This is a genomic window from Promicromonospora alba, from assembly GCF_042654905.1.
GTDB lineage: Bacteria > Actinomycetota > Actinomycetes > Actinomycetales > Cellulomonadaceae > Promicromonospora > Promicromonospora alba.
The window spans coordinates 227,512-285,182 of record NZ_JBHSFI010000009.1 but is presented as its reverse complement, the minus strand read 5'-3'; the positions used below and the strand labels follow the sequence as shown (position 1 = coordinate 285,182).

Genomic DNA, 57,671 nt, shown 5'->3' with positions numbered 1-57,671 from the left:
GACCGTCACCGGGCCGGACGGGGTGGGGTGAAACGTCAGCCGGTCACGCGCCGGAGGACACACCGAGCTCCGCCCGGACGAAGTCGACGACGCCGTCCGCGGCCGCCTCGATCTGGGCGAGGCAGACCTCGAAGTCGTGCGGACCGCCGTACCAGGGGTCGGCGATGTCGAGCTCGTTCTCCGGGAGCCCATGGGCCGCCGGGTCGAACGAGCGGTACATCCGGATCACGGGGTCGCCCTGCTCGGCAAGGTCCCGCAGGCTGCGCGCGTGCCGGGTGGTCATGGCGAGCACCAGGTCCCGCGAGGCGACGTCGACGGCGGTCACCTGGCGCGCGTGGTGCCCACCACCCGTGAGGTAGCCATGTTCGGCCAGGACCGCGCGGGCCCGCCGGTCCACCGGGTTGCCGTGCTCCTCGTCGCTCACGCCGGAGGAGTCGACGACCACGGAGTCACCGAGGCCCGCGGCCTCGAAACGATCACGGAGCACGATCTCGGCCATCGGGGACCTGCAGATGTTTCCCGTGCAGACAGTCATCACGCGGTAGGCAGTCACGCGAGCATTCTCCCCGGCCGGAGGCGCGGGAAAGCCCGCGGGGCGACTTGTGTCAGCCGTGCTGGACGAGGGCACGGCACCCGCGGGCTCCGGTGGTCGCGAGAAATTCGCCACCTTGTCCCGTTGCGCCTGGCAGATCAGGAAGGCCCCGTGCTGAGCCCCCCGACCGGCGTCGGCGCGAAACGCTTGCGCGTCACGCGACTAGCGCGCGACCACCTCATGGGTCCGATGTGAAATCACTGCTCGGATCACCTCCTTTTCTCATGTGCCCACGAACTTACGCCTCGGGGCGGCGGGCGCCCAGGTTTTTTCCTCGCGGCGAAAATCAGCGCGAGATCGATAGCCCCGAGCATCTGTCGGAGCGACGACTTTTGGGGCGCCGATCCGTCTGCCCTGCATGACGACCATCACCGTCGACTCCTTCACGACGTCGGCAGACGGCACCCGCATCGCGTACGACCTGACCGGACCGACCCCCGGTCTGGCGCCCGCGATAGTGGTGATCGACGGTGTGCTCGCCCACCGCCTGCCCGTCACGCTCGCCGTCGCGTCCGCGTTGGGCGACCGAGCGGCGACGCTGCGCTACGACCGGCGCGGTCGCGGCGAGAGCGGGGACACTCCCCCGTACAGCGTGGACCGGGAGGTCGACGACATCGCCGCCCTGCTGGAGGTCACGGGTCCGGCCGCACTGCTCGGTATTTCCTCCGGCGCGTTCCTCGCACTGCGTGCGGCGGCCGACCTGGGGGCCGGCGTCACGGGCGTGCTCTGCTGGGAGCCGACGTACGACGTCGCGAGCGGCGAGCCGCCCACCGATCCGCGGATGATCGCCGGGGTCGAGATCTGCGTCGAGGTGGGCGATCCCGGCAGCGCCGTCGAGCTGTTCCTCGACGTGGTCGGCATGCCGTGCGGGCTCCTGCCACGCATGCGGGAGTCGCCCTCGTGGGCCGGCCTCGAGGCGATCGCCCCGACCATCGCCTATGACGGCCGGATACTCGCGGGCATCACCCTGGGCCACCGGGCCCTCATGAGCCGGTGGCACCAGATCACCCAGCCGGCCCTCGTGGCGGACGGCGCCGCGAGCGCCGCGTCCGTCAAGCGCGCCGCGGAGTCGCTGGCTGCGGTGCTGCCGGCGGCACGTCGGGTGACCCTGCCCGGGCACGGGGCGGACGTGCCACCGGAGGCGATGGCGGAGGCGGTGACAGACCTGCTCAGAACGGTCGGCGGGCCGTGACCAGGATGCGCGGGGCCTCGTCGATGAGCTCGTTGCCCGTCGCGAAGTGCATGTGCAGCGCGCGCAGCCCCGCCTCGTGCCGGGCGACGGCGGACGGGCTGAGGCCTGCGAGGTCCGGCACCTGCCAGGCCGCGCTCCGCAGGTACCAGAGCACGGAGGACAGGTCGGTGAACGTGCGGGTGCCGGCGTACTCCTTGGCCTCGACGATCTCCAGCCCTGAGGCGACGAGCCCGTCAGAGACCACGTCGACGGTGACGGCGTCCGGGTCCCAGCCGAGCGGCACGCCGAGTGCCCGGTTCAGGACTATGCCGTCGCGCGTGTCCACCTGCTCGGTGAGGAACGTACCGCCGGGCTCCAGCACGCGTCCCACCTCGTCGGGGTCGATGGTGCTGAACCGGCTGAGCACCACGCTGTACTGACCGTCGAAGAAGGGAAGCAGCATGTCGCCGTTCCAGGACGGCTCCGCCCGGCGTACGTCGACGCCGAGCGGTTCCAGACGGCGTCGTGCGGTGAGGAAGGCGGGGCCGGTCTCCGTGGCGGCCGAACCCCTCGGGAGCGGGCCGAGGCCCGCGAAGAAGTCGCCGTTGCCGGTGCCGATGTCGAGCGCGGCACCCCGGGACCTGAGCACGACCTCGCGAGCGAGGGCAGGGTAGTCCCACTCCGGTGCGTCGATCGTGAGGCGGTCGCCGACGGGGGTGTCGGCAAGCCCGTCGGTGAACAGCGCCGCGGGGGTCGAAGGGGTCGCAGGGGCGTTGCGCGCCCATTCGATGTGGTCCTCGAACGGCGCGTCCGGCGCCGGAGCTGGGGCGATCGAGACGTCAAGCATGGTGGAGATTGTGACGCAAAGTGGGACCAAGGGGCTAACACTGGCGTAAACCCGATCGGAGGAGTCGATCTGATGACGGATCCGTTGCCTGAAAACCAGTTTTCGCCTGGGGATACATCGACTGCTCTGCGTGTGGTCGGGCTCATGTCCGGCACGTCCCACGACGCGGTCGACGCCGCCGCGTGCGAGCTCCGGCTCGCTGGTGACACGCTGCTGCTCACGCCGCTCGGACACCTCTCCGTGCCGTACCCGCCGGCTCTCCGGTCCGGGCTCGTGGCGGCGCTTCCCCCGGCCCGCACCACGCTGGAGAGCGTGTGCAGGCTGGACACGGAGATCGGTCAGGCCTTCGCCGACGTCGCCGCGCGCGCCGTTGCCGAGCTCTGCGCCGGTCGTGCCGACCTTGTCGTGTCGCACGGGCAGACAGTCTTCCACTGGGCGTCCGACGGCGGCGACGTGCTCGGCACCCTGCAGATCGGTGAGGCCGCCTGGATCGCGGAGGTGACCGGGCTGCCCGTCGTCTCAGGCCTCCGCACACGCGACGTGGCGGCGGGTGGGCAGGGCGCTCCCCTGGTGGGTCTGTTCGACGCGCTGTGGCTCGCGGGTCGCCCGGGTTCCCCGGTCGCGCTCAACCTGGGCGGCATCGCGAACGTGACCGTGCCGGCCCCGACTCCCCCGGTGGTCGAGCCTGCCCCTCCGGTGGTCGAGCCTGTCGAGACCCGCACCTTCGACACCGGCCCCGCCTGCGCACTGCTGGACGCCGCAACGCGCCATGTCACGAACGGCCGCCTCGCCTTCGACGTCGACGGCGCTCTCGCCGCCCGCGGACAGGTTCTCCCCGATCTTCTCGCACGCCTGCTCGACGAGCCCTACTACGCGCGCCCGGCGCCGAAGTCCACGGGCAAGGAGCTGTTCCACCTCGACTACCTGCTGGCTCGCCTCGGCCCCACACCGCCGACACCGGAGGACCTGCTCGCCACCCTCGTGACACTCACCGCCCGCACCGTGGCGGACGCCGTCCGGCACACCGCCACCGAGGTCGTCGCCTCGGGTGGTGGCACCCGCAACCCGGTTCTGATGGCCGCGCTCCGGGCGGAGCTGCCGGGCGTCACCGTCCGCACGTCCGACGAGCTGGGCGTGCCGAGCCAGGCGAAGGAGGCGCTGGCATTCGCGGTGCTGGGCTGGCATACCTGGTACGGCCTGCCCGGTGTGCTGCCGGGTGCCACCGGTGCGCGGCGCCCGAGCGTGCTGGGTTCGATGACCCCCGGCGCGGACGGTCGTTTCCCGCCGGGCCGGGCCGTCGGCGTCGGGCAGCCGGGGCGGTTGGAGATCTGCCGCCCGGCCTGAACCGCCGTGGACTGTTGTCGATGGCGTCCGACACGCACCGGGTGATAACTGCAAGAACGCTCCAACTTCAGCGGAAACGTACGCATCTGATCGATAAAGTCGCACGACCTGTCTTCCGCGCATGGATCATGCGCCTCTTCCGCTGGAGCGTTCGATGCCGACCCGAGTACTTCGGCGATACCTTCCCTCGGCCCGACGGGCCTGTGCCTCTCTGGTGGCCTCGGGGCTGATCTTCGGCCTCGCAACCACTGCCTATGCCGCGCCTGCCCTGGCCGGAAACCCTCCGGCCACGGTTGCTCCGACCGTCACTGAGTCTCTGGACTCCTCCTTCGTCCAGGAGGGCATGCCGAGCTCGCACGGCGGGCAGGTCGTCGGGTGGGGCAGCCAGGGTGGACCGCTGGATGGCACCTCGCCCCGGGCACTCCCGGCCGGGGTGTATGCCGTCGGCCTCTCCACCGCCGAGCACCAGGTACTGGTGCTGCGCAGTGACGGGCGGGTCGACTCGCACGAGTACGACCTATCCGGCGGAAACGTACGCCACCTCGTACCACCACAGGGCACTTCGTTCACGGCTGTGTCGGCTGACCGGTTCGGGGGGGAGCAGATCCTGAGGTCCGACGGCGTAGTAGTGGACGCATCGGGAGAGCCGACGAGGACACCCCCCGTGGGCCTGAAATACACCTCGATCTCGAGTCATATCGCACTCCGTTCGGATGGAACCCTCGACCCTGCCTCCGTCCCGGGTGAGCCGTGCCCCGAGATGCGTGATCCGGGAGCCGGGCTTCGCTACACCGCTGTCACCGCTCGTCCCGGAGGTGGAAGCTGGGCCGTGCTGCGGAGTGATGGTGCCTTCGTGTACTGCGATGTGTTGGCCGAGGGTTGGGAGACCAAGGTCGTCGCACCTCCCGCTGGCACCACCTTCATCGGCATCGACATGGGAGATCAGGGGGAAGCGGTCGGCGCTACCGCGGACGGCCGGATCGTCTCGTCGAGCGGAACACAGCTCGCATCCGCTTCGGCAGGACGTTCAATCGTGTCGCTCACCGCAATGGGCGTCGGGCAGGGTGCTGCCGTGCTCGACGACGGATCGATCCTCAGCTGGGGGCTGAGGAACGACGACGCAGCGCCGCCACTGGTCCCGGCCGGACGCGAGGTGTTCTCCGCCGTCAGCGGCTACAACGGCTACGGGCAGCACTGGGCGATCGTGGTCGGCGACCCCATCCCCGTCAAGGTGTCCCTGGATCCGATGCTCCCCACGGATCGTCCGTTGCGCGTCACCGATTCAGTTCGAGTGGGCGTTGCCGCCACTCTTGCCGACGGAACGCCGATCGCCGGTCAGGCGGAGACGACGGTGCGGTCGCCCGACGGGCAGACGCATGCGCTTGGGGAGCCGCTGAGTATGTGGCCGTCCGATCAGGCCGAGCTGAACTTCCGGCGCGCTCAGCACGAGCAGATCGGAACCCATACGTTGAGCGTGACTTATTCCAGTTCCCCCTATGTCACGACCACGGTCGAAACCTCGTTCGCCTTCGTCGAGCCGAGCCCGGTCGAGCTGACTACCTCGGGCCCGACCACCTGGCACCAGGGCACCGAACGCACGCTCTGCTTCAGGCTCGCGACGGAGGACGGGTCCTCACTCTGGTGGACGAGGAACGGCCAGGCCACCATGAGCGTGGAAGGAGATCCTGGCTCGGTATACGAACTGAATTACAGCTCGGAGGGGTCGCCGGCCGAGTCGTGCATGTGGGCACTCGACCTCCGGCCGGGGACCTACACGGCCCACTTCGACTACGACAGCTGGGGCGACGTCGACTCCGCTTCGTGGACGGGTCAAGTCGTGGTTCTACCACCAGCTGTGACACGGATTGAGAGCGATCTCCCGTCGTCGTGGCGCTATGGACAGATGCCCGACTTCGTCGGCGTCGACGTGCTAGCCGACTCCCTCGTCCCGGTCGGAGACGTCCATCTGGAGCTGGACGGGATGTGGTTCGGGTCCGGCATGTATCTCGACGAGAACGGCCATGGCCAGATCCCGATAGGGCACGTGAGAGATCTGGCACCTGGGACCCACTCGCTCTTCGTGAAGTACCGAGGCGGCCACGGCTTCCTCGCTTCCAGCCTGCAACGAACGGTCACCGTCAAGCCCGCTCTGTTCACCACGACCGCCACACCGACCATCACCGGAACTGCCAAGGTCGGCGAGACGCTGACAGCGACGCCGGGCACCTGGTCACCCGTCCCCGCAAGCTACCGCTACGCATGGATGGTCGACGGCGTGGCCGTCACGGATGCGACTACGAGCACGTTCACCGTTCCGGCGTCGGCTGCGGGCAAGGCGATCACGGTCAAGGTGACGGGCCTCAAGCAGCACTACGCGACGACGTCGACGACGAGCACTCCCACGGCCGCGGTCGCACCCGGCACGTTCACGGCACCGCAGCCGACGATCACCGGCACGGCGAAGGTCGGCAGGACCCTGACGGTGAGCCGCGGGACTTGGTCGCCGACGCCCTCGTCGTTCACGCACACGTGGAAGGCGGACGGCGTGACGATCTCGACGCGGACGACGAGCAAGTTCGTGGTGCCCGCTTCCGCCAGAGGTAAGCGCCTCACGGTCACGGTCACCGGGTCGCTCGCCGGGTACACCAAGAAGTCGGTGACGAGCGGTGCGACCGTGACGGTCGCGCCCGGGACGTTCACCGCCCCGCAGCCGACGATCGCCGGGACGACGCGGGTCGGTTCGACACTGACGGTCAGTCGGGGCACCTGGTCGCCGGCGCCGTCGTCGGTGAAGTACGTCTGGAAGGCGAACGGCACGACGATCTCGACCAGGACGGACAGCCGGTTCGTCATCCCGGCGCAGGCCCGGGGCAAGCGACTGACGGTCACGGTCGTCGGCGCCCGCACCGGCTATACGGTCAAGTCGGTGGTCAGCGACCAGACGCCCGAGATCCGCTGATCGACTGGGCCTTACTGCCACGAGTCTCCCGCCCGGAGCGATCCGGGCGGGAGACTCAGCCGATTCTTGGCGCGCCCGGCTGGGGAGAAGTGCCCATGTCAGACGCCTGCAACGCCCCAGACCCGGGCATGACGAAGGCCCCGACTCAATGAGCCGGGGCCTTTCGTAACAACGTGCGCGAGGGGGGAGTTGAACCCCCACGCCCTTTCGGGCACACGGACCTGAACCGTGCGCGTCTGCCTATTCCGCCACTCGCGCGCTGCTGGATGAGAGGCTAGCACGGCACGGACGTCGTCTCCGAATCCAATAACCGTGAAGTGGTTCACGTGCTGCCGCAGGTCCGGTAGCGTGCGGATCCGCCCACGCCTCTCTTCACCGCGCCACCTGAGGGAAGATCGGAGAAGATCCGCAGGACATCCACAGTAATGGAGTCTGCGGGGACCTACCGGTCTATACGATCTAGGTAGTCTGCCCGGCGCAGACCCGGAAGGAGGTGGCATGGGCGCCCTGGACCGCTTCGAGAAGAGCGTGGAGCGCATGATGAACAACGCGTTCGCCAAGGTGGGACGTGGCGAGGTGAAGCCCGTCGAACTGGCGAGCAGGCTTCGTCGCGAGCTGGACGACCGTGCCGCGGTCGTCGGACGTGACCGTACCGTTGCCCCGAACGAGTTCACCATCGAGCTCGCTCCCGACGACTTCGCCCAGATCGAGGCGTGGGGTGCACAAACCCTCGCCGACGAGCTCGCGTCCAACATCACCGCGTACGCCGCGACGCAGCACTATGCGTTCGTGGGCCCCGTGAGCGTGACGTTCGACGAGCAGTACGAGCTGGTGCCCGGCCGCTTCACCGTGCGGTCGCGCAGCGTGCAGGGAAGCGTCGCTCCGGCGACGTCCGGCGCGCCGACCGGCCGGCACCCGCTGATCGACATCGATGGTCAGCGGTACCTGCTCACCGGACCGGTGACCGTCATCGGGCGTGACGCCGAGGCGGACATCGTCGTGGACGACCCGGGAGTCTCCCGCCGTCACCTCGAGATCCGCGTGACCCCGGACGGCGTCGTGGCGACCGACATGGGCTCGACCAACGGCCTGTACGTCGAGGGCCACCAGGTCCCGGCGGCGACCCTGCTCGATGGCAACACCATGACCATCGGCCGTACCCGCATCATGTTCTGGACCGGCAGTGCTTCCGGTGCAGACAACGAGGACTGGTGAAAAACCCGACATGAGCGAGCTGACGTTCACCCTGCTTCGGCTGGGCTACCTCGTGCTGCTGTGGGTGTTCGTGCTCTCCGCCGTCGCCGTGCTCCGGCGCGACCTGGCAGGACCACGTACGCCCAGCGGCCGACGGCGCCGGCCGGAGCTCGCGGGGCCGGCCCCGACGCCGACCCCGGCCGGTGGCGCGCCCCGCGCTCCTCAGCGCGGCGGCCCTTCGCGGCTCGTCGTGGTGGCAGGCCCGCTCACGGGGACCACCATCCCACTCACCTCGTCCGGCGTGCTGATCGGACGCGCGCCGAGCTGCACTCTCGTGCTCGACGACGACTACTCGTCGTCCCGTCACGCACGGATCTTCCCCCAGGGCGGCCAGTGGTTCGTGGAGGACCTCGGCTCCACGAACGGCACGTACATCGGCGAGGAGCGGGTGCAGGGTGTCCTGCCGCTCGCCCCCGGTGTGGGTGTGCAGATCGGACAGTCCGTCGTCGAGCTCCAGGGATGACCATCACGTGACCGTGACCTTGCGGTATGCCGCGCGCTCCGACGTCGGCCTCGTCCGCTCCAACAACCAGGACTCCGCCTACGCGGGCCCCAACCTCCTCGTCGTGGCCGACGGGATGGGCGGGCACGCGGGCGGCGACGTCGCGTCCGCGCTGACCATCGCGGCCCTGGTGGCCCTCGACCGGCCCGACCACAGCTCCGACCAGTCGATGTCCGAGCTGGAACGCTCGATCGACCGCGCCAGGCAGGACCTCGTCGACGCGACGACGGCCGACCCGGACCTGGCCGGCATGGGCACCACCGTCACGGCGCTGCTGAAGTCCGGCAACACGCTGGCCATGGCACACCTCGGCGACTCGCGTGCGTACCTGCTGCGCGACGGCACGCTGGCCCAGGTCACGGTGGACCACACCTTCGTGCAGCACCTGGTCGACACCGGCCGCATCACGCCCGACGAGGCGGAGACCCACCCGCAGCGCAACGTCGTGATGCGGGTGCTGGGCGACTTCGACCTCGACCTCACACCTGACCTCTCGATCCGCGAGGCGGTACCCGGCGACCGCTGGATGCTCTGCTCCGACGGCTTGTCCGGCTTCGTGCCCGACAGCGAGATCGCCGAGGTCCTCATCTCGGTCAGCGCACCACAGGACGCGGTCGAGCAGCTGGTCTCGATGTCCATGCGTGCCGGCAGCACCGACAACATCACCGTCGTCGTCGCCGACGTCCTGGACGAGGCAGCGGCGGCCACCACCGCCGCGACCGTCACGCCGGAGATCGTCGGCTCGGCGGCACTCGCCGGCGTGACCGCGGCGGGCGACCCCGCGTCCCCCACCGCCCTGCCCGGCCCTGGCGCCGGCATCGACGGCGACACAGTGACCAGCTTCACCCGGTCGACCGTCCCGTCAGGCGGCCAGCCCGCACCCTCACCGATCTCCGTCGGCGTCCTGTCCGACGACGCGGCGCGCGACGGCCTCGCCGACACCCTCGAGCAGGCCATGATCGCCGGCGCCCCCGACGAGGAGCAGTACCAGCCGGACATCCAGCCCGACGAGGACCTCGACGAAGAGGCACGCGAAGAGGAGATCCCGCCGAGGAAGCGGGTCTGGCTGACCGTGCTCGGTGCGCTGCTCCTGATCGTGGGCCTCGTCCTGGCGGGCTGGGGCGGCTACCGCTGGACCCAGACCCAGTACTACGTGGGCGAGTCGGACGGCCAGGTCGCCGTGTTCCGGGGCATCCCGGCGACGGTAGGTCCCCTCACCTTCTCGACCCCCGTCGAGCTCACCGGCACCCGCGTGGACGAGCTGCCCGGCTTCATCGCCGACCGCGTGCAGGAGACCATCCGGGCCACGTCGCTCGAAGACGCTCGCGGACGCGCCGACCGCCTCATCGAGGACGCCGCCGAGGAGACCGAGCCGTCACCGTCGCCGTCACCCAGCCCCTCGACGAGCGACGAACCGGGCGGGAGCTCCTCGCCGACGGCCCGGTCGACCGCCAAGAACGACTCCGACCAGGAGGCGAACGGATGAGCGGCCTCCAGCTCGAGGAGAAGGCGCCCACCCGCTTCGCGGAGGCGGTCCTGCTCATCGTCGCGCTGGCCCTGGGCATGGGCGGCATGTGGATGGTCGGCTACGCGCTCGACGACGATCTGCCCGAGGGCTTCTGGACCTACTCGATAGTCCTGGCCGCGCTGGCGTTCACCACGCACATCGTGCTGCGCCTGCGCGCACCGTACGCGGACCAGGTGATCCTGCCGGCCGTGGTGCTGCTGAACAGCGTCAGCATGGCCATGGTCCTGCGGCTGGACCTGGTGGACATGCGAGGCGCGAACGCCTCCCGCCACCTCATGTGGACGGCGCTGGGCGTCATCGTCGCGTGCGTCGTCATCTTCCTGCTGCGGGACCACCGCGGTCTGCGGCGTCTGACCTACACCGCGATGGTCGTGGGTATCGTCCTCGTGATCCTGCCGCTGATCCCCGGCCTGGGTGCGGAGATCAACGGTGCCCAGATCTGGATCTTCATCGGCCCGTTCTCTCTGCAGCCGGCCGAGTTCGCCAAGATCGCGTTCGCCGTGTTCTTCGCGGGCTACCTGGTGGCGAACCGCGACACCCTGGCACTGGCCGGCAAGAAGTTCCTCGGCCTGCAGCTTCCCCGGCTGCGCGACCTGGGCCCCATCCTGATCGTCTGGGCGGTCTCGCTGGCTGTCCTCATCGGCGAGAAGGACCTGGGGACGTCGCTCCTCTTCTTCGGCCTGTTCGTCGGCATGCTCTACCTGGCGACAGACCGGGTGGGCTGGATCGTCATCGGCCTCACCATGTTCGCCGGGGGCGCCGTCGCAGCCTGGACGATGTTCAGCCACGTGCAGGCCCGGGTCGACATCTGGCTCAACCCACTCGACGCCGCGCTGTACGAGCGCGAGTTCGGTGGCTCGTACCAGATCGTCCAGGGCCTGTTCGGCATGGCGTACGGCGGCATGTTCGGCGCCGGCTGGGGCGAGGGCTACCCGGACCGCGTGCCGTTCGCGTTCTCCGACTTCGTCTACGCGTCACTCGGCGAGGAGCTCGGGCTCACCGGCCTGCTGGCGATCCTGCTGATCTATCTGGTCATCGTCCAGCGCGGGCTGCGCCATGCGGTCGGTGTGCGCGACGGATTCGGCAAGCTGCTCGCGGGCGGCCTCGCGTTCGTCATGGCGCTGCAGCTCTTCGTGGTGGTGGGCGGCATCACCCGCATCATTCCCCTCACCGGCCTGACCCTGCCGTTCATGGCGCAGGGCGGATCCTCCCTGCTCGCGAACTGGATAGTCATCGCCCTCATGCTGCGCATCTCCGACGCCGCTCGACGCCCCTCGGCGCTGCCCACCCGCGGCGCGCTGGCCGACCCGGCGCCCGCACTGGTGGGCGGCGACGCCATCGAGGTGGGCGGCCCTGGCATGGGCCCGGTGCAGGCGGGAACCGAGGCCGGCGCCGGCCGGGGCGCGACGCCCGACGACGCGACCCAGATCGTCCGGGGGGTGGAGCGGTGAACACGACCCTGCGTCGCCTCTCGACCGTCGTGATGGCCATGTTCCTGGCCCTCATGGTCTCGACGACCTGGATCCAGTTCGTCACCGCGGGCGACCTGAACGAGGATCCGCGCAACTTCCGGAACATCTACAGCGAGCTGGGCCGGGACCGCGGTCCGATCGTCGTCGGTGGCGAGCCGATCGTGACGTCCGAGCCGGTCGACGACGACTACAAGTACCAGCGCACCTACTCGGGCGGGGACGCCGGGGCGGCCAGCGTCTACGCGCCGCTGACCGGCTTCTTCGCGGTCACCGGTACCTACACGGGGCTGGAGCGCTTCGCGAACGGGTACCTCGGTGGCGAGGACGACTCGCTCTGGCTCGACCGGCTGCAGAACCTCATCACCGGCGAGGAGGCACAGGGCTCCTCCGTCGAGCTCACCATCGACCCCAAGGTCCAGCAGGCCGCCTGGGACGCCCTCGGGGACTACACCGGCGCGGCCGTGGCCCTGGACCCGAAGACCGGCGCCATCCTCGCGATGGTCTCCAAGCCGTCGTTCGACCCGAACTCCATCGCGGTGCACAACGCCGGGGACGCGACCGCTGCCTACAACGAGCTCCTGAACCAGAAGCCGCGGGTCAACTCGGAGGACGGCGAGGAGCGGTTCAGCACCTACGGTCCGACGATCAACCGCACCATCAACGCCACGTACCCTCCCGGCTCCGCGTTCAAGCTGCTCACCTCGGCCGCCGCTATCGAGTACAACGGGGTGACTCCCGACTCCGAGATCCCTGCGGAGGTCATCTACCAGCTGCCCGGCACGACGGGCCCCAACGGTCAGGTCGGGAACTTCGGCGGTGAGCCCTGCGACGCCTCGGGCAAGATGACGCTCAAGGCGGCGCTGGCGATGTCCTGCAACACCGCGTTCCTCGACCTGGCCAACGAGGTCGGCAAGGACGGGATGCAGCGGATGTTCCAGGACTTCGGGTTCACCGAGTCGCTCGAGATCCCGATGACGACCACGATCGGTGCCTACCCGGGCCTCATCGGCGGCGACGAGGACGACGACTCGGACGCTCGCATCTCGCTGTCCGGCATCGGCCAGGGCAGCGTCCGCATCACGCCGCTCCAGGTCGCCATGATCTCTGCCGCTGTCGCGAACGACGGCGACCTCATGGAGCCGTACCTCATCAAGGACGTGCGGGACAGCGACCTGGAGCTCGTCAGCCAGACGAAGCCGAGCCGCTACAAGAGCCCGTTCTCGTCGTCCACGGCGGACGCGCTCACCGAGATGATGGTCGAGGTCGTCAACAACGGCTCCGGCAAGGGCGCGCAGATCCAGGGCGTCCAGGTGGCGGGCAAGACCGGCACCGCTGAGGACAACCCGCGATCGCCCACGCTGTGGTTCACGTCGTTCGCCCCGGCCGACGACCCGCAGGTCGCGGTAGCGGTCGTGCTGGAGAACCAGGGCCAGTCCACCAACGAGACCACCGGTGGCGCTCTCGCCAGCCCCATCGCCCGACAGATCATGCAGGCGGCGATCTCGAGATGAGACCGGTCGAGGGTCTGACGCTCGGTGAGCGCTACACGCTCGTGCGGCGCATCGCCATGGGCGGTATGGGCGAGGTCTGGGTGGCGCGCGACGAAAAGCTCGCGCGCGAGATCGCCGTGAAGGTGCTCCGCGAGGAGTACACGGGCAACGAGGACTTTCTTCGTCGCCTGCGCACGGAGGCCCGGAACTCGTCGACCCTCGTTCACCCCAACATCGCGCAGATGTTCGACTACGGCGAGGAGAACGGCGCAGGCTACCTCGTCATGGAGCTGGTCCTCGGCGAGCCGCTCGCCGACCTGCTCGAACGCGAGCCGGTGCTCCCGCCGGCCCGGCTCCTGCCGATCCTGGCCCAGACGGCCCGCGGCCTGCACGCCGCCCACCTCGCGGGCGTGGTCCACCGCGACGTGAAACCGGGCAACATCCTGCTGGAGCACTCCGGCACGGTGAAGATCACCGACTTCGGTGTCTCCGTGGCGCAGAACCAGGTGCCCATGACTGCCACGGGCATGGTCATGGGCACCGCGCAGTATCTGTCGCCCGAGCAGGCGGTGGGACAGTCGGCCACCGGCGCATCCGACATCTACGCGCTCGGCGTGGTCGCTTACGAGGCCACGGCGGGCCGTCGTCCGTTCACCGGCAGGACGCCCGTCGACATCGCCATCGCGCACGTCAACGCGCCGGTTCCGCTCCTGCCGACGTCGGTCCACCCCGGCCTCTCCGAGACCATCACGCAGATGCTGGAGAAGGATCCGGCACAGCGCATCTCCTCTGCGGACCAGCTCGCGCGGCACCTCGACGTGCTCGCCGCCGAGATCGCGGAGGACCCGTTCGGCAGCTCGCGCTACGCACGCCGGGCCCGCCGCGACGGACAGTCTTCGGGGGCACAGCGGCCGGGCAACGGCCGCAGCGGCGCAGGGGCGCAGCCCGGTCCGTCCCACGCGCGCAGGCAGACACCGTTCGGCCAGACCAGCGGCGGTCGGCACACCACAGTCACGAACGCGCAGTCCGCGCCGCCCAGCCCGGACCGCGGTACCCCGGCCGGCGGCTACGGCTCGGGCACGCCCGCGGGCGGATACGGCTCAGGACCCTTCGGTTCGGGAGCCCACGGTTCCGACTCGGCCGGATACGGCACGACGTCGGGCACGCACGGGACGGACGCCTACGGGCGCCCCTATTCGCCCGCGCCGGGCACCCCGGCCGGCGCCCCTGGCTCGGGCCAGTACGGCACGGACTCGGCCGGATACGGTGCGGACTCCGCGGGCTACGGCACCACGTCCGGCACCTACGGGACCGACGCCTACGGCCGGCCGCACGGTTCGGGCTACGTCCCGCCGCCGTCGATCGGCAACGGCGCGGGGAACGGCGGGCGGTCCTACCCGTCTCGTCGCGATCTGCACTCGACACGCCAGGACGGGCGGCGGGTCCCCCAGCAGGGCCGGTCCGGGGGGCACCCCGGGAAGCGACGAAGTCTGTCGTCGGACATCCAGCGGTGGCTGGGCGGGATCGAGGACCGCATAGGGGTCCGCGTATCCTGGCCGCTCGTCGCACTGGTCGCACTGCTGCTGGTGGTCCTCATCATCACGCTGGTCTCCGGAGGCGGCGACAACAGCGCTCTGCAGGAGCCGTCGGGTTCCTCCGAAATCCACGGCGAAACGCTGAATCCCCCGGTAGCCTCCGCAGCAGCCGCTTCTGGGATGATGTTTTTCAACGAGTCGTATGCCCTGAGGCAGACGGCCATGACATCTAAGGACGTATGAGTGGTGGAGAACACGCCCCGCGTACTCGCCGGCCGTTACGAGGTCGGCGAGCTTGTCGGCCGTGGCGGCATGGCCGAGGTCCACATCGGTCACGACACCCGTCTCGGTCGTACCGTCGCGATCAAGGTGCTGCGTTCCGACCTCGCTCGTGATCCGTCCTTCCTGGTGCGCTTCCGGCGCGAGGCGCAGTCCGCCGCCGCGCTGAACCACCCCGCTGTCGTCGCCGTGTACGACACGGGCGAGGACATCCACCAGAACGCTGCCGGCGAGGACGTGCACGTCCCGTTCATCGTCATGGAGTACGTGGAGGGCCACACGGTCCGCGACATCCTGACCGACGGCGCCGCGGTACCCATCGAAGAGGCCGTCGAGATCACCGTCGGCGTGCTGAGCGCGCTCGAGTACTCGCACCACGCGGGCATCGTGCACCGCGACATCAAGCCCGCCAACGTCATGATCACGCCCACGGGTGCGGTCAAGGTGATGGACTTCGGCATCGCCCGGGCCATGGCCGACTCCGCCGCGACGATGACGCAGACGAACGCCGTCATCGGCACCGCGCAGTACCTCTCCCCCGAGCAGGCTCGCGGCGAGCAGGTCGACACCCGCTCCGACCTGTACTCGACCGGCTGCATGCTGTTCGAGCTCCTCACCGGTCGTCCGCCGTTCCAGGGCGACTCGCCCGTGGCGGTCGCCTACCAGCACGTGGGCCAGGAGCCGCAGCGCCCGTCCGAGGTCGCCACGGACGTCCCCGACGTGCTGGACCGCATCACGCTCAAGGCGCTGACGAAGGACCGCGAGCAGCGGTACAGCACCGCGGCCGAGTTCCGGCGCGACCTGGAGTCCGCGATGCGCGGCGGCCAGATCAGCGCGCCGATGGTGGGCGCCATGATGGGTGCGACGCAGGTCGCGGGCCAGCCCGCGTACGGCGCCACGCAGGTCATGTCGCCGACCCCGAGCTGGGGCCCGGCAACGGCGCAGCAGAGCCCGGTCACGCCCGGTGGGGGATACCCCGGCCAGCCGACGCGCGACCAGCAGGAGCCCGAGAAGAAGAGCAAGGCTCTCATGTGGTGGCTGCTCGGGATCGCCCTGGCGGCCGTCGCGGCCATCGCTATCGCGATGGCGGTGGAGAACGCGAACAACAACCGCGCACCGACGACGGTCTCCGTGCCGACCATCGCGGAGGGCCTGTCCGCCGAGGACGCCAGGGCGCAGATCGAGGCGGCCGGCCTGACGTTCGAACAGGCCATCGACCAGGACTCCGACCTCGACGAGGGACGGACCACCGGGGCGACCGACCCCGTGGCGAACACGAAGGTCGAACCCGACTCGACGGTCATCGTCTACGTCGCCGGCGCGCCGGGCCAGGTCACGGTCCCCGAGCTGAAGAACCTGTCCGAGGCCGACGCCCGTGCCAAGCTCGAGGAGCTCAACCTCACCGTCGGCACGTCCCAGACGGAGAACAGCCCGGACATCGCGGAAGGCAACGTGACCAAGAGCGAGCCCGGCGCCGGCCAGCCCGCGCAGGAAGGCGACGAGGTCATCCTGTACCTCTCGACGGGCAACACGACGCTCCCGAACGTCGTCGGCCAGAACAAGGAAGGTGCCAGCGCGCAGCTGGCGAACCTCGGCCTCGGCACCATCGAGTGGGACACGGAAGAGAGCGAAGACGCAACGCCCGGCACTGTGGTCCGCACCGACCCGGAGGCAGGTGATGTGCCGCAGGGACAGGCAGTCACCCTCTACCTCGCGGTGGCGCCGGAGCCCACGGAGACGCAGGTGCCCAACGATCTCGTCGGCAAGACGCTCGACGAGGCCCAGCTCGCCTGTACCGGTGCGAAGATCTCCTGTGAGCCGACGTCCGAGGAGGCTTCGGACATCATCGCCGCCGGGCAGGTCATCACGTCGGACCCGCCCCCAGGTACCACCGTCGAGGAGGGCGCCTACATCGGCCTCGTGATGTCGACCGGCCCCGCCGAAGGCGGAGGCGGCGGAGAGGGCGAAGGCGGAGGCGGCGAGGGCGAGGGCGATCCCGTCTTCCCGTAGCACGACTGCGCTGACCGGATAGCACCGGTCAGCGCAGGACAGGTATGGCGTCGTCGGTCACGTGGTGACCAGCGGCGCCATTCCCTTTGCCCGCTCCACCGCGCCCTCGAGCCCACAGGTCTCCAGCCAGTTCGCGAGCAGCCGGTGCCCACCCTCGGTGAGGACGGACTCCGGGTGGAACTGCACGCCGTGCAGCGGCAGCTCCCGGTGCTGCAGTCCCATGACGATGCCCGACGCCGTCGTGCACGTCACCTCGAGCTCCGCCGGCACGCTGTCCGGCGTCACAGCGAGCGAGTGGTACCGCGTGGCGGTGAACGGGACGGGCAGGCCGCTGAGGACGCCCTGGCCGGTGTGCTCGACGAGGCTCGTCTTGCCGTGCATGAGCTCCGGGGCGTGGGTCACCTTGCCGCCGTACACCTCGGCGAGGGCCTGGTGCCCGAGGCAGACCCCGAGCATCGGGGTCCGGGACCGGGCGCAGGCACGGATGACGTCCTCGGAGGCGCCGGCCTCCGCGGGAGTGCCGGGCCCGGGGGACACGAGCACGCCGTCGTAGGGCTCGGGGGAGCCGTCGCCGTCGTCGTACCAGTAGCGGCCGTCGGCGGCGGGGGAGGGCACGGCGTCGTTCCGGACCACTACGGTCCGGGCGCCGATCTGGTCGAGGTAGCCGACGATCGTATAGACGAACGAGTCGTAGTTGTCGACGACGAGGATGCGCGTCATGGTCAAATGCTACGGCGAGGACCGCTACGCGCCGACCGTCGTGTCGTTGAACGGCATGTACTCGCTGAGCCACGGGAAGAACTCGGTGAAGCACACGGCGACCACGCCGAAGATGAGCACGAGGCACACCAGGAACTTGAACCAGCCGGGCCCTGGGATGGCCCGCCACAACAGCCCGTACATCAGCCCATCAGCTCCTTCGGCTTGCCTTCGCCCACAGGGGACCAGTAGTCGAGCTCGCCGTGCACGATGTACCGCTCGGTGGCGGAGAACATCGGGTGGCAGGACGTCAGCGTGATGAACCGCTTGGTCAGCTTGGGCATGTCCTGGTCCTTGGTCACCCCGGGCACCGGCGCGATCACCTCCACGTTCTGCGGGAGGACGATCTTCGACTCGGTCACCTTGTAGACGTACCAGTTCTCCTTGGTGCGGACCACGACGGCGTCACCCTCCTTGAGCTCCGCGATCTGGTTGAACGGCTTGCCGTAGGTGGTGCGGTGCGCGGCGACGGCGAAGTTGCCCAGTGCACCAGGCATCGCCGTGCCGTTGTAGTGCCCGATGCCGATGGTGTCGAGCACCGTCGCCTTGTCCGTGCCCTCGGCGACGGGCTTGATGTACTCGTTCCCGAACCGGGGGATGAACATCTGCGCGAAGAGGGTCCCTGCCTCCGGCGGTTCCTTCATGACCGGGGGCGAGTCGCGATGTTCGGTGGAAGTCGCCGGACCGGTCTGGGCGCCCTCCCAGTCCATCTCGGCGATGATCTCGCTCTGTGCCCGCTCGCCCTCGACGTCGGTCCACCAGAGCTGCCACACCACGAAGAGACCGAGCACGACGCCGGCGGTCACCAGGAGCTCGCCCAGGACGCCGATCAGCCAGGCGACCGGCCGCATGGGCGCCGCCGACCCGCGCGGGCGCCGCGCGTTGCGCGGACCCATGCCGGAGGGGCCGCGCTCATACGCGATGGGGAAGACCTCCTGTGGCAGCGGCACGTTGTGGCCGGCCTGCGCGTGGGTCATCCAAAGACCTCCGTACCGTCGGGAACCGTCGCATACTGCAGACCTCCGCCGTCGTACGCGGGGAGGTCGAGGTTGTCGCTGCGTCGCACGTCCCAGCCCAGGTGCACCCAGTCGACGTACTCGAGATACGTCTGCACACCCTCGGAGCTCATCAGCGACGACTCCATCTTCGCCGGGTTGCCGACTGCCGTCACCTTGTAGGGGGGTGAGAACACCTTGCCGTGCAGCAACAGGATGTTTCCGGAGCAACGGAACGCCGACGTCGAGGTCACGCGCTCACCCTGCAGCGTCATCGCCTCGGCCCCGCCGGCCCACAACGCGTTGATCACGTGCTGCAGGTCCTGCTGGTGCACCACCAGGTCGTCGGGCTGCGGCTCCACCCCGCCGGGCCCCGCGCCGACCGACGTCGACGGCGCGTCGTCGAGCGTCACCGTGAGGCCGGTACCGCTGACCGGTTGCGAGCCGGACACCACGCCCTCGCGCTCGACCAGGTCGCCGTCCAGCCTGGGGACGGTGGTGCCGGTGCGGGCGCTCAGCGTCTCGATCTCCCGGTCCAGCTCGCCGGCACGCTCGGTGAGCTCGGAGACCCGGCCCGTCTCGGTGCCCACCAGCTGGGCGAGGTCCTGCGGGTCACGGGTGTCGGCGCCACCGCCGTCGGCCAGGCGAGCGCTCGCGCTGAACATGAGCCCGGCCAGCACTGCCACGGCACCCACGCTCAGCCAGGACCGCCATCCCGCCTGCATCGAGGCGCGGAAGAACCCCGTCGCACTGTCCTTCGCGGACGGCGCGGGGGTCGGTTCGGCTCCGGTCACCGCGTCCCTCCTGCAACAATCGACAAACCCACTGACGCGTCTGGTCACGCCTGCGGCCTGTGGAGCACTACGCTAGTCCAAGAGAAAGCAGACGTCGGCTCGGCACACCCGTCGGGCAGACCACCCCAGGACAGGAGCCCGCCTCGTGCCCGAGTCGAAGTCCCGCAACAAGAAGAAGGTCACGCCGAAGGCTGAGAAGTCCGAGGCGAAGGTCGCGCTGCCCGGAGAGGCGACCAACCCGCGCTGGCTCGCTCCGGTGATGCTGACCCTGATGATCCTCGGCCTCGTCTGGATCGTGACGTTCTACCTCACGAGCTCCGGCCTCGGCCTGCCGATCCCGCAGATCGGTCAGTGGAACCTCGCGGTCGGCTTCGGCCTGATCATCGTGGGTTTCGGCCTGACCACGCGCTGGAAGTGAGCGTTCCGCGGCCGCGCTGAGGCGGCCGCGGAACAGTATCCCTATTTATCCACAGCTGTGGGTAAAGCTGGGGAAAAGAGAGTGGTGACACACCGCCAGGTGTCGGGAACGGCCCAGTTGCTCGGTTCGCACAGGTGTTGAAGTTGGGTGTCGGACCAGAGCCAGGGGCGTCGCCGCTCCCGTCACAGGAGACCCACCGAGCTGTAACGCACCACCGCCAAGCAGGCCAGGAGTGCAATGCCGGCGAGCGGCACCGCCCAGGCGACGACAGCGCGGCGGTCCTTCGGTGCGTAGGCGTACGCGGCGGCCACCAGCGCCCCTGTGACGAGCCCGCCCAGGTGCGCCTGCCAGGAGATGCCCGGCACGACGAAGCCGATGGCACCGTTGATCACGAGCAGGACAATCACCTGACCCATGCTCCGGCCCAGCCGCCGCATGACGGGAAGCATGGCCCCGAACAGGCCGAACACCATGCCGGACGCGCCGACCACCGGCGTCCCCCAGGCGTTCGACGTGAACGGGTCGCCCGCGAGGAGCAGCACGCCGACCGACCCTCCGACCGCGGAGAGCAGGCACAGGACCCCGAAGCGCACCCGCCCGAGCAGCGGCTCGAGGAACTGCCCGGTTATCCACAGGGCGTACATGTTGAACAGGATGTGCAGCGGTGACGTGGAGTGCAGGAACGAGGCCGTGAGGAAACGCCACGGCTCAGCCGCGCCACCTGCGGGCCAGAACCACAGCATCTGCGTCCACGCGCCGGCCGTCACCAGCTGCAGCAGCCAGCTCACGACGCAGATCCCGATGATCGTGAACGTGACGACCGGCCGGCCGTTGACCGCTGCGCTGTCGGCGGATCCGCCGAAGACCGTCCGGACGCGGGGCGCGGTGCGCTTCGCGTCGCGGACGCAGTCGACGCACTGCACGCCGACGGCGGCCGGCCGCTGACACTCGGGGCAGGCCGGCCGACCGCACCGCTGGCAACGCACGTAGGCCACCCGGTCCGGGTGGCGCGGGCACACGGGAGCCTCGGCCTCGGTCGGCTCCTCGGCGGCCGGGTCGTTCATCGCGATACGTCCTCAGTCCCCTCGGTCCTCGCTGGTCTTGCCTGGTCCCGCTGGAGCGGTGGTGCCGGATCCCGCCTGAGCGGAACGGTCGCCGCCGCGCCTCAGGGCTCGATGGTGACCGACGTGATCGTGATGTCGTCGACGGGGCGGTCGCCGGGACGCGTGCGGGTCTTGCCGACCTCGTCGACGACGGTGCGCGACGCGTCGTCCGCCACCTTGCCGAAGATGGTGTGCTTGCCGTTCAGCCACGGGGTCTCCGCGGTGGTGAGGAAGAACTGCGAGCCGTTGGTGCCCTCGATCTCGCCCGTCACCGGGTTGCGACGCTTGCCGGCGTTGGCCATCGCGAGGATGTACTTCTCGTTGAACTGAAGCTCGGGGTGGATCTCGTCGTTGAACGTGTACCCGGGGCCGCCGGTTCCCGTGCCGAGCGGGCAGCCGCCCTGGATCATGAAGTCTTCGATGACACGGTGGAAGATCAGGCCGTCGTAGAACGGGTCCTTGCGCTCCTCGCCCGTCCGCGGGTCCGTCCAGGCCTTCTCGCCGGTCGCGAGGCCGACGAAGTTCTCGACAGTCTTGGGCGCGTGGTTCGGGAAGAGCTCGATACGGATGTCACCGGAGGTGGTGTGCAGGATTGCGAACATGTATCAATCCTCCCACGGAGCGGCCCGCTGGTGCTGCACCGACTTCGCTCGCCCTCGCCAGTGGGCCCGTCCGGTGGCAGAGTGGCATCTTGAGGACTATTTGAACAGTTCGAGGGGAGCTTCATGACCCGCAAGAAGGTGACCGACTACGTGGACACGAGCAAGATCGACACCGAGAAGGTCAAGGAGAGGGCCGCGGAGGCCGCAGCTCTGCTTTCCGACGTCAGCTCCAAGGCCGCAACGCAGGCTGGGGTCGTAGCGGCCCAGGCCAAGGACCGGGCCTCGAACGCCAAGGACTGGGCTCAGCCTCGCGTGAACGACTTCATCGCGTGGCTGACGCCGCGTGCGGAGAAGGCGTGGCAGGACAGCCTCCAGGCTGCCGCCCCCCAGGTCGAGAAGGCCGCAGGCAAGGCAGCGCCACTCATCGACTCCGCACACGACAAGCTCGTGGACGACCTGCTGCCGAAGATGGTCGCCGCGTTCAACGGCGCGGCTGCCAACGCGGCGACGGCACAGAACAAGGCCGCGCTGGCCGACTCCGTCGCCAAGGCGGCGGAAGAGGCCAACAAGAAGGGCTCCAAGAAGGGCTGGCTCGTGGCACTGGCGGCCGGTGGCGCGGCCGTCGCCGGCTACGTGTTCTGGAAGCGCGCGCAGCCCCAGACCGACCCGTGGGCCGAACCCTGGGAGCAGGGCACGGGTGCCGACTACTCGAACGGCGCCGCTCGGCACTCGTCCGGCGTCGGTGCGGCGGCCGGTTCCGCCGTCGCCAAGGGCAAGGAGGCGGGGGCCAAGGCCGCGCAGACGGCCAAGGACCTCGGCGCTCGTGCCTACTCGGCAGCGAGCCCAGCGTTCGAGGCGGCCAAGGAGAAGGCCGCACCGGTGCTGGAAAAGGCGGCCCCTGTGCTCGACGCCGCCAAGGAGAAGGCCGCTCCGGTCCTGGACGCGGCATGGGCGACGGCGCAGAAGGCGAGTACCGCCGCACAGAAGCGCGGCGGTAACGACCCCGCAGCGCCGACATCGGGGGAGACGGACCTCGCACCTACCGAGAGCCCCCTCGTCGACGAGACGGTTCCAGCCGACTCGGCGGAGGACCTGCCCCTGGTGGACGAGGTTCCGCCCGTGAAGCCCAAGCACGCGGGGGAGGGCAAGCAGGAGGGCTGACCTCCGCTTCCCCGTGAGCATGACAGGAGGGCCTGGCCAGTGCGGCCAGGCCCTCCTGTCATGTCCGGAGCGACCGATGTCATGTCATCGGCCCCGGACCAGGGCACAAAAAAAATGACCTGCGGCGAAACTCTCGCCGCAGGTCATCAAGGGTGGAGCCACCGGGACTCGAACCCGGAACCCCCTGCTTGCAAAGCAGGTGCGCTACCAATTGCGCCATGGCCCCTCTGCCAACTGCTCAGTCGAGCGAGTCGGTAACCTCGGACCAGAGGTCCCGCCCCGCGGCGTCCTCGCTCAGCTTGCGCCAGAGAACGTAGCCGGCTCCAGCAGCGAGCAGCACTATAAGCAGCTTCTTCACGAGTTCCTCCTGAGGAGCCTCTGCAGGTCCGGGAGTGGGGCTAGGAGGACTTGAACCTCCGACCTCTTCCTTATCAGGGAAGCGCTCTAACCGTCTGAGCTATAGCCCCGGGCGAGCGTTCCGCACGCTGCCGCGACACTGGAGATTACCCCAGGTCGGGACGATGTCCCAAACCGAAAACGCGGTTCGCGGTGTGACGTGCATCGAGTCGTGCGCAACCGCGCACGAGAACGCTCTGGGTGACGCCGAGGAGGCGTCAGTCGTCGGTCAGCGTCATGTGCACGCCGCCGACGAGTGCTGCAGTGATGTTGTACAGGAAAGCCATGATCGTGGCGATCGCCGTCAACAAGACAATGTTACAGATGCTGATCAGAGTCGCCAGCGAGATGACACGGGGGAACTCCACGAACTGCGTGAGGTTCACGTCGCTCTGCGGCCCGACGGCATCCTTCACGAAGTCCTGGATGGTGGTGAACACGCCGAGGCTGTTCAGCACCGACCAGAACACCGCGGTAGCGACCACCGTCATGATCGCGATCGCCACGGCCAGCAGGAACGCGAGCTTCATGACGGACCAGGGGTCCACACGAGAGATGGCGAGGCGCACCCGGCGCGGTCCGGCCGGAGCAGAGCGGGGTGCTTCGGGAGTCGGCTCCGACGGCGTCTGAGGCGCCGCCGTACCCGCGGCCTGTGCAGCGGCCGGAGCGGCAGTTCCGCGTACTCCGGCTGCCGTGTAGTGCATCTCCGGCCGAGCCGTGGCTTCGTTCGCGGGCGTTGCCGACCGCGCATCGTCGTCGGGCATTATCGACGTCACTTTCTTGGCTGCGCTGCGGGCGGCGTCGAGGGCAGCCTGCGCTGCCTTCATCGCGCCTGCTCGAACACCGTCAGTACCCTCTGAGGTCGCGGTGGGCGGTGCCGGCGGCGCGGTCGGTGCCGGGACCCGGTTCCACGACTTCGCTGTGGCGTCGGACGCCGGAGCCGGGACGTCGGACCTGGGCGAGACGAGGCCGGGCCCGGCGACGGGCTCGCTGCTCGTCGGCGTGGCCGGAGCGGAGGGTGCGGGCGGGGTGGCCTGCTTGGGCGGCGTGGCCGAGCCCGAAGCAGCCGGTGCAGCCGGAGCCGCCGGCACGGCCGGAGCCGCCGGCGTGGCCGGCGTGGCCGGCTTGGAGTCCTTGCCCGTGCGGCCCGCCTCGTACGCGGAGCGCCAGACCCCGCCCGTCGTCGGGATGCTCGACTCCTCCGGTGCTGGCGGCACCGGGGTCGCCGCGCCAGGCCCGGGGCGCTTCGTCGACGGGGCGGGAACAGGCAGGTCAGCGTTCTCGCTCGCCGCGCCGGAGCCGCTCGCCGCGGCGGCGGACTCGGCGGCGTCAGCCTTCGTCGACGCCGAGCTCTTGCTCGAGGTCGCCTCTGCCTGCTTCGGGTCGGGTGTCTCGGCCGGAGCCTGCTCCCCGTTCACTTCCTTGCGATCCCGGGTGATCTCCAGGTCCTCATCGAGCTCGGGCGACGCCGTGCGCACGGGCCCGCTCTTGTCACTCGTCATCAGCTGTCCTCGCGTCCGGTGCTGGTCTGCTCAGGGGTGCTCGGAACTTCATCAGGGGTCGGAATCTCTTCCACGGTAACCCGCTCCGCGGAGTCGCCGTCGGAGATCTCGTCCACAGCACCTGTCGCATCGCCCGCGTCTTCACGCTCCGCGTTGCGCGCGACGGCGATAATCCTGTCGCCCTTGTCCGGCTTTGCGAAGGTTACCCCCTGCGTGTTCCGGCCGGTGAGGTTAACTTCGGCAACCGCGGAACGCACGATCTTGCCGCGCTCCATGATGACCAGCACCTCGTCGTCGGCATACGTGACCAGTGCGCCCACGAGGTCGCCGCGCGCCTCAACGAGGTTGGCGACCTTGATACCGAGACCACCACGGCCCTGGACCCGGTACTCCGAGATGCGGGTGCGCTTCGCGAAACCGCCCTCGGTGACCACGAAGAGGTCGGCTCCGTCGATGACCACGGCGGCGGAGAGCAGCTCGTCCTCCTCGCGGAACTTCATCCCCGTGACGCCCGAGGTGGCGCGACCCAGCGGGCGGATCGACTCGTCGTCCGCGTGGAAGCGGATCGACTGGCCCTTGCGCGAGACGAGGATGAGGTCGTCGTCGGCGTTCACGAGGCGGGCCGAGACCAGCTCGTCCGCGGCGCCGTCCTCGTCCTCCCGCAGGTTGATCGCGATGAGGCCGCCGGACCGTGGCGAGTTGTACTCGCTGAGGCGGGTCTTCTTCACGAGCCCGCGCCGCGTGGCGAGGACGAGGTACTCAGCAGCCTCGTAGTCGGGGATGTCGAGGACCTGGGCGATCTTCTCGCCGGGCTGGAAGGCCAGCAGGTTCGCGACGTGCTGGCCCTTGGAGTCGCGGCCGCCCTCGGGCAGCTCGTACCCCTTGGCCCGGTAGACCCGGCCCAGGTTGGTGAAGAACAACATCCAGTGGTGGGTCGTCGTCGTGAAGAAGTGGTCCACGATGTCGTCCTCGCGCAGCTGCGCGCCGCGCACACCCTTGCCGCCGCGCTTCTGCGAGCGGTAGTTGTCCGTCCGGGTCCGCTTGGCGTAACCGCCACGCGTGATGGTGACGACCACGTCCTCCTCGGGGATGAGGTCCTCCATCGACATGTCACCGTCGTACGGAAGGATCGTGGTGCGGCGCTCGTCGCCCCAGCGCTCGGTCACCTCGTTGAGCTCGTCGCCCACGATGGACCGCTGGCGCTCCGGCCTGGCGAGGATGTCCAGGTAGTCGTCGATCGCGAGCCGCAGCTTGGCGTGCTCGTCGAGGATCTTCTGCCGTTCGAGCGCCGCCAGGCGACGCAGCTGCAGCGCCAGGATCGCGTTCGCCTGCAGCTCGTCGATCGTGAGCAGCTCCATCAGGCCCGTCCGCGCCTCGTCCGCGTCGGGGGAGCGGCGGATCAGCGCGATGACCTCGTCGAGCGCGTCGAGGGCCTTGAGGTAGCCCTCGTAGATGTGGATCTGGTCCTGCGCCTCCTTGAGGAGGTACTCGGTGCGCCGGCGCACGACCTCGATCTGGTGCGTCGTCCAGTGGCGCACGAACGCGTCGATGCTGAGCGTGCGGGGCACCTCGTCGACCAGCGCGAGCATGTTCGCGCTGAAGTTCTCCTGCAGCGGCGTGTGCTTGTAGAGGTTGTTCAGCACCACCTTCGCCACGGCGTCCCGCTTGAGGACGATCACGAGGCGCTGGCCGGTGCGGCCGGACGTCTCGTCGCGGATGTCCGCGATGCCGTTGATCCGGCCGTCGTTGACGAGGTCGGCGATCTTCGACGCGAGGTTGTCCGGGTTCACCATGTACGGCAGCTCGGTCACGACCAGGCAGATCCGGTTCTGGATCTCCTCGACGCTGACGACCGCACGCATCGTGATGGAGCCACGACCCGTGCGGTAGGCATCCTCGATGCCCTTGTGCCCGAGGATCTGCGCGCCGGACGGGAAGTCCGGACCCTTGATGCGCTCCAGGAGCGCCTCGAGCAGCTCCTCGCGGGTGGCGTCGGGGTTGGCCAGGTGCCATCGCACACCGTCGACGACCTCGCGCAGGTTGTGCGGCGGGATGTTCGTCGCCATCCCGACCGCGATGCCAGCTGACCCGTTGACCAGGAGGTTCGGGATGCGCGACGGCAGGACGACCGGCTCCTGGGTCCGCCCGTCGTAGTTCGGCCGGAAGTCGACGGTGCCCTTCTCGATGTCCCGGACCATCTCCAGGGCGAGCGGCGCCATCTTGCACTCGGTGTATCGGGGGGCGGCTGCCGGGTCGTTGCCCGGCGAGCCGAAGTTGCCCTGGCCCGCGACCAGCGGGTAGCGCAGCACCCAGTCCTGGACCAGGCGCACCAGGGTGTCGTAGATGGAGGTGTCGCCGTGGGGGTGGTACTTACCCATGACGTCACCCACGACACGCGAGCACTTGGAGTACGCGCGGTCCGGGCGGTAGCCGCCGTCATACATCGCGTAGATGACGCGGCGGTGCACCGGCTTGAGGCCGTCCCGCACGTCGGGCAGCGCGCGGCCCACGATCACGCTCATCGCGTAGTCGAGGTACGACCGCTGCATCTCGAGCTGAAGGTCGACCTGCTCGACACGGCCGTGGTGCACCGCTACTCGGGCGTCCTCCATCGGAATGCCGTCGTCGGAGTTCTCTACGCCGGGGGTCTCGTCCGTCACCGTCTGTACTTCCTTTCCACGCCGGTGGGCGTGTCACTTCGGCTCCTGGGCCGCCAAATTTCATGCCCGACGCCGCACGCCCGGCTGGGCGGTCGGCGTCGGGGCTCACGAACTCGCTCCTCGGACATCCCTAGATGTCGAGGAACCGCACGTCCTTGGCGTTGCGCTGGATGAATGTGCGGCGGGACTCGACGTCCTCGCCCATGAGGACCGAGAAGATCTCGTCGGCCGCGGCCGCGTCGTCCATGGTCACCTGCAGCAGGGTGCGGTGGTCCGGGTCCATCGTGGTGTCCCAGAGCTCCGAGTAGTCCATCTCACCCAGGCCCTTGTAGCGCTGGATGCCGTTGTCCTTCGGGATCCGCTTGCCCTGCGCGGCACCGGCCTCGAGGAACGCGTCGCGCTCCCGGTCCGAGTACACGTAGTCGTGCGGAGCGTTGCTCCACTTGATCCGGTACAGCGGCGGCTGTGCGAGGTACACGTGCCCGTGTTCGATGAGCGGCCGCATGTAGCGGAACAGCAGGGTGAGGAGCAGGGTGCAGATGTGCTGGCCGTCGACGTCGGCGTCGGCCATGAGCACGATCTTGTGGTACTTGAGCTTCGAGATGTCGAAGTCCTCGCCGATACCCGTGCCGAACGAGGTGATCAGCGCCTGGACCTCGGCGTTGGACAGCGCCTTGTCGAGCCGCGCGCGCTCCACGTTCAGGATCTTTCCGCGCAGCGGGAGGATTGCCTGGTTGTGCGGGTTGCGCCCGCGCACCGCGGAACCACCGGCCGAGTCACCCTCGACGACGTAGATCTCGCACTCGTCGGGGAAGCGCGACTGGCAGTCCCTGAGCTTGCCCGGCATGCCGCCGCCGTTCAGGACACCCTTGCGGCGGGTCGCCTCGCGCGCCTTACGCGCCGCGATGCGTGCCTGCGAGGCAGAGATCGCCTTGCGGATGACGTCACGTGCCTCGTTCGGGTGGGCGTCGAACCAGTCGACCAGCTGCTCGCGCACCACGCGCTGCACGAAGGTCTTGGCCTCCGTGTTGCCGAGCTTCGTCTTGGTCTGCCCCTCGAACTGAGGCTCACCGAGCTTCACCGAGATGACGGCGGTGAGGCCCTCGCGGATGTCGTCACCCGTGAGGTTCTCGTCCTTCTCCTTGATGATGTTCTTGTCCCGCGCGTAGCTGTTGACCAGCGTGGTCATGGCCGCACGGAAACCCTCCTCGTGCGTCCCGCCCTCGGTGGTCGAGATCGTGTTCGCGAACGTGTGCACCGACTCGCTGTAGGCGCTGGTCCACTGCAGGGCGATCTCGACGGCGATCTTGCGCTCCGTGTCCTCGCTCTCGAACCAGATCACGTCCGGGTGCACGAGCTCCACCCGCTTCGCGGAGTTGAGGTGGTGCACGTAGTCCATCAGGCCGTTCTCGTACTGGTACGTGACGGTACGCCAGCTGTCCGACTCCGGGCCGGGCTCCTGCCCTGCTCCCGACGGCCTGCTCTCGGCGGCGACCACGTCGTCCGCGGCGACCTCGCGCTCGGCACCCGTCACCTCGTCGGTGGCGGAGGAGTGGCCCGCGCGCTCGTCGGTGAGCGTGATCTTCAGGCCCTTGTTGAGGAACGCGTACTGCTGGAACCGGGCACGGAGCGTCTCGAAGTCGTACTCGGTGGTCTCGAAGATCGACCCGTCGGCCCAGAACGTCTGGGTGGTCCCGGTGCCCTCGTCGGCACCGAGCGGCTCCAGCCGGTCGACGCCCGTGACCGGGTTGCCGCCGTCGGCGTACTCCTGGCGCCAGTTGTACCCGTCGCGGCGCACCTCGGAGACGAACCGGGTACTCAGCGCGTTCACCACGGACATGCCGACACCGTGCAGCCCGCCGGAGACGGCGTAGCCGCCGCCACCGAACTTGCCGCCGGCATGCAGGATCGTCATGACCACCTCGAGCGTGGGCTTGCCCTCGGTCGGGTGCATCGCGACCGGGATGCCTCGGCCGTCGTCGGTGACGCGTACACCGCCGTCGGCCAGGAGCCGCACGTCGATCTCGGTGGCGTGGCCCGCGAGGGCTTCGTCCACAGCGTTATCCACAATCTCGTACACGAGGTGGTGGAGCCCACGCTCACCGGTCGATCCGATATACATGCCCGGTCGCTTACGAACGGCTTCGAGACCTTCCAGGACTGTGATGTTCCCGGCGTCGTAGCCGCCGTCGATTCGCTCTGTCACGGGCGGGGTTGCTCCTCGTCTTTCAGGCACACGATGTGCACGACGACGGACGTACCAGCGGCTGCACGAGCGGCTCGGACCCACAAGGGTCCATGCCGTGCTCGGGTGCTGACGTACGATCCGACGGCTCGTCGGTGCTCAGCGTTCCGGGTCTCAGGACGATCCTGGGAACCGGCGCGGTTGACCCCCTCATACTACCTTCTGAGCGGCGAAAACCCGGGATCCGAGGCCGTTTGTAGCCACTCCTCCACAACCTTTCTCCACAGGGTGATTTTTGCGCTCCTCGAGGGGTACCGAGAGGGCCGCCGGACGCTCGGACGTAGCCGTGGTCGACCCCTTGGTCGGCGCCAGCGGACGCTCTTCGGTGGCGACCCGCACACGTGTTCGCCCTCGACGGTCCATGCCCTGTGGATCGTCCGCGAAGTGTCATGCCCGGGGCTGCCGAAGGTTAGACAATTAACGGACAGAGGGTGACATTTCGTTGATTTCTCGTTTTCTGCTCTAATGGCGCCGACCGGTCACACGCGCGCGGGTCGCGCGCACAACTCTCTCTTCGAAGGGCAACCAGAGTGAAGAAGCTTCTCGCCGGCGGAACTCTCGCCGTACTGGCTCTTGGCGGAATGATCGCCACGGCCGCACCCGCGTCCGCGCACACCCCCAGCGTCTCTGCCGACTGCGGGTTCGTGAACGTGAACCTTGAGTACTACTCCGGCGCCAAGGTCACTGTTGTCATTGACGGCACGACCGTCGAGGACACCGAGTTCTCCAGCGGCTTCCAGGGAAGCTACGACAACCTCGCGCTCGACGTCGCGCACGAGTGGTCCGTGACCGTCGACGCGTACGACGGCCAGGGGGGCACCCAGTACGACTGGGCCGACTCCGGTTCGATCCCCGCCTGCCAGACGCCGCCGCCCGCCGAGTTCGCGTCCCCCGTGATGCCCGACGCCGTGGCCGGCTGTGCCGCCAGCCTCGACGACGTGGTCCTCCCGGCCAACACCGACGCGATCGCCTACAGCAAGTCCGAGCTCGGCGTCGTCGCCACGCTCACCTCCGACGCCTACGCGTTCCCCGAGGAGCTGGGCGCCTACGAGCTCCAGGAGGACGGTACGGCCCTCCTGCCGACCGATCTTGTTGTCCTCGAGGAAGACTGCGCCGAGCCGACGCCGGAGCCCAGCGCCCCCGTTGCCGAGCCCAGCGAGGAGGCCTCCGTGGCCCCCGTCGCCGAGCCGTCGGCGTCCCCCAGCCCTTCGGGTGAGGCGCCCCCGGTGCTCGCCGCGACCGGTGCGACCGTCGGTGGCGCCATCGCGTTCGCCGCGCTGCTCGCCGCCGGTGGTATCGCCCTGGTCTGGGCCCGCAAGCGCATGCAGAACGCGTGACCACATAGATCCTGGCTGACGCTTCGGCGCAGCTGAGTCAAGAAGGGCTCCCCGGCTTCGGCCGGGGAGCCCTTCTTGCTGCCTTTGGTCAGCCCCAGGTGTCCCGTGGACCCGGGCCGCGTACCGAGCGAGGGCCCTTGCGGAACCCGGGGCCGGCCGGGCCGAGCACGGTGACCTCCTCGACCACACCCTCGCCGATCTCCTCGGCCATGCGCCTGCGCAGCGTGGGTACGAGCAGCCGGAGCTGGGTGGCCCAGGCCGTCGAGTCCGCGCGGACCACGAGCACCTTGTCCTCGAAGGTCTCCGGTGTGCAGTGGTCGGCGATCTCGGGACCCACCACCTCGCGCCACCGGCCCATCACCCCGCCCACCGAGACGTCCTCGGTCCAGCCCTTCTCGCGCAGCAGCCGCCCGACGAGTGCGCCGAGCAGCTGGGGGTCACGGGCGCCCGGGCCTGATCCGCTCGACCGCGGTTCAGCCAGGGGAGACCTGCGTGACGGCGATCCGGGCCGCAGACCACGTGCTCGAGCCGCGGCCTTGGCGCGGTTCAGAGCGGCGCGCGCCACCTCGGAGGGCGGCGTCAAAGGGGGCTCAGAGTTATCCACAGGGTCCTGTGGAGAGTTGTCAGTCACGGGTCACCGTCCCGGGTTCCACGTGAAACCGTACGCCGTCCAGAGCAGCGGGAATGTCCTCGGCCACGGCTGCCGTCACCAGCACCTGGCGAGCCGGTAGCACCAGGTCGGTGAGCCGTTGCCTACGCCTGACGTCGAGTTCGGCGAACACGTCGTCGAGGATCAGTACGGGATCGGCGTCGGTACCAAGTTCCGGGTCCCAGAAAGCGGGTGAATCCGCCGAATTCTGCGGATCTCCGCCGAGGAGTCGGAATGATGCGAGGCGCAGCGCGAGCGCGAACGACCAGGACTCGCCATGGCTCGCGTAGCCCTTGGCCGGCAACCCGCCGAGCGTCAGGACGAGGTCGTCGCGGTGCGGTCCGACAAGGCTCACTCCTCGTTCCAACTCCTGCGGCCGCGCTATGACCAGGGCCTCCAGCAGCATGTCGCGCAGCTGTCCCACGTCGGCAAAGTTGTCCCCAGGCCCTGTGGATAACTCCGGTGGATTACCCGCCGAGAGGGCGGGAAGCGATGACCGATACGTGATCTCCGCATCCCCGTCGGCGTCGCTCACCTGCTCGTACGCGGCGGCGACTGCAGGGCGCAGCACCTCGATCAGCTGGATTCTCAGCGAGAGAATCTCCGCGCCGAGCTCGGCGAGCCGCGCGTCCCAGACATCGAGAGTCGCGAGCTCCGTCGCAGCGCTCTCCGCTCGCGACGAGCCACCAGACCTTCGCGATGCCCGGGCCGACTTGAGCAGTGCGGACCGCTGCCTGAGCACTCGCTCGTAGTCCGAGAGCACCGCGGACACCCTCGGCATCATCAGGACCAGGAGCTGGTCCATGAACCGCCGTCGGCCGTCCGGCTCTCCCTTGACCAAGGAGAGGTCCTCGGGTGCGAAGAGCACCGTGCGCAACACCCCCAGCACGTCCCGAGCTCGCACCGCCTGGCCGCGGTTGATACGTGCGCGGTTCGCCTTGCCCTGGGTGATCTCCAGCTCGACGGTGCTTGCCCGGTCCCCGCGGACGATCCGGGTCCGCACCACGGCGCGCTCGGCACCCGACCGGATGAGCGGTGCGTCGGTGGCGACTCGGTGCGAACCGAGCGTCGCGACATAGCCGATCGCCTCGACGAGGTTGGTCTTGCCCCGGCCGTTGCGCCCTACGAACGCGTTGACCCCGGGTTCGAGCTCCACATCGGCCGAGGCATACGACCGGAAGTCCAGCAGGGAGAGGTGGGAGACGTACATCGGTAGGAGATCGTACGTCCCGCGCGCTACTCGGCCGACTTCACCGCGTGCCCACCGAACTGCTGACGCAGCGCGGCCACCGCCTTCATGGCGGGCGACTGCTCCTGGCGGGAGGCGAAGCGGGCGAACAGCGCAGCCGAGATGACGGGCAGCGGAACTGCCAGGTCGATGCCCTCGTCCACGGTCCACCGGCCCTCACCGGAGTCGTCGACCCAGTCGTCCAGGAGGGCGAGCTTCGGGTCCTGCTCGAGGGCCTTGACCATGAGGTCGAGCAGCCAGGAGCGGACGACAGTACCGCGGCTCCAAGCGCGCACGGTGCCGTGCACGTCCGTGATGAGGTCTGACTTGGCCGCAAGCAGCTCGTAGCCCTCGGCGTACGCCTGCATGAGGCCGTACTCGATGCCGTTGTGGACCATCTTGGCGTAGTGACCGGCGCCGACGCCGCCCGCGTGGACGAAGCCCTCCTCGCGGGGGCCCTCCGGGCGCAGCGCGTCGAAGACCGGCATGACCGACTCGACGTCGGCGGCGGCGCCACCGACCATCAGGCCGTAGCCGTTCTCCAGCCCCCAGACACCACCGCTCACACCGACGTCGAGGTAGCCGATGCCGTTCTTGGCGAGCTCGGCGGCACGCTCCTGGTCCTCGACGTAGTGCGAGTTGCCGCCCTCGATCACGATGTCGCCCTCGTTGAGGATCTCAGCGAGCTGGTCGAGCACACCGCGCGTCGGCTCACCGGCGGGAACCATCACCCAGACGACCCGCTTGTCCTCGGGAAGAGCGGCCGCGAGATCTGCGAGCGTCGGGACGTCCGAGACCTCCGGACGCGGGTCGAACCCGGTGACCTCGATGCCGCCCTTGCGCAGACGGGACCGCATGTTGTTGCCCATCTTGCCCAGGCCGACCAGGCCGATGTGGGTGACCATGTGCGTGATTCCTCCAGGGTCGATCAACGGGCTCGCTCGTGGCGGCCGTCCTTGGTGCAGGCTGGCTGTCCAGACTGACGGTTGTGGGCTGTGGATACCGGGGCCGTCCGCTGGACAGCCCCGAGCCGTCAGCCCGTGAAGCGGATCGGGACCAGCAGGTACCGGTAGGCGGAGTCGTCCTCGCCGTCCAGGCTGCCCTGACCGGTGAACTCGACCGGCTTGTTGGGGTGCGTGAACGAGAGCCGGACGAAGTCGGTGCCCAGCGCACCGAGCCCGTCGAGCAGGAACTGCGGGTTGAACGCCACGGCGATGTCCTCGCCCACCAGCACAGCCTCCAGCGCCTCGGACGCCTGCGCGTCGTCACCGTGGCCGGCGTCGAGCACGACCTGGCCGTCACTGAACGAGAGCCGGATCGGCGTGTTGCGCTCCGCGACCAGGCTCACGCGCTTGGCGGCCTCGATCAGGGGCGCCGTCGCGACCACCGCATGGATCGGCGTGCTGTCGGGGAAGAGCCGGCGAACGGCCGGGTAGTCGCCCTCGACGAGCTGCGAGGTCGTCTGGCGGCCGCCGGCCTCGAAACCCACAAGGTCGAGACCCTGGCCTGTGGACAACCCGACGTTCACGAGCCCGCCCGAGCCGAGCGACTTCGCGACGTCGTTCAGCGTGCGAGCTCGGATGAGGGCCACCGCGGAGAAGCCCGGGGTCGCCGGGGTCCAGGTGAGCTCCCGAAGCGCGAGGCGGTAGCGGTCCGTGGAGAGCAGCGTGATGCGTTCGCCCTCGATCTCCACACGCACACCGGTCAGCAGCGGCAGGGTGTCGTCGCGGCTCGCCGCGACGGTCACCTGGGCGACGGCGTGCGTGAACGCGTCGCCCGAGACCGTCCCGCTGACCTCCGGGAGGCCGGGCAGTGCGGGGTACTCGTCCACAGGCATGGTGAGGAGCGTGAAGCGGCTCGCGCCGCAGGTGACGACCACCTTGTTGCCCTCGAGTGCGACATCCACCGGCTTGTTGGGCAGCGCCCGCGAGATCTCGGCCAGGAGTCGGCCAGAGACCAGGACCGTGCCTGGTTCTGCGACCTCGGCGGGAATCTCGGACCGCGCGGACGTCTCGTAGTCAAAGCTGGCCAGGTTGATGACGCCCTGAGCGTCTGCCTCGATGCGGACGCCGGCAAGCACGGGAGCCGGCGGACGCGTGGGGAGCGTGCGAGCTGTCCACGTCACGGCATCGGCGAGGACGTCGCGCTCGACCCTGAACTTCATGCCGTTGCATCTCCTCTTGTTCCTGGACTGTCGAGGGAAACCCTACGCGAGTTGCTGACCACGTGGCACTCGAGCGACACAGGTTGTGGATGGACTTCTTCAGGGGCTTAGTACTAATGTTCGAAGAGGTGCGCCGAACGCTCGGACCGCCTTATGAAGGCGTGTGGATTCCCTCTTAGAGATAGATGTCGTCGTAGTAGTAGGGGTTGTGGATACTGGGGATATCGGGTCTTCGTGCAGGTCAGAGGCCCTTTTCTCCTGTGGAGGAGCTGTGGGCCTAACTGTGCAAGAACTAGGGACGTCTGTGGACGGCCAGTTTGTACACACAGGCTGTCCACCGATCTGGGGGTCCCCGCCCACAGAAAACGGCCCGTCGTCCACAGCCGTCCACAGGCTTGTCCCCAGGTGTGTATTGGCTGGTCAGGGTCATGAGCCGAGTTCTGCACAGCGGGCGTACACAGGGCTGGGGACGAGCCGAGGGAAACCGCAGCAACCCGCCGTTCCGCATGTGGATAGACCTGTGGAGGTGCAGATATGCAACACCCCCGTGCACCGAAGAGGCTGTGCACAGGGGTGGGGATAGGTGTGAAAAGTGGCGCGCCGTCCGATTTTGGGACGCTGCGCGAGATCTCTCGGATCAGCCGCGCTGCTGCTGCTTGATCCGGCTCGTGAGCTCGGTGACCTGGTTGTAGGTCGAGCGGCGCTCCGCCATCTGGCCCGCGATCTTCTTGTTCGCATGCATGACGGTGGTGTGGTCGCGCCCGCCGAACTGCTGGCCGATCTTGGGCAGTGACAGGTCCGTGAGCTCCCGGCACAGGTACATGGCTATCTGCCGGGCGGTGACCAGCACGCGGGACCGGGACGAGCCGCACAGGTCGTCGATGGTGAGACCGAAGTACGCGGCGGTCTGCGCGATGACGACGGCCGGCGTGATCTCCGTGGTGTCGTCGTCGTCGGTGATCAGGTCCTTGAGGACTATCTCCGCGAGAGCCAGGTCGACCTGCTGCCGGTTGAGGTTCGCGAACGCGGTGACGCGGATCAGCGCGCCCTCGAGCTCGCGGATGTTCGTCGAGATGCGTGAGCCGATGTAGGAGAGGACGTCCGCCGGCACGTCCAGGTGCTCGCTCGCTGCCTTCTTCCGCATGATCGCGATGCGGGTCTCGAGGTCAGGGGGCTGGACGTCGGTGATGAGGCCCCACTCGAAGCGGGAGCGCAGGCGGTCCTCGAAGCCGTTGAGCTGCTTCGGGGGGACGTCGGATGTGATCACTACCTGCTTGTTGGCGTTGTGCAGCGCGTTGAAGGTGTGGAAGAACTCCTCCATCGTCTGTTCCTTGCCCTGCAGGAACTGGATGTCGTCGATGAGGAGTACGTCGACGTCGCGGTACCGGCGCTGGAACGCACCCGCCTTGCCCTCACCGATGCTGTTGATGAAGTCGTTGGTGAACTCCTCGGAGTTCACGTACCGCACGCGGATGTGCGGGTACAGGTTGTGGACGTAGTGCCCGATGGCGTGCATCAGGTGCGTCTTGCCCAGCCCCGAGTCGCCGTAGATGAAGAGCGGGTTGTACGCCTTGGCGGGTGCCTCGGCCACGGCGACGGCGGCCGCGTGGGCGAACCGGTTGGACGAACCGATGACGAACGTCTCGAAGATGTACTTCGGGTTCAGTCGGGTGGGTTCGGCCGACGGCTTCGGCGCCGGCTGCGGGGCGATAGGCATCTGCGCCTGCTCGGGCTCCGGCGGCTCGTGCTCGAGCGAGAGAGTTGCCGGCCCCGAGATCTGTGAGGGTCCGGCGAGCGTACGGCTGCTCAGCTCGGGATCCACGGTGATGCCGAAGCGCACGTCCCGGCCGAGGACTGAAGACATCGCGGACACGAGGTCGTCGCGGACCGCGGTCTCCAGATACGTGCGCGTCTGCTCGTGGGGGACGGCGATGAAGACCATGTCGTCCAGCACGGCCATCGGCTTGGCCAGGCGGATGAAGGCGAGCTGCCGAGGGCTCATATCGGGCCGGGCCTCGAGCGCCGTCAGGGTCTGTGCCCAGACGTCGCCGATGTTCTCGTCCGGGTTGGCCACTGGCTTTCCTTCGTCTCGTGCGCGGGGGTCCTGCGAGTGCTGGGGGTGTCTTGGAGTCTGCCATGATGGAGCACCGCCCACACAGTTGTCCACAGGTTGTGGATTGCCAGGATCGCCGCTGGACAGGTGGTACAGGGGCAGGTCACAGAGCCCTCCACGCGGCCCGTCGAGACGCCCGATGTGGCGCGTCCGACACGCATGATCTCGCCGTTCTGGTTTGACCCGGAGGGCATCGGCGGCGTAACGTCATACAGCCGTTCCTGGTACTTCTGCGCGCCCACATACGGATTCGGGTCACGTCCTTCGACGTCGACCATGACCAGTGGAGCAGGCCCCCGGGTCGGCGAGGCCGATCGCTGTACTGATCGGCCAACTTTCACTGCATCGTCGAGGACAGACGGTGTGCCTACCCCGACGTTCTTGGAGTACCTCGTGAGCAAGCGGACCTTCCAGCCGAACACCCGCCGGCGTGCAAAGACCCATGGTTTCCGGCTGCGCATGCGCACCCGCGCCGGCCGCGCCATCCTGGCGGACCGTCGCCGCAAGGGTCGCGCCGAGCTCTCAGCCTGAGCCATGTTGCCCGCGGCGCACCGACTGCGCCGTTCCGTCGACTTTGAGCGGACGGTGCGCCGCGGCACGCGTGCAGGTCGATCGACCGTGGTGGTTCACCTCCTGGTACCGGACGAAAACGTCTCGGACCCAGGATCGGGAACTCCACAGGTCGGTTTTGTCGTTTCCAAGGCTGTGGGCAACTCCGTGCAGCGCAATCTGGTGAAGCGTCGGCTCCGCGCCGCAGCGGCCGAGCAGCTCTCGGCTCTGCCGAGCACTGCCCGAGCTGTCGTGCGCGCACTTCCGCCGTCGTCGGCCGCAACGTATGCGGATCTTGAACGCGACCTCGACTCCTGCTTGCGCCGTGCGGTCGCACGCGCCACCGGAGACGGGAAGAGATGACCACCGACCCTGCACCCGAGGGTGAGGCGCCGCTGCGTGAGCCCTCGTTGATCGGCAGGCTCCCGGTGAACCTCCTCGTGGGGATGGTGCGCTTCTACCAGGCGTTCATCAGCCCGATGAGCCCCCCGAGCTGTAAGTACTACCCGTCCTGCTCGCAGTACACCCTGATTGCCTTGCGGCGTCACGGTGCGGTGCGCGGGCTGGGTCTCGCGCTGTGGCGCCTGCTGCGGTGCAACCCGTGGAGTCTCGGCGGCGTCGACGATGTGCCGCCCGTGCGCGGCGCGCACACACACGCCGAGGGCTGACCTGCCCGGGCCACTGTCGCCGGCACGTCACCCGCACCCACCGCAGACTTTGCGTCACCGACTCTGGAGCTTCTTGACCGATGGACTTCTTCGCTTTCCTCTACCCGATCGAATGGGTCGTGGCCTGGATCATCTACGGGTCGCACTGGCTCTTCACGACGCTCGGCATGTCGGCAGGTCCCGGTACGGCGTGGGTTCTGTCGATCGTCGCTCTGGTGATCGTCATCCGCATCGTGCTGATCCCGCTCTTCTTCAAGCAGATCAAGGCCTCGCGTGGGATGCAGATGATCCAGCCCGAGCTGCAGGCCGTACAGAAGAAGTACAAGGGCAAGACCGACCCGGCATCTCGCGAGAACATGACGCGCGAGACCATGGAGCTGTACCGGAAGCACGGGACCAACCCGTTCGCCTCCTGCATGCCGATCCTGCTCCAGTCGCCGATCTTCTTCGCGCTGTTCCGCGTGCTGAACGGCCTGAAGGCGATCTCCGAGGGCAATGCCGATCCCATCGGGCCGATCACCCGGGACGTCGCTGGTGACATCGAGTCGTCGACGCTGTTCGGTGCGCAGCTGAGCGACGTCTTCCTGCAGACCGACTCGATGGTCTCCCGCATCGTCGTCATCGCGCTGATCGTCGCGATGAGCGTCACGACCTTCACCACGCAGCGTCAGCTCACGATGAAGAACATGCCCCCGTCGGCCCTCGAAGGCCCGATGGCACAGACGCAGAAGCTCATGCTCTACATGCTGCCGATCGTCTTCGCGATCTCGGGCGTGAACTTCCCGGTCGGTGTCCTGATCTACTGGACGGTCACCAACCTCTGGTCGATGGGTCAGCAGTACTACACGATCAAGCGCATGCCGACGCCTGGCTCCATCGCGGAGAAGCAGATGAAGGAGCGCCAGGCCGCGAAGGCTGCCAAGCGTGCCGCCAAGTCCGGCGAGGTCATCGAGGACGCGACCCCGGTGGTGGAGCAGCCCAAGAGCGGTCAGCGCGTGCAGCCGAAGCGCAAGGACCGGCAGAAGGGTGCGGTCGCCCCGCGTCCCGCCGTCGCGCAGTCGGCACCACAGGACGCAGTCCCCGAGACGACACCAGAGTCGGCCCCGGGGAAGCAGTCCAGCTCGAAGCCCAAGCCGGCCGGCACGACACCGGCGAAGCAGCCTGGCTCGAAGCCCAAGCCGGCCGGCACGACGCCCGGGTCCACCCCGACCGCGTCGAGCAAGCGCAAGCAGAAGAAGTAGGAGGAAGGCACGATGAACGCGAGCACAGGTACGGCTACACCAGATCCCGAGGCTCCGGTCGTGGATCCCGAGGACCGGACCAAGCGCCTCGAAGAAGAGGGCGAGATCGCAGCCGACTACCTTGAGGAGTTCCTCGACATCGCCGACCTCGACGGCGACATCGACCTCGACATCAAGCACGACCGTGCCGCGGTCGAGGTGGTGGCGGACGACCCCAAGTCGCTGGCGCACCTGATCGGTAGCGGGGGCGAGGTGCTCGACGCGATGCAGGAGCTCACGCGCCTGGCGGTGCAGACCCGCACCGGAGTGCGCAGCCGGCTGATGCTCGACATCGGCGGCTACCGGGCCGCTCGCCGCGTCGACCTCACGCGTATCGCGGAGGCTGCGGTGGAGCAGGTGCGCAGCTCTGGCGAGGAAGTCGAGCTCGAGCCGCTCAATGCGTTCGAGCGCAAGGTGGTGCACGACGCGGTGGCGGCTGCCGGGTTGGTCAGCGACTCCCGAGGAGTCGAGCCCGAGCGGTACGTAGTGGTCCAGCCGGCGGGGACGCCTGCAGCGGTCACCGACTGAACTATCGGCCTCGACCGAGGGCCGGTGTGCGTCCCCGAGGACGTGCACCGGCCCTCGATGTGTTTGGCTACTTTCGACAGCGACTGGAGGACAAGACGTGGAGGGTTCGGACGTGGCGGCACAGGAGATGCCTGGCGGAGACACTGAGGTGCCCGACGGTGACACGCTCGGCACGAGCGACAGCGTCAAGGCCTACCTGGGCGATGCGTACGACGGCGTCGCCCACTACGCCGAGATGCTCCGTGACCAGGGCGAGCTCCGCGGTCTGATCGGGCCTCGCGAGGTGCCGCGCATCTGGGAGCGGCACATCCTGAACTCCGCTGCGGTCGTACCTTTCCTCCCGACGTCGGGGTCGGTGGCCGACATCGGATCGGGCGCAGGGCTGCCTGGCGTGGTGCTGGCGGTGATGCGCCCGCAGCTCGAGGTGATCCTCGTCGAACCGATGGAGCGGCGGACGACGTGGCTGTCGGAGGTGGTGGCCGAGCTCGGACTGACGAACGTCCAGGTGAAGCGCGGGCGGGCGGAGGAGTACCACGGCGCGTTCGAGGTCGACGCCGTGACGTCTCGAGCGGTGGCCGCACTGTCGAAGCTGGTCCGGTTGAGCATGCCGCTCGTTCGGGTGGGCGGGGAGATGGTGATCCTCAAGGGCCGCAGCGTCGCGGAGGAGGTTGACCCAGCGCGCAAGGTCTTGCGGAAGTACGCGGCGGGCGATCCCGACATCCTTGAGGGCTCCACCGTCGAGGGTGTGGAGTCCACGACAATCGTGCGTGTGCGCCGGGGGAAGTAGTCCTCGCGAGGAAGATGTTTCACGTGGAACGGGAGCGGTCGCCTGAGGGCGGCCGCTCCCGTTCTGGTTGAGAGCCTGAGCGAGATTCAATCCCGCTCGGGGACTGTCGGGCGTGGGGGTTCAAGTCCCCCTCCGGACAGTCGCTGGTGCCACGGCGGGGAAGGACGCCGACCGAGGAGTGCCCACCACGGCCGCGTGTCGGGCAGCGATCTCGTTCAGTTGGACCTACTCGTTTCACGTGAAACTGCCGGTGGGCATCCAACTAGGTCGCACGTCCGCTGGGCGCGCGACTCCAGCGACCGGCGCGGTTCGGCGCGTGGGTCGGTGTGGGTCCGCCCGTGTGAAATGAGTGTCGCAGAGAAGAGCGTGTTTCACGTGAAACGGATACCGCGCTGGCGAGCCGCATCAGCAGCGACTCTTGGCCAACTGGTCGAAACCGAGGTTGCCGGCAGGGCGGAGGTGTCAAGCGGATGCCCCCCCAGATGCGGGAGTCGTCAGTCAGACAGCCGAGACTGCCGCACAGGGCGAGGCGGCCGTCTAGTTGACGCCGATGCTCACCGATCCCGGACCCCTTCGATGGGTTGTTTCACGTGAAACCTGACTCGAGCGTCGGCCGTGCTGGCGGAGCGGGCTTCGGTCCTCTTTTCGGGCTTGGCGCCACCGAAACTCATCGCCTCACCCTGGGCGGGCCCGAATACCGGCGAAGAGTGGATCCGATCACTCTGAGGTCGGCGTTTCGACGGGGCGGAAGGGGTCGCCGACCTTAGCGTTACTCGCGTGTGCTTCTTCAGACGAAAGTCCAAGCGAGTAGCGGCAGCCAAGTCCGTTGCGGCGTCGGCTGCCTCCACAACGGCGCCCGACTCGTCCGCTTCCGAACAGGCCTCCGTTCTGGAGGAGCCTGCGACAGACGGAACGCGGTCGGCAGCTATGGCGTCAGCCCCGGCGGCGAGCTTCACTGCGGTCGCCGCCCGACCGGAATCGGATGATGACGGCAGGCGTGGGGACTCTGTGCCCATGCGCGCTGGAGAGCGGACCGATCCTCCGATCGTCGATGCGCCCCTCTCGGGATTTCCTGGATCTCAGGACGGCCCTTCGGTACAGGCTGACGGTCGTGGCGATGCTCTCTCGCAAGGAGCGACTGCGGGACGGGCCGAGGGCGCCGACAGGCCCACGGAAGGTCGGGAGCCTGATGCGTCAGGACGGGTCGACGAGGTGGTGGCAGCGCCGGCCGGCGGAGCCATGGACGCTGACGGAGAATCGACGACTGACTCCGCAGGCGACGCGGATGACGCCGCCGGCACGACCCCCGCGCCCCTGACCGAGGCCGCCGACTTGGGCGCTGAGAGCCTGAGCATGCCGAAGCCCAGTGCGGCTGATGTCGAGCAGAGGGAACTGGGGGCGGACGAACGTCCGGCGACCGCGCCGGCGAACGCGCCCGCGACCGCCCAAGTGGAGAACTACGAAGAGAAGCCCATCTCGTCCGAGGACATGGCGCCGCCTCAGCCCGTGATCTCGAGCAACGTGCCGCGGGACCAGGTCTGGGGCCAGGACCGTCCTGGCGATGAGGGCAGGAGCGTCGCTGCGCTGAGCGAGTTGATCGAGTCCGTAACGATGCCCGCTTCCGGGACCGAGGATCAGGAACCAGACATGACCGCTGTGACGGAGTCGGCCGAACCGACCGAAGCGCTGGAGCCTGAAGCGGACCCCAGCAAGACCGAGTGGGGGACCGGCGTGACATCCGCCGAGGTCGATCCCGACCAGATGGAAGAGCTGCCGTCAGATCGGCCCGTCCCGGCCGACGCGATCCGCCGAGCGAGCGAAGCCCTTGACGCAGCGGTGAACGCTGCGCCCGCAGTCCTCGGACCGCCCACGCCGGTCGACGATGACGAGTCGGTGGTTCTCGTGGACGCGGAATTCACACATTTCGACAGAGAAACAGAGCTGGAGTCCGAGCCAGAAGACGTAGCCAGCGATTACAGTGGCCGCGTGACGGATCCGATCCCTGTGCAGAGCCTCTCCGCTCCCGGTGTTTCACGTGAAACGTCCGGGTCGGCGCAGACGCCCAATGGCACACAGCAGCCCACGGGCGGCCCGCACGGTGGCGATGACGAGCGTCGGTCAGCCCTCATCGCAACCGTTCCGGCCGTTGACGATACGACGCCTGTCGCCGCCGAGCTCGCGATGGACGCTCGCCGACGCATTGAACTGCAAGGGCGCAAGTTCCCGCGCCCACCTAAGACGCGGATCATCACAGTGGCCAACCAGAAGGGCGGCGTCGGCAAGACGACGACCACGGTGAACGTCGCCGCAGGCCTGGCGCAGTCCGGCCTGAACGTGCTGGTCATCGACAACGACCCGCAGGGCAACGCCTCCACGGCGCTCGGCATCGAGCACCGCGCCGGGACGCCGTCGGTGTACGAGATCCTCGTGGAGGGGGAGTCGCTGGCCAGCACTATCCAGCAGTGCCCCGACGTCCCGAATCTCTGGGGTGTTCCGGCCACGATCGACCTCTCGGGTTCCGAGATCGAGCTCGTCTCGCTCGTTTCACGTGAAACACGACTCCGGAAGGCAATCGACAAGTACCTCGCCGATCGCATCGCTGCCGGCGAGGAGCGGATCGACTACGTCCTCATCGACTGCCCGCCGAGCTTGGGACTCCTTACGGTCAACGCATTCGTGGCGGGCCGCGAGGTCTTCATTCCCATCCAGTGCGAGTACTACGCGCTCGAGGGCCTGAGCCAGCTGCTCAAGACCATCGACCTGATCCGCTCGCACCTCAACCCGGAGCTGCGCGTCTCGTCGATACTGCTGACCATGTACGACGGTCGCACCAACCTTGCACAGCAGGTCGCGGGCGAGGTCCGTTCGCACTTCCCGGCCGAGACGTTCAAGACGACGATCCCGCGGTCGGTGCGCATCTCCGAGGCCCCGAGCTACGGCCAGACGGTGATGACCTACGACGCGACATCTACGGGTGCGCTGGCGTACCTTCAGGCATCCCGTGAACTGGCCGAGCGTGGCCAGGGTGGTTCGAGCCCGCGTCGTGCGATGCAGGCCGAGCCGGTCGGAGCGCAGGACTGATGATGCGCAGTGAAACGCGGGACGCGACGCGGACCGTGGCGATGGAGACGAAGCCTGTCCGCGCTGGGCGCGAGACCGGAACCGACGAGGAGACACGATGAGTGCGAAGCGACGCGGGCTCGGGCGGGGCCTGGGCGCCCTGATCCCGACGGGTCCCGAGCCGGATGAGCTCGGTGCCGGAACAGGGCCGGGCGAGTCCGACGGCGCCGACTACGCACTGGGGGGTTCGGTCGCGACCGTCGTGGAGGAGCGTCCGTCACCGGCGCTGGACGCGACGGACGAGGTGCCGGTGAGCACCATCTCTGTGGACACCGTCTCAGCGGAGCCCGCGACGGAGAAGAAGGCAGTCAAGACCAACGGCCCTCGTCCGAGCACCGTGAAGTGGGACTCGGCGATCGCCAGCGGCCGGCTCTCGGTCGCGAACGAAGCTGCGGAGGGCGGTGGTGCGTCTGCGCTCGACGACACGTTCTTCAGCCGCGAGGAAGGCGAGTCCTCTTCTGTTTCACGTGAAACAGGGGACCTCCTCCCGGTTCCGGGCGCGCGTTTCGCGGAGCTGCCCGTCACGGCGATTCGCCCGAACACCTGGCAGCCCCGCACGGTCTTCGACGAAGGAGACCTCGACGAGCTGGTCGAGTCGATCAGGGAGATCGGCGTGCTCCAGCCGATCGTCGTCCGTCCGGACAAGGAGCACCCTGGTGAGTACGAGCTCATCATGGGTGAACGGCGCTGGCGCGCGACGCAGGCAGCCCAGCTGGAGACCATCCCGGCGATCGTCCGGGAGACCGACGACGGCGACATGCTCCGCGACGCGCTCCTGGAGAACCTGCACCGCTCGGATCTGAATCCGCTCGAGGAGGCCGCGGCCTACCGGCAGCTCCTCGACGACTTCGGTTGCACGCACGAAGAGCTCGCGAACCGGATCGCGCGCAGCCGTCCCCAGATCTCGAACACGCTGCGTCTGCTCCGGCTGCCTCCGCTGGTGCAGCGACGTGTCGCCGCAGGCGTGCTCTCGGCCGGCCACGCTCGCGCACTCCTCGGTCTGAGCGACGGCGCGGAGATCGAGCGACTCGCTCAGCGCATCGTGTCGGAAGGACTCTCGGTACGCGCTACCGAGGAGATCGTCATGCTGACGGAGTCCGACGGCAGCAACGGCAAGACCCGCAAGGCGCCGCGTGCCGGCACCCGCAGCGAAGCGGTGGACGAGCTGGCGACCCGGCTCTCCGACCGGTTCGAGACCAGGGTCAAGGTGGCACTCGGCAAGACCAAGGGCCGCATGACCGTCGAGTTCGCCTCGGTCGAAGATCTCAACCGGATCCTCAATGTGATGGCTCCGGAGGAGCGCGGCCTCCTGAAGCCGCCCTCTGGCGCCTGACCCGCTGTAGCGGGCCGCGGAAGCGGTAGAAGCACACAAAGACGCTGGGCCGGCATCTCCGCACAGGGAGATGCCGGCCCAGCGTCGCTTCAGCTGTAGGCGGCGGCGTCAGGGCGCCAGAGCCAGCGTCGTGTCGACGATCTTGCGGTACAGAGCCGCGAGGTCTCGACCGCTCGCCGCGATCGCCTGGGGCAGGACTGACATCTCTGTCATGCCTGGCGCGACGCTGACCTCGAGAATCTGGGCTGTGCCCGAGGCGTCGAGGATCAGGTCGGTACGGGACAGATGACGCAGGTGCAGCGCCTGGTGGGCACGGACCGCGACGTCGGACACCAGCGTGGCCTGGTCCGGCGTGAGGCGGGCGGGGGCGAAGAACTCGGTCTCGCCGGCGACGTAGCGGGCGGCGTAGTCATAGCTGCCGTCGGCGACTATCTCCACGGCGGGCAGTGCCTCCGGACCACCGGGCCCTTCGATGACGCTGACGGCCAGCTCGGTGCCGATGACGGCCTGCTCGATGAGCGCCGTCTCGCCGTAGGCGAAGCACTCCACCATCGCTCGCGGCAGGTCCTCCGCCCGCGTCACGACGGTGACGCCGAGCGCGGAGCCGCCCTCTGTCGGCTTGACCACGAGGGGAAGCCCCAGCCGCCGCACTACCGTGTCGAGCACCGGCTGTGCCCCGAGGTCCCGGAAGAGGCTCTGGGGGAGCGTCACGTAGTCGGGCGTCGAGAGGCCGGCATCGAGCAGGGCTGTCTTCGAGATCGGCTTGTTCCAGACCGTGCGGCTGGCGCGCGGTCCCGTGCCCACGTACGGCAGACCGAGCATGTCGAGCACGTCGCGCACCGAGCCGTCCTCGCCGGACGAGCCGTGCAGCAGCGGCCAGACGACGTCGGGCCGGGTCTTGCGGAGGAACGCCAGGAGGTCGGCGTCGACGTCGTGCAGCACGACCTCCAGGCCGGTGGAGCGCAGAGCCTCCGCGACCCGACGTCCCGACCGGAGCGAGACGTCGCGCTCGTGCGACAGTCCACCGGCGAGGATGACCACCAGGGGGGTGCTGTCCGCAGCACCGGGCCTGTTGGGTTGCTTGGGTAGGCCCGCGGCGCCGGCGGATACCGGCGCAGACGGAGCAGGGGTGGAACTGGTCATCGAGAGACTCACTCGGTTGTGATCGACGGGTCAGCTGCCATCGTGCCAGACCGCCCGGCTTCCGGGGTGACCTGCACCTCGGACGCTACGGATGACGTCACGCCAGGTCCGGTGCGGGGCTTTCGACGTCGTCCGTGTCGGGGTCGGGCCGCGCCGCGGTGCCGAAGATCTGCACCAGCTCCGCCTCACCGTTGACGACGCCCGCCAGCCGGCGCACTCCCTCGCGGATACGTTCTGGTGTGGGGAAGCAGAATGACAGTCGCATGTGGTCGGCGCCGCTGCCGTCGTAGTAGAAGGCGGTGCCGGGGACGTACGCGACGCGCGCGGTGACGGCTCGGGGAAGCATCGCGCGGGAGTCGAGACCCTCCGGCAGCCGCACCCACACGAAGAACCCGCCCTTCGGCACGTTCCACGACGCACTCGGGAGATGTTCACCGAGCGCGCCCACCAGAGCGTCGCGCCGTTCGCGATACAGCTCGCGGTAGGCCTTGATCTGCGCTTTCCAGTCACACGTCTCGAGATAGGTCGCCACGGCGAGCTGCGAGGCGTTGGAGGGCGACAGGACCGCCGACTCGCTCGCCAGGACCAGCTTGTCGCGCACCGCGTGCGGCGCGATCACGAAACCGACCCGGTATCCCGGGGCGAACGTCTTGGAGAACGACCCGAGGTACAGCACGCCGTCGCTGTCGTAGGAGCGCAGCGCCGGCAAGGGTTCCTCGTCGAAGCCGAGCAGGCCGTACGGGTTGTCCTCGACGACGAGGACGCCGTGCCGGCGACAGATCTCCAGCAGCTGCGGACGACGTTCGGCGGAGAGCGAGACACCCGCAGGGTTCTGGAACGTCGGGACCGTGTAGAGGAACTTCACGCGGCGGCCCTCGGCCGCGAGGCGGGTCAGCGTCACGTTGAGCTCCTCGGGGACGAGCCCGTCGGCATCGAGCGGCACCTGGACGACGTCGGCCTGGTAGGACCGGAACACGCCGAGCGCTCCGACGTAGGACGGCGCCTCGGCGATGACGACGTCACCCGGGTCGATGAAGATGCGGGTCACCAGGTCGAGCGCGGACTGCGAGCCGGTGGTGACGACGACGTCGTCGGGGTGGGCCGAGACGCCTTCGAGCGCGACGACCTGCGTGATGTGCTCACGCAGGCTCTCTTCGCCCTGACCGGAGCCGTACTGGAGGGCAGTGGTCCCCTTGGTGGCTATGAGCCGCTGCATGGTGTCCGCGATGACATCGAGGGGGAGACCCTCGAGGTACGGCATGCCACCCGCGAGCGACACGACCTCGGGACGGTTCGCGACCGAGAAGAGTGCCCGGATCTCCGAGGCGCGCATGCCGTGCGCTCGTGCCGCGTACGCGCCGAACCATGGGTCGAGGCGGTTACCGGCGGTCTCGGGAAGCTCGTTCACGCGGCCCAGTCTCGCACGGGAGCGGTGTGCGGCAGAGTCTCCGTTCGTGGCGAAACGGTGAGACTACGGGGCTCGCGACGACAAAGAGCGCGTGTCCCGAGACACCCGATGACGTGATCAGGTGAGACGGACACGCGCTCTTCGTAGCGGTGCGTGCGAGGTCAGCCCGCGAGAACCTCGTCGATCTCCTCGGTCAGCGCGCGCTTCGGGCGGGCGCCGATGATCGACTTGACGACCTCACCGCCCTTGTAGACGTTGAGCGTCGGGATCGACACGATGCCGTAGTCCATGGCGGTCTGGCGGTTCTCGTCGGTGTCGATCTTGACGATCTTGATCTTGCCCTCGTACTCCTCCGACAGCTCCTCGAGGATCGGCGCCACCATGCGGCACGGGCCGCACCAGGTCGCCCAGAAGTCGACGAAGACAGGAATGTCAGAGTCGAGGACCTCGGTCTTGAAGGTGTCGTCGGTGACCTTGATGGTGCTCATCCAGCATCTCCTTGTTCGTGGCCCCTAGGGGCCGAGAGGGGCGGGGTCGGTGGGAACCGGCCGGGAGATCAGTCGTTCAGCGAGTCGAGGAAGGCCTGGGCGTCGAGCGCCGCGGAGCAGCCCGATCCGGCGGCCGTGATCGCCTGGCGGTAGGTGTGGTCGACGGCGTCACCGCACGCGAAGACACCGGGAAGGTTGGTCCGAGTACTCCGGCCCTCGACGAGGATGTAGCCGTTCTCGTCCAGGTCGACCTGGCCCTTGACCAGATCGGTGCGGGGCTCGTGGCCGATCGCGACGAACAGGCCGGTCGCGTCCAGGTCCCTGATCTCGCCGGTGACCGTGTCGCGCAGGCTGATACCCGAGACCTTGCTGTCACCGGAGATACCGGCGACCTCGCTGTTCCACGCGAACTCGATCTTCGGGTCCGCGAGGGCCCGCTCAGCCATGATCTTGGAGGCGCGCAGGTCGTCGCGGCGGTGCACGACGGTGACCTTGGACGCGAACCGGGTGAGGAACGTGGCCTCCTCCATCGCGGAGTCGCCACCACCCACCACTGCGATGTCCTGGTCACGGAAGAAGAAGCCGTCACACGTCGCGCACCAGGAGACGCCGCGCCCGGAGAGGCGCTTCTCGTCGGAGATGCCCAGCTCGCGGTACGCGGATCCGGTGGCGAGGATGACTGCGCGGGCGCGGTAGGTGTCGCCGCCGCCGGTCACGATGGTCTTGACGTCACCGGACAGCTCGACCTGCTCGGCGTCGTCCCAGATGACCTTGGCGCCGAACTTCTCGGCCTGCTCGCGCATGGCCTCCATCATGTCGGGACCCTGGATCCCGGCAGGGAAGCCGGGGAAGTTCTCGACCTCGGTGGTGTTCATCAGTGCGCCACCGGCAGTGACCGAGCCCGCGATGACGACGGGCGCAAAACCCGCGCGCGCCGCATAGATGGCTGCGGTATATCCCGCGGGGCCGGACCCCACGATGACGACGTCGAGCACGGGGGCGTCGGTGGTCCCGGCAGCCGGAGCGGTGGTCTGTTCGGTCAAGGTGTTCTCCTCGAGTTCCATGGGCACACGCCATAACACGCGACCGTGTCCTAGTGTTCCAGGCCAGGTCACCTACGGCGTCATCGTGGGCGTGAACCTCGCCACACAACATCGACATTCTTCGATGGGCGGTCGGGCCCCGGCGCTCAGACGCCGAGAACGCCGGGGAAACGAACCATCGACATCATGGGTTCGTTCCCGCCGGCGTTCTGGATTGCTCTGCTGGCTGACGAGGGGTCAGCTCAGCACCACCTCGTTCAGTTCCAGCCGGAAGCCGTTCGACGCCTGCGGCAGCTCGGTCACCCAGATCGTGAACGAATCACTCTCGATCGGCTCGGGCAGCTCGAACGTGGTGGTCTCGGAGAAGGCGCCTTCGGCGAGCACCTCACCGCCCGCACCGCCCTTGAGGATCTGCACCTTGCCGCCCGGAGTGTTGGTCAGCAGCTCGACCTTGCTGACTGAGGCCGGCTCGCGCAGCTTGAGCTCCATACCGAGCGAGTCCTTGTAGCCACCGAACGCGGCCTGCTGGTACGTGGTCGTGTAGTAGAACGTGGCCGGGTCGGTGTCGTACGCGAGCTCGACCTTCTCGGGGTGGTCGATGGTCTCGCCGTTCCAGTCGAGCGTGCCGAGCAGTGCGGCCGAGTCGATCACCGGTCGCGCCTCCGTCTGCGCCGGGGGAGAGGACGGTGAGCTGCCCTCACCCTCACCCCCGGCGTCGCTGGCCGAGGCACTCACGTCAGGCGACGGTGAAGCCTCGGCGATCAGCTCCGGAGAAGGCGAGAGCACCGAGTTGATGGCCCAGATCAGCCCGGCCACCACTGCGACACCGACCAGCCCGAGCACGATCGGCGTCGGGTTGACGCCGCCGCGCTTAGGTGCGGGCTGGGTGGCGAACCCGCCGTCCTGGCCGTAGTAGCCGCCGCCCTGGTCGTATCCGGCCGGGGCGTACTGCGGCGGGTACTGCTGGGGTGCACCCTCCTGCGCGTACTGCCCCTGGTCGTAACCAGGCAGGACCTGGCCGACCGGCTGGCCGAACTGGTCGTAGCCCACCGGTACACCACCATCCGGAGGCGGCGGCGGCACAGGGGCGTGCCCGCCGAACACCTGCGGCTCGTAGGTGTAGTCGTTCTGCGGCTCGGGATAACCAGCGGGCACATTGCCCGCTCCCGTCGCCATCGTCTCGTCGTTACGTGCGATCCGGCCGGTGACCGGGCGTCGAACGGGCGGTGTGCCCTCGGCGCCGAAAGCGTCGGCGATTGACTGCCGTCGCGGCCCCTCCGGCTCGGGCTGCACGAATCCAGGCAGCGATGCCACTACGGAAACCTCTCCCCACGGCTGAAGAGCCGTGGTCACGTCGTCGGGGTTCATCGGTCCGTCGGTGCTGCCGGGCGCGGCGAACGTCCGGCCCACCAGAGCATCGATGTCGGGGTCCACGTGGGGAACCAGCGTGGAGAGCGGCGCCACAGCGCCGGAAGCGTCGAGCAGCGCGGGCAGTGGGATCAGGGTGTCCTTGGCGATCCAGTCGGCCTCGAGATCCTGGCCGGGCCAGCGCGCCGTCATCGCGTAGTAGAGCAGGGCCACCAGGCCCTGAGCGTCGAGCTGCGCGGGCTGGACGTTGAGCGTCGCACCGGAGGCCAGGCCGCCGTCGAGCCCCAGACCGGTGATCCGGACCTGGTGGCCGTCCACCCGCACGGCCTCGGGGCGCAGCGCGGTGTGATGCACACCGCGTGCGTGCGCCACGCCGAGGGCGGCGGCCGCCTCACCTACGATCGCCCGGGCCTGCTGCTCGTCCACCAGACCGCTCGAGACGATCTCGGTCAACGTCGAGCCGGTGTGCGGTTCGGAGACGACATACTTGCGGCCGTCGGCGTCGGACCCGGCGTCGAGGACCCGGACCAGACGTGGGTCCGTGACGAGCGCGGCGCGCCGGGCGGAGTCCAGGGCGTCACCCGCATACGGCCCGGTCACAAGGGTCACGCGGACTTCGCGGTCCAGGATCAGGTCGTGTGCCTCCCAGGCGGTTGCCGCGGTGAGGTCGGTCGACACCTGCTGGCTAAGCCTGTATCTCTCGACCAGCACAATGCCTGGCTCGACGGTGCTCACGCGGACCTCCTCGCTCGCTCGGGGGACAGTAGCAGGTGCGCGACCGCAGGGGCCGGGCACCGTCGCCATGCTACGCGGAACCGCCGACAGCCCGTCGAAATGTCGCAGAGACGCAACGAAAGCGCAGATCAACGATCTGCGCTTTCGTTACGACGACGGAGCGGGTCAGCGCTTGAGCCGTGCGAGCAGCGGGCCGAGCAGGCGATCGAGCTCCTTGACCCGGAGCAGGCGGAGCAGCACCACGTAGATGATGACCATGACCAGGCCGCACAGCGCCGACACCCACAGGCCGCTGAGCATGGTCAGCACCCAGCCGTTGCCGAACGAGAGCACCTCGAACCCGCCGACCAGTCGGTACACACCCCATCCGGCCAGCCCGGAGACGACGGCTGCGAGGAGCGTCTTGGCGTGGAGCGCGAGCACGCGGCCGCCGTCGAGCCGCCCGCCGAGCTTGGTCTTGAGGCCCCGGGTGCGCAGGAGCACGGTGATCCAGTTCGACAGGGCGTACGCGCCGGCGGCGGCAATCACCCAGGTCTCGATCGGCAGCCAGATCTGTGCGGCGATCAGCCCGGCCACCAGCACGAGCGTGGACGGCACAGTGATCCAGAAGACGGAACGCCCGTCCTCGTAGGCGTAGTAGACCCACTTCATGAGGGCCATCGCGCCGAGCGGCACGAGGCCGAACGAGAGAGCGACCAGCACCGGCGCGATGAGCGCGGTGCCCTCCTCGCCCGCCGTGGGGACGATGAACGCCGTGGCCGGGGCGGCCAGCACGGTCAGGGCGGCGGTGGCGAACACCGTGAAGACACCGATCGTGCGCAGACCCGTGGACAGGTCGTCACGGACGCGGTCCGTGTCGCCTTCCTGCGCGGCCTTGCTGATGCCCGTGAACAGGGCGGTCGCGATGGAGACGGTGACGAGCGAGTGGGGCAGCAGGTAGATCAGGAGTGCCTGCGCGTAGGAGCCGTTACCGGCGACCGCCACCAGGGGTGTGCTTGCCGCGCCGGCCTCGGCCGAGACCCGGGTCAGGTACAGGACGCCTGCCTGCTCCAGCACCACCGCGGCGAAGGTCCACAGGGCCACCGACCCGGCCGAGCGCAGTCCGATTCCGCGCAGCCCCAGGCGGAAGTGCCAGCGGAAGCCCGAGCGGAGCAGGGGAACCAGCAGCACGAGCGCCTGCGTGGCGATGCCGAGGGTGGCGGTGCCCGCGAGCAGGATCGTGCGTGGGGTGTCCCACTCCGACAGGTCGTTGATGCCGAGCTCGGGCGAGGTGCCGAACAGCACGAGGAAGATGCCGAACCCGATGACGGAGACGACGTTGTTGGCCACCGGCGCCCACATGAACGGCCCGAACTGCTCGCGGGCGTTCAGCACCTGGCCCAGCAGCGTGTACAGGCCGTAGAAGAAGAGCTGCGGGATGCACCAGAAGGCGAACACGGTGCCGAGTGCGAGCTTCTCTTCCGTCCAGCCGTCCGTGTAGAGCATCACCACCCACGCCGACGCACCCGTGAGGATCGCGGTGATGGCGAGAATGCCGACCGCCGAGACGGTGAGCAGCTTGTCGATCCGCTCCTGCGTGTTGTGCGCGCGGAACGCCTTGACGATCTGCGGCACCAGGACGGCGTTCAGCATGCCGCCAGCGAGAATCGCGAACATCACGTTGGGCAGCTTGTTCGCGACGTCGAACGCGTTCGCGACCGTGCCCACCGACCCGATGGCAGCCACCAGCATCAGGTTTCGCACCAGGCCGCCGAGGCGGGAGGCGGCGGTGCCCGCCGCCATCACCATCGAGTTGCGGCCCAGTCCGCGGGCCGCCGGCGGTGGCGTGGCGGGCGCGCCCGGGCCGCTCGCGGCCTCCGAGCTGGGGTCCGACGCGGGGTCGGTCGGTACGGTCACGGCTTTCTCCTGGGTCAAGCGACTACTCCCGTGGTCTGGGGCCTTGCCCGGTGCTGCGCGGCCGAAGTGTGCGGCGGCCGAAACACTACTCTGCCCGGACGGCCACGGAGTCCGTCGCCGTCGGCGTCGTCGGCTCGGGCGCCTCGGCCGCCGTCCCGGTCGCCTCCTCGACGTCCTCGCGGGTGGCACGGTACGGCGAACGACCGCGCCGCACCGTGCGCCAGATCCCGGCAAGGAACAGCAGCGCGACGAGGCCCGCGGCGATCCAGGTGCCGACCTCTTCCCAGCCCGCGCGAACGCGGACCTGGAATGCCGACTCGTCGGTGAACTGGGCGCCGGTCGGCGTGAAGAGCAGTGCATCGACATCGACGTCACCGGAACCGATGGCGCGCACCGGAATCTGTACGTCGAGCTCCTGACCGGCCGGGACGGTCGTGGTGTTGCGGTTGCCGACCGTGAGCCGCGGATGGTCGGCGCGCAGTGCGACGGTCACCGTCGCGTCCACGTCGAGCGTGTTGCGCACGCGTACCGGGATGTTGCCGACGTCAGTGATGAAGTTGATGTCCTGGCGGGGGACGACGGTCACGGACTCGTGCGTGAACTTGTCGGCCGCCTCGAGCACCCGCTTGGCGAGCAGGTTCCTGATGCCGGGGTCCGACCGCTGCGCGACCGCCAGCGGCGTTACCAGACGGGCGACTCCCGGCTGCCAGAGCGGGGCAGGGTCGTCGACAGCGATGGACGAGAACGTGACGACCGCGTCCCGAGCACGCTCGAGCCTGGCGACACTGCTCGCGGAGAGCTCCGCCTTGTGCACCTTGTGGTTCGGGAGAGGCTCGCGCACGACGTCCGGCGCATCCTGGGCGAACAGGTCGTCCAGGGTCGTGGTCTCCACCCAGTCGGCGTCCTCGAGCGCCCTCAGGACGGAGGTCGCTGCCGCGGCGTCCGGCGTCCAGGTGCGCGGCATCACTATCGACTTGGTCGGCGGCTCTTCCGGTGACTGGTTCACGATGGCTGCCGTCTCCGCGAGGAGGCGTTGCGTTCCCTCGGCGGCGGTGGTCCTGGTGCCTGCAGGCACCGCGTCAGCGGCGCTCTCGGCGTTGGTGGTCTCCGCCTGAGACAGGTCGGTCGCCGAGAGAAGCGCGCTCGTCAGCGTGGGGTCGGTGACTGCGGCGTGCGCCGTGCCCGACGGGGTGGCGACCTCCGCCCGACCGGTGGCCGTGCCGCTCTCGGTGGACAGTCCACCACTCACCACGACGTTCGGCCGACCTGCTGCCACGGCCAGCCCGAGCGTCTCGATGTCCGGCACGGCGCCGTCGGCCGGCCAGGCGAGGCCCTGGCGCCAGCCCTTCGGGACACGCCAGTCGTCCAGGCGGGGCGCACGGAGGAAGCTGCGCGGGCCCATGGTGCGCACGTCGGCGTGCGCCAGCGCGGCGAGATCAGGGTCGCGATCGGGGAGCGTGTACGTGGTCGTGTTGCCCGCGGCGTCGAGGAGACGGTCGGACCAGGCGATGAGTGCGGAGTCCTTCGACGCCGCGGCGACGGCCATCACCGCAGGGTCGACGGCGAGCGACAGCTTGCTGTGCTCCGCGACCTCCACCACGCCGTCGAGCCGCTGGCCCGCGGCGGCCAGCTGCGCCAGCTCGATGTCGGTAGTGCTGTGGTCCGCCGGGTCGGTGGCCGGACCGGTGATGCCGGCGAGGATGCTGAGCCGCATGGGCGCACGCTCGGCGCCGTCGGCGTCGTAGAGCAGGAACGAGCGCGCGATGCCGAGCCGGCCCGTGGCGTCGTCGACGCTGACCGCGAACCGGCGGGGGCCGAAACCTTGCAGGTACTCGACACCAGGGTTGTAGGTGAACGACACGTCCTTGGACGCACCCGCGTTCAGCCGCGCGAGCGGCTGCGTGGTGGGCACGCCCCTGACCGGGTCCAGCAGGTCTGCGGAGGCCCACTCGCTGACCTCGGCGCGGGTCGTGATCGCCACGTAGTTGACGGCGAAGTTGACGTTGGCTCCGGAGATGACGGCGCCGGTGTGGTTGGTGATCCTCGCCCGGATGGTCACCTCGTCGCCGCGCTTCGCGGTCGGGTGCGAGACGTCGGTGATCGAGACGTCCACCGTGCCCTGGGCCGACGGCGCGGCGGGAACACCCTCGGAGAGGTCCTCGGCGACCGTGTCGGAGACGGGAGCCGGGGCTGTGCCGACGGCGGCACCTCCAGACGTCGGACCGGTGGCGTGAGCCGGAACCATGGTGGACCCGGCAAGCAGCACGGCCGCCAGGAGCACGGCGCCTGTCTTGCCGGTGTGGCGGGCCGCCCGGCGGAGGGCGGAACTGTGTGCGAGGTCGGGGTGCTGCGTCATGGCAGGTCGGGGCGCTCCGTGGGGAAGGCGTCGGCACGCAGCGCGTCCCGGAGATTCCTCGACGACTCGAGGAGTTCCAGGGCGGCGACGGCCAGTCGCTGCTCGTTCGGGTACGACAGGCGAGCAGCGAGTTCGTCGACCCTGACCCAGAGAGCGTCCTCGGCTTCGCCGTCCGGATCGTCCTCCACGGTCAGGCGACCGCCCTCCGCGCGCAAGAGGTAATGGTGCACCACCTTGTGGACTCTCCGGTCCTCACCGGTGAACCAGTAGTCGATCACGCCGAGCTCCGCCTGGATCGAGCCGCGGATCCCGGTCTCCTCGCGAATCTCGCGGATCGCCGCCTCTTGAGGCGTCTCACGACCCTCGAGATGTCCCTTCGGCAGGCACCATTCGAGGCGCCCCGTCCGGTTCCGGCGCAGCAGCACTGCCGCGCTGAAGTCCTCGGGCCGTTCAGAACCGCCTCGCAGCACCAGGCCGCCCGCGGAGGTCTCGTCGACGACGGGCAGGTGTGTCGGGCTGTTCGCCGCTGCGCGCCGGGCAGGATTCACCCGCAAGGGCGCTCCGCCGGGCGGCGGGGGCACCTCCGGACGACCGTCAGGACGGTCGCTCGCCGGAACTGGGGTGGACATGCCCCAACACTACCGACTGAGCACCGTTGGTCTGGTCAGGAGCAGGGGCGCGGGCGGTTTCGGGCACGGGTTCGGACATCAGGACCGGGTTTGCCGGTGCGAGTGATCTTGCGGTGAGTGTTGCCCGGCCGCGTCTGGGAGAATCTTGGGCTGTGTCTATCCCTGAGCAGGATCTGTTGCGGCGCGCGCTCGGCGTGCTGACCGAGATGGCGCCCGCCGCGCTCGAGCTGGGCGACCAGTTCCGCGCCGCCGGGCACGAGCTCTCGCTGGTCGGTGGTCCGGTGCGGGACGCGTTCCTGGGTCGTGCGAGCAACGACCTGGACTTCGCGACGTCGGCCTCGCCGAACCAGACGCAGAAGATCCTCGCGCGCTGGGGCGACTCGAACTGGGACATCGGCCGGGAGTTCGGCACCATCGGGGCACGGCGCGGAGACGTCGTCGTCGAGGTGACGACGTACCGGACCGACAAGTACGACCCGGCGTCGCGCAAGCCGCTGGTCGAGTTCGGCGACTCGCTCGACGGGGACCTGTCGCGCCGCGACTTCACCGTGAACGCGATGGCCGTGCGCGTGCCCGACCTGACGTTCGTGGATCCGTTCAACGGCCTGAGCGACCTCGCGGCAGGGGTGCTGCGCACGCCCATCGCCCCAGAGCGCTCGTTCGACGACGACCCGCTGCGCATGATGCGCGCCGCCCGGTTCGCGGCCCAGCTCTCGTTTCACGTGGAACCAGGGACGCTCGCCGCGCTGGTCGCGATGGCCGAGCGGATCGAGATCGTGTCGGCGGAGCGGGTGCAGGCGGAGATCACCAAGCTGCTCCTGAGCGACAACCCGCGGGCGGGTCTCGAGGTCCTCGTCGACACCGGCCTTGCCGAGCAGGTCCTGCCCGAGCTGCCCGCGCTGCAGCTCGAGATCGACGAGCACCACCGGCACAAGGACGTCTACCAGCACTCGTTGACCGTGCTGGAGCAAGCGATCGCCCAGGAGACCGGCCCGGACGGCGCTGTGCCGGCCCCGGACCTGGTGCTACGTCTGGCCTCGCTGCTGCACGACATCGGCAAGCCCGCCACGCGCCGGTTCGAGCCAGGCGGGGGAGTCAGCTTTCACCACCACGAGGTCGTCGGAGCCAAGCTCACCGCGAAGCGGCTCAAGGCCCTCAAGTTCGAGAAGCAGGTGGTCAAGGACGTGTCACGGCTCGTAGAGCTGCACCTGCGGTTCCACGGGTACGGGGA

The 57,671-nt window shown here is 68.9% G+C and carries 47 protein-coding genes and 3 tRNA genes (1 of these 50 running past the window's edge); 22 read left to right on the top strand and 28 right to left on the bottom strand.

Annotated features, from left to right (window positions below; all coding sequences use genetic code 11):
• Positions 1–43: 43 nt before the first annotated feature.
• Positions 44–535, bottom strand: a complete 492-nt coding sequence (locus tag ACFO6V_RS26675) for a low molecular weight protein-tyrosine-phosphatase (protein WP_377141921.1) — start codon at positions 533–535, stop codon at positions 44–46.
• A gap of 415 nt (positions 536–950) precedes the next feature.
• Here ACFO6V_RS26675 and ACFO6V_RS26670 point away from each other — a divergent pair, with 415 nt between their 5' ends.
• The gene (locus ACFO6V_RS26670; RefSeq protein WP_377141775.1) at positions 951–1,784 is read left to right on the top strand and encodes an alpha/beta fold hydrolase; all 834 of its coding nucleotides are present in this window, start codon (positions 951–953) and stop codon (positions 1,782–1,784) included.
• Here ACFO6V_RS26670 and ACFO6V_RS26665 read toward each other — a convergent pair.
• Positions 1,762–2,610, bottom strand: a complete 849-nt coding sequence (locus ACFO6V_RS26665) for a class I SAM-dependent methyltransferase (protein ID WP_377141773.1) — start codon at positions 2,608–2,610, stop codon at positions 1,762–1,764. The genes ACFO6V_RS26670 and ACFO6V_RS26665 overlap by 23 nt on opposite strands.
• 72 nt (positions 2,611–2,682) lie before the next feature.
• On the opposite strand from ACFO6V_RS26665, the gene ACFO6V_RS26660 reads away from it, so the two are divergent.
• Together ACFO6V_RS26660 and ACFO6V_RS26655 are read left to right on the top strand one after the other, a co-directional pair.
• Positions 2,683–3,954 carry an anhydro-N-acetylmuramic acid kinase gene (locus ACFO6V_RS26660; protein WP_377141772.1) on the top strand — a complete coding sequence of 424 codons (1,272 nt, stop codon included), beginning with the start codon at positions 2,683–2,685 and terminating at the stop codon, positions 3,952–3,954.
• 1,033 nt (positions 3,955–4,987) lie between these two features.
• Positions 4,988–6,913 (top strand): hypothetical protein, encoded by a 1,926-nt coding sequence (locus ACFO6V_RS26655; RefSeq protein WP_377141770.1) that lies wholly within the window; start codon positions 4,988–4,990, stop codon positions 6,911–6,913.
• A 174-nt stretch (positions 6,914–7,087) separates the two neighbouring features.
• Here the strand turns inward: ACFO6V_RS26655 and ACFO6V_RS26650 are convergent.
• A tRNA-Leu gene (locus ACFO6V_RS26650) sits at positions 7,088–7,171 on the bottom strand.
• 240 nt (positions 7,172–7,411) lie between these two features.
• On the opposite strand from ACFO6V_RS26650, the gene ACFO6V_RS26645 reads away from it, so the two are divergent.
• The 7 genes from ACFO6V_RS26645 to pknB are packed head-to-tail and all read left to right on the top strand — an operon-like array spanning position 7,412 to position 16,983.
• The gene (locus tag ACFO6V_RS26645) at positions 7,412–8,128 is read left to right on the top strand and encodes an FhaA domain-containing protein (protein ID WP_020017306.1); all 717 of its coding nucleotides are present in this window, start codon (positions 7,412–7,414) and stop codon (positions 8,126–8,128) included.
• A 10-nt stretch (positions 8,129–8,138) separates the two neighbouring features.
• A complete protein-coding gene (locus tag ACFO6V_RS26640) occupies positions 8,139–8,630 on the top strand; it encodes an FHA domain-containing protein FhaB/FipA (protein WP_357448197.1) in 492 nt (163 codons plus the stop codon).
• A gap of 7 nt (positions 8,631–8,637) precedes the next feature.
• Positions 8,638–10,155 carry a PP2C family protein-serine/threonine phosphatase gene (locus ACFO6V_RS26635; RefSeq protein WP_377141768.1) on the top strand — a complete coding sequence of 506 codons (1,518 nt, stop codon included), beginning with the start codon at positions 8,638–8,640 and terminating at the stop codon, positions 10,153–10,155.
• Positions 10,152–11,648 carry an FtsW/RodA/SpoVE family cell cycle protein gene (locus ACFO6V_RS26630; RefSeq protein WP_377141766.1) on the top strand — a complete coding sequence of 499 codons (1,497 nt, stop codon included), beginning with the start codon at positions 10,152–10,154 and terminating at the stop codon, positions 11,646–11,648. The genes ACFO6V_RS26635 and ACFO6V_RS26630 overlap by 4 nt, the downstream gene beginning before the upstream one ends.
• Entirely contained in the window at positions 11,645–13,180 is a 1,536-nt protein-coding gene (locus tag ACFO6V_RS26625) for a peptidoglycan D,D-transpeptidase FtsI family protein (protein WP_377141764.1), read from the top strand. The genes ACFO6V_RS26630 and ACFO6V_RS26625 overlap by 4 nt, the downstream gene beginning before the upstream one ends.
• Positions 13,177–14,937: a protein kinase domain-containing protein gene (locus ACFO6V_RS26620; protein ID WP_377141762.1), complete on the top strand. Its 1,761-nt coding sequence runs from the start codon at positions 13,177–13,179 to the stop codon at positions 14,935–14,937. The genes ACFO6V_RS26625 and ACFO6V_RS26620 overlap by 4 nt, the downstream gene beginning before the upstream one ends.
• Positions 14,938–16,983 (top strand): Stk1 family PASTA domain-containing Ser/Thr kinase, encoded by a 2,046-nt coding sequence (gene pknB / locus ACFO6V_RS26615; protein ID WP_377141760.1) that lies wholly within the window; start codon positions 14,938–14,940, stop codon positions 16,981–16,983.
• Positions 16,984–17,040: 57 nt separating this feature from the next.
• Here pknB and ACFO6V_RS26610 read toward each other — a convergent pair whose 3' ends face one another.
• Genes ACFO6V_RS26610 through ACFO6V_RS26595 form a run of 4 tightly spaced genes read right to left on the bottom strand, consistent with a single transcriptional unit; the run spans position 17,041 to position 19,531 of the window.
• Positions 17,041–17,703, bottom strand: a complete 663-nt coding sequence (locus ACFO6V_RS26610; RefSeq protein ID WP_377141758.1) for an aminodeoxychorismate/anthranilate synthase component II — start codon at positions 17,701–17,703, stop codon at positions 17,041–17,043.
• 24 nt (positions 17,704–17,727) lie between these two features.
• Positions 17,728–17,886 carry a hypothetical protein gene (locus ACFO6V_RS26605; protein ID WP_357448182.1) on the bottom strand — a complete coding sequence of 53 codons (159 nt, stop codon included), beginning with the start codon at positions 17,884–17,886 and terminating at the stop codon, positions 17,728–17,730.
• On the bottom strand, positions 17,886–18,719 hold the full coding sequence (locus ACFO6V_RS26600) for a class E sortase (protein WP_377141756.1): 834 nt from the start codon (positions 18,717–18,719) through the stop codon (positions 17,886–17,888). Before ACFO6V_RS26600 ends, ACFO6V_RS26605 begins: the two co-directional genes overlap by 1 nt.
• The gene (locus ACFO6V_RS26595) at positions 18,716–19,531 is read right to left on the bottom strand and encodes a DUF881 domain-containing protein (RefSeq protein ID WP_377141753.1); all 816 of its coding nucleotides are present in this window, start codon (positions 19,529–19,531) and stop codon (positions 18,716–18,718) included. The genes ACFO6V_RS26600 and ACFO6V_RS26595 overlap by 4 nt, the downstream gene beginning before the upstream one ends.
• Positions 19,532–19,676: 145 nt before the next feature.
• Here ACFO6V_RS26595 and ACFO6V_RS26590 point away from each other — a divergent pair, with 145 nt between their 5' ends.
• Positions 19,677–19,949, top strand: a complete 273-nt coding sequence (locus ACFO6V_RS26590) for a cell division protein CrgA (protein ID WP_116673029.1) — start codon at positions 19,677–19,679, stop codon at positions 19,947–19,949.
• Between the two features lie 182 nt (positions 19,950–20,131).
• On the opposite strand, the gene ACFO6V_RS26585 is transcribed toward ACFO6V_RS26590, so the two are convergent.
• Positions 20,132–21,013 carry a rhomboid family intramembrane serine protease gene (locus ACFO6V_RS26585; RefSeq protein ID WP_377141750.1) on the bottom strand — a complete coding sequence of 294 codons (882 nt, stop codon included), beginning with the start codon at positions 21,011–21,013 and terminating at the stop codon, positions 20,132–20,134.
• A gap of 101 nt (positions 21,014–21,114) precedes the next feature.
• The gene (locus ACFO6V_RS26580) at positions 21,115–21,654 is read right to left on the bottom strand and encodes a peptidylprolyl isomerase (RefSeq protein ID WP_357448172.1); all 540 of its coding nucleotides are present in this window, start codon (positions 21,652–21,654) and stop codon (positions 21,115–21,117) included.
• A gap of 123 nt (positions 21,655–21,777) precedes the next feature.
• Here ACFO6V_RS26580 and ACFO6V_RS26575 point away from each other — a divergent pair, with 123 nt between their 5' ends.
• Positions 21,778–22,815, top strand: a complete 1,038-nt coding sequence (locus ACFO6V_RS26575; protein ID WP_377141747.1) for a hypothetical protein — start codon at positions 21,778–21,780, stop codon at positions 22,813–22,815.
• 153 nt (positions 22,816–22,968) lie between these two features.
• On the opposite strand, the gene ACFO6V_RS26570 is transcribed toward ACFO6V_RS26575, so the two are convergent.
• The 6 genes from ACFO6V_RS26570 to gyrB all read right to left on the bottom strand — a co-directional run bounded on the left by ACFO6V_RS26570 (position 22,969) and on the right by gyrB (position 29,579).
• Positions 22,969–23,041: transfer RNA gene (locus ACFO6V_RS26570), tRNA-Ala, on the bottom strand.
• Between the two features lie 12 nt (positions 23,042–23,053).
• The gene (locus tag ACFO6V_RS26565) at positions 23,054–23,173 is read right to left on the bottom strand and encodes a DLW-39 family protein (RefSeq protein ID WP_274994665.1); all 120 of its coding nucleotides are present in this window, start codon (positions 23,171–23,173) and stop codon (positions 23,054–23,056) included.
• A 35-nt stretch (positions 23,174–23,208) separates the two neighbouring features.
• A tRNA-Ile gene (locus tag ACFO6V_RS26560) sits at positions 23,209–23,282 on the bottom strand.
• 147 nt (positions 23,283–23,429) lie between these two features.
• Entirely contained in the window at positions 23,430–24,713 is a 1,284-nt protein-coding gene (locus tag ACFO6V_RS26555; protein ID WP_377141744.1) for a DUF3566 domain-containing protein, read from the bottom strand.
• A complete protein-coding gene (gene gyrA, locus ACFO6V_RS26550) occupies positions 24,713–27,373 on the bottom strand; it encodes a DNA gyrase subunit A (RefSeq protein ID WP_377141741.1) in 2,661 nt (886 codons plus the stop codon). The genes ACFO6V_RS26555 and gyrA overlap by 1 nt, the downstream gene beginning before the upstream one ends.
• A 130-nt stretch (positions 27,374–27,503) precedes the next feature.
• Positions 27,504–29,579: a DNA topoisomerase (ATP-hydrolyzing) subunit B gene (gene gyrB / locus ACFO6V_RS26545; RefSeq protein WP_377141738.1), complete on the bottom strand. Its 2,076-nt coding sequence runs from the start codon at positions 29,577–29,579 to the stop codon at positions 27,504–27,506.
• Between the two features lie 569 nt (positions 29,580–30,148).
• On the opposite strand from gyrB, the gene ACFO6V_RS26540 reads away from it, so the two are divergent.
• Positions 30,149–30,955, top strand: a complete 807-nt coding sequence (locus ACFO6V_RS26540; protein ID WP_377141735.1) for a hypothetical protein — start codon at positions 30,149–30,151, stop codon at positions 30,953–30,955.
• 88 nt (positions 30,956–31,043) lie between these two features.
• Here the strand turns inward: ACFO6V_RS26540 and ACFO6V_RS26535 are convergent, their stop codons facing one another.
• The 5 genes from ACFO6V_RS26535 to dnaA all read right to left on the bottom strand — a co-directional run bounded on the left by ACFO6V_RS26535 (position 31,044) and on the right by dnaA (position 37,070).
• Positions 31,044–31,538: a DciA family protein gene (locus ACFO6V_RS26535; RefSeq protein WP_357448160.1), complete on the bottom strand. Its 495-nt coding sequence runs from the start codon at positions 31,536–31,538 to the stop codon at positions 31,044–31,046.
• A 40-nt stretch (positions 31,539–31,578) separates the two neighbouring features.
• On the bottom strand, positions 31,579–32,814 hold the full coding sequence (gene recF, locus ACFO6V_RS26530; RefSeq protein ID WP_377141733.1) for a DNA replication/repair protein RecF: 1,236 nt from the start codon (positions 32,812–32,814) through the stop codon (positions 31,579–31,581).
• A gap of 26 nt (positions 32,815–32,840) precedes the next feature.
• Complete coding sequence (gene gnd, locus ACFO6V_RS26525; RefSeq protein WP_377141730.1) at positions 32,841–33,737, bottom strand: phosphogluconate dehydrogenase (NAD(+)-dependent, decarboxylating); 897 nt, start codon at positions 33,735–33,737, stop codon at positions 32,841–32,843.
• A gap of 128 nt (positions 33,738–33,865) precedes the next feature.
• The gene (gene dnaN, locus ACFO6V_RS26520) at positions 33,866–34,996 is read right to left on the bottom strand and encodes a DNA polymerase III subunit beta (RefSeq protein WP_116677406.1); all 1,131 of its coding nucleotides are present in this window, start codon (positions 34,994–34,996) and stop codon (positions 33,866–33,868) included.
• A gap of 637 nt (positions 34,997–35,633) precedes the next feature.
• A complete protein-coding gene (gene dnaA, locus ACFO6V_RS26515; RefSeq protein ID WP_357448152.1) occupies positions 35,634–37,070 on the bottom strand; it encodes a chromosomal replication initiator protein DnaA in 1,437 nt (478 codons plus the stop codon).
• A gap of 432 nt (positions 37,071–37,502) precedes the next feature.
• Between dnaA and rpmH the strand changes: the two genes are divergently transcribed.
• From rpmH to ACFO6V_RS26475, 8 genes are all read left to right on the top strand, one after another.
• Positions 37,503–37,640 carry a 50S ribosomal protein L34 gene (gene rpmH, locus ACFO6V_RS26510; RefSeq protein ID WP_108493057.1) on the top strand — a complete coding sequence of 46 codons (138 nt, stop codon included), beginning with the start codon at positions 37,503–37,505 and terminating at the stop codon, positions 37,638–37,640.
• Positions 37,641–37,643: 3 nt separating this feature from the next.
• Positions 37,644–38,021: a ribonuclease P protein component gene (gene rnpA / locus ACFO6V_RS26505; RefSeq protein ID WP_357448150.1), complete on the top strand. Its 378-nt coding sequence runs from the start codon at positions 37,644–37,646 to the stop codon at positions 38,019–38,021.
• Positions 38,018–38,326 carry a membrane protein insertion efficiency factor YidD gene (yidD, locus tag ACFO6V_RS26500; RefSeq protein WP_377141725.1) on the top strand — a complete coding sequence of 103 codons (309 nt, stop codon included), beginning with the start codon at positions 38,018–38,020 and terminating at the stop codon, positions 38,324–38,326. Before rnpA ends, yidD begins: the two co-directional genes overlap by 4 nt.
• Before the next feature lie 80 nt (positions 38,327–38,406).
• A complete protein-coding gene (gene yidC, locus ACFO6V_RS26495; RefSeq protein WP_377141723.1) occupies positions 38,407–39,567 on the top strand; it encodes a membrane protein insertase YidC in 1,161 nt (386 codons plus the stop codon).
• 12 nt (positions 39,568–39,579) lie between these two features.
• Entirely contained in the window at positions 39,580–40,134 is a 555-nt protein-coding gene (locus ACFO6V_RS26490) for a Jag family protein (RefSeq protein WP_377141720.1), read from the top strand.
• Between the two features lie 127 nt (positions 40,135–40,261).
• A complete protein-coding gene (gene rsmG, locus ACFO6V_RS26485) occupies positions 40,262–40,921 on the top strand; it encodes a 16S rRNA (guanine(527)-N(7))-methyltransferase RsmG (protein ID WP_377141918.1) in 660 nt (219 codons plus the stop codon).
• 1,239 nt (positions 40,922–42,160) lie between these two features.
• Positions 42,161–44,002, top strand: a complete 1,842-nt coding sequence (locus ACFO6V_RS26480) for a ParA family protein (protein WP_377141718.1) — start codon at positions 42,161–42,163, stop codon at positions 44,000–44,002.
• 97 nt (positions 44,003–44,099) lie between these two features.
• Positions 44,100–45,374, top strand: coding sequence for a ParB/RepB/Spo0J family partition protein (locus ACFO6V_RS26475; protein WP_377141715.1), 1,275 nt, complete (start codon positions 44,100–44,102; stop codon positions 45,372–45,374).
• A gap of 108 nt (positions 45,375–45,482) precedes the next feature.
• On the opposite strand, the gene ACFO6V_RS26470 is transcribed toward ACFO6V_RS26475, so the two are convergent.
• The 8 genes from ACFO6V_RS26470 to ACFO6V_RS26435 form a co-directional block, all read right to left on the bottom strand.
• Entirely contained in the window at positions 45,483–46,517 is a 1,035-nt protein-coding gene (locus ACFO6V_RS26470; RefSeq protein WP_377141713.1) for a D-alanine--D-alanine ligase family protein, read from the bottom strand.
• 97 nt (positions 46,518–46,614) lie between these two features.
• Positions 46,615–47,925: an aminotransferase-like domain-containing protein gene (locus ACFO6V_RS26465; RefSeq protein ID WP_464719263.1), complete on the bottom strand. Its 1,311-nt coding sequence runs from the start codon at positions 47,923–47,925 to the stop codon at positions 46,615–46,617.
• Positions 47,926–48,086: 161 nt separating this feature from the next.
• On the bottom strand, positions 48,087–48,413 hold the full coding sequence (gene trxA, locus ACFO6V_RS26460; protein WP_357448134.1) for a thioredoxin: 327 nt from the start codon (positions 48,411–48,413) through the stop codon (positions 48,087–48,089).
• 68 nt (positions 48,414–48,481) lie between these two features.
• Positions 48,482–49,477, bottom strand: a complete 996-nt coding sequence (gene trxB / locus ACFO6V_RS26455) for a thioredoxin-disulfide reductase (protein ID WP_377141710.1) — start codon at positions 49,475–49,477, stop codon at positions 48,482–48,484.
• 216 nt (positions 49,478–49,693) lie between these two features.
• Entirely contained in the window at positions 49,694–51,559 is a 1,866-nt protein-coding gene (locus ACFO6V_RS26450) for a protein kinase family protein (protein ID WP_377141708.1), read from the bottom strand.
• A gap of 165 nt (positions 51,560–51,724) precedes the next feature.
• Complete coding sequence (murJ, locus tag ACFO6V_RS26445) at positions 51,725–53,455, bottom strand: murein biosynthesis integral membrane protein MurJ (RefSeq protein WP_377141705.1); 1,731 nt, start codon at positions 53,453–53,455, stop codon at positions 51,725–51,727.
• A gap of 85 nt (positions 53,456–53,540) precedes the next feature.
• On the bottom strand, positions 53,541–55,811 hold the full coding sequence (locus ACFO6V_RS26440; protein WP_377141703.1) for a DUF6049 family protein: 2,271 nt from the start codon (positions 55,809–55,811) through the stop codon (positions 53,541–53,543).
• Positions 55,808–56,440, bottom strand: a complete 633-nt coding sequence (locus ACFO6V_RS26435; protein WP_377141700.1) for an NUDIX hydrolase — start codon at positions 56,438–56,440, stop codon at positions 55,808–55,810. The genes ACFO6V_RS26440 and ACFO6V_RS26435 overlap by 4 nt, the downstream gene beginning before the upstream one ends.
• 152 nt (positions 56,441–56,592) lie before the next feature.
• Between ACFO6V_RS26435 and ACFO6V_RS26430 the strand changes: the two genes are divergently transcribed.
• A protein-coding gene (locus ACFO6V_RS26430) for a CCA tRNA nucleotidyltransferase (protein WP_377141697.1) crosses the window boundary here: on the top strand, positions 56,593–57,671 show its 5' portion. The gene runs 358 nt beyond the window's last position; 1,079 of the gene's 1,437 nt are visible here — the first part of the coding sequence; its start codon is at positions 56,593–56,595; its stop codon lies off the right edge, out of view.

Coding starts and splice junctions, on each gene's coding strand:
- trxA (WP_357448134.1), bottom strand. CDS start 48,413: ATGAGCACCATCAAGGTCACCGACGACACCTTCAAGACCGAGGTCCTC.
- trxB (WP_377141710.1), bottom strand. CDS start 49,477: ATGGAACTCGAGGAGAACACCTTGACCGAACAGACCACCGCTCCGGCT.
- dnaN (WP_116677406.1), bottom strand. CDS start 34,996: ATGAAGTTCAGGGTCGAGCGCGACGTCCTCGCCGATGCCGTGACGTGG.
- ACFO6V_RS26630 (WP_377141766.1), top strand. CDS start 10,152: ATGAGCGGCCTCCAGCTCGAGGAGAAGGCGCCCACCCGCTTCGCGGAG.
- ACFO6V_RS26665 (WP_377141773.1), bottom strand. CDS start 2,610: ATGCTTGACGTCTCGATCGCCCCAGCTCCGGCGCCGGACGCGCCGTTC.
- ACFO6V_RS26475 (WP_377141715.1), top strand. CDS start 44,100: ATGAGTGCGAAGCGACGCGGGCTCGGGCGGGGCCTGGGCGCCCTGATC.
- ACFO6V_RS26490 (WP_377141720.1), top strand. CDS start 39,580: ATGAACGCGAGCACAGGTACGGCTACACCAGATCCCGAGGCTCCGGTC.
- ACFO6V_RS26580 (WP_357448172.1), bottom strand. CDS start 21,654: ATGTTCGCAATCCTGCACACCACCTCCGGTGACATCCGTATCGAGCTC.
- ACFO6V_RS26620 (WP_377141762.1), top strand. CDS start 13,177: ATGAGACCGGTCGAGGGTCTGACGCTCGGTGAGCGCTACACGCTCGTG.
- recF (WP_377141733.1), bottom strand. CDS start 32,814: ATGTACGTCTCCCACCTCTCCCTGCTGGACTTCCGGTCGTATGCCTCG.
- ACFO6V_RS26575 (WP_377141747.1), top strand. CDS start 21,778: ATGACCCGCAAGAAGGTGACCGACTACGTGGACACGAGCAAGATCGAC.
- rsmG (WP_377141918.1), top strand. CDS start 40,262: ATGCCTGGCGGAGACACTGAGGTGCCCGACGGTGACACGCTCGGCACG.
- ACFO6V_RS26645 (WP_020017306.1), top strand. CDS start 7,412: ATGGGCGCCCTGGACCGCTTCGAGAAGAGCGTGGAGCGCATGATGAAC.
- ACFO6V_RS26640 (WP_357448197.1), top strand. CDS start 8,139: ATGAGCGAGCTGACGTTCACCCTGCTTCGGCTGGGCTACCTCGTGCTG.
- ACFO6V_RS26600 (WP_377141756.1), bottom strand. CDS start 18,719: ATGACCCACGCGCAGGCCGGCCACAACGTGCCGCTGCCACAGGAGGTC.
- yidC (WP_377141723.1), top strand. CDS start 38,407: ATGGACTTCTTCGCTTTCCTCTACCCGATCGAATGGGTCGTGGCCTGG.
- ACFO6V_RS26480 (WP_377141718.1), top strand. CDS start 42,161: ATGGACGCTGACGGAGAATCGACGACTGACTCCGCAGGCGACGCGGAT.
- ACFO6V_RS26670 (WP_377141775.1), top strand. CDS start 951: ATGACGACCATCACCGTCGACTCCTTCACGACGTCGGCAGACGGCACC.
- ACFO6V_RS26470 (WP_377141713.1), bottom strand. CDS start 46,517: ATGACCAGTTCCACCCCTGCTCCGTCTGCGCCGGTATCCGCCGGCGCC.
- ACFO6V_RS26585 (WP_377141750.1), bottom strand. CDS start 21,013: ATGAACGACCCGGCCGCCGAGGAGCCGACCGAGGCCGAGGCTCCCGTG.
- ACFO6V_RS26440 (WP_377141703.1), bottom strand. CDS start 55,811: ATGACGCAGCACCCCGACCTCGCACACAGTTCCGCCCTCCGCCGGGCG.
- yidD (WP_377141725.1), top strand. CDS start 38,018: ATGACCACCGACCCTGCACCCGAGGGTGAGGCGCCGCTGCGTGAGCCC.
- ACFO6V_RS26610 (WP_377141758.1), bottom strand. CDS start 17,703: ATGACGCGCATCCTCGTCGTCGACAACTACGACTCGTTCGTCTATACG.
- ACFO6V_RS26555 (WP_377141744.1), bottom strand. CDS start 24,713: ATGACGAGTGACAAGAGCGGGCCCGTGCGCACGGCGTCGCCCGAGCTC.
- rnpA (WP_357448150.1), top strand. CDS start 37,644: ATGTTGCCCGCGGCGCACCGACTGCGCCGTTCCGTCGACTTTGAGCGG.
- ACFO6V_RS26605 (WP_357448182.1), bottom strand. CDS start 17,886: ATGTACGGGCTGTTGTGGCGGGCCATCCCAGGGCCCGGCTGGTTCAAG.
- ACFO6V_RS26660 (WP_377141772.1), top strand. CDS start 2,683: ATGACGGATCCGTTGCCTGAAAACCAGTTTTCGCCTGGGGATACATCG.
- ACFO6V_RS26675 (WP_377141921.1), bottom strand. CDS start 535: ATGACTGTCTGCACGGGAAACATCTGCAGGTCCCCGATGGCCGAGATC.
- ACFO6V_RS26435 (WP_377141700.1), bottom strand. CDS start 56,440: ATGTCCACCCCAGTTCCGGCGAGCGACCGTCCTGACGGTCGTCCGGAG.
- gnd (WP_377141730.1), bottom strand. CDS start 33,737: ATGGTCACCCACATCGGCCTGGTCGGCCTGGGCAAGATGGGCAACAAC.